Origin of the sequence: Aedoeadaptatus urinae (assembly GCF_900155585.1) — a bacterium.
Classification (GTDB): domain Bacteria; phylum Bacillota; class Clostridia; order Tissierellales; family Peptoniphilaceae; genus Aedoeadaptatus; species Aedoeadaptatus urinae.
In genome coordinates, this window is record NZ_LT707418.1 from 57,672 (window position 1) to 115,342 (window position 57,671).

General features: G+C 49.6%; 59 protein-coding genes, 2 tRNA genes and 1 pseudogene (2 of these 62 cut by a window edge). 60 read left to right on the forward strand and 2 right to left on the reverse strand.

The genetic code is table 11. The features are described from left to right. The 5 genes in view from BQ7397_RS05400 to pyrR are tightly spaced (at most 56 nt apart) and all read left to right on the forward strand, a layout consistent with a single transcriptional unit that may run on beyond the window. Window positions 1-464 carry the 3' portion of a cell division protein SepF gene (locus BQ7397_RS05400; protein WP_077075095.1) on the forward strand. Its footprint begins 7 nt before the window's first position, so only the last 464 of its 471 coding nucleotides appear in the window; the start codon falls outside the window, past its left edge; the stop codon is at window positions 462-464. A 56-nt stretch (window positions 465-520) separates the two neighbouring features. Beyond that, window positions 521-1,237: a YlmH family RNA-binding protein gene (locus tag BQ7397_RS05405; protein ID WP_077075096.1), complete on the forward strand. Its 717-nt coding sequence runs from the start codon at window positions 521-523 to the stop codon at window positions 1,235-1,237. A gap of 7 nt (window positions 1,238-1,244) precedes the next feature. Beyond that, window positions 1,245-1,709: a signal peptidase II gene (gene lspA, locus BQ7397_RS05410; protein ID WP_077075097.1), complete on the forward strand. Its 465-nt coding sequence runs from the start codon at window positions 1,245-1,247 to the stop codon at window positions 1,707-1,709. Continuing rightward, window positions 1,699-2,601: an RluA family pseudouridine synthase gene (locus BQ7397_RS05415; protein ID WP_083703432.1), complete on the forward strand. Its 903-nt coding sequence runs from the start codon at window positions 1,699-1,701 to the stop codon at window positions 2,599-2,601. The genes lspA and BQ7397_RS05415 overlap by 11 nt, the downstream gene beginning before the upstream one ends. Continuing rightward, the gene (gene pyrR, locus BQ7397_RS05420) at window positions 2,586-3,098 is read left to right on the forward strand and encodes a bifunctional pyr operon transcriptional regulator/uracil phosphoribosyltransferase PyrR (RefSeq protein ID WP_077075099.1); all 513 of its coding nucleotides are present in this window, start codon (window positions 2,586-2,588) and stop codon (window positions 3,096-3,098) included. Before BQ7397_RS05415 ends, pyrR begins: the two co-directional genes overlap by 16 nt. Before the next feature lie 47 nt (window positions 3,099-3,145). Here pyrR and BQ7397_RS05425 read toward each other — a convergent pair whose 3' ends face one another. Then, on the reverse strand, window positions 3,146-3,871 hold the full coding sequence (locus BQ7397_RS05425; RefSeq protein WP_077075100.1) for an MTAP family purine nucleoside phosphorylase: 726 nt from the start codon (window positions 3,869-3,871) through the stop codon (window positions 3,146-3,148). Between the two features lie 59 nt (window positions 3,872-3,930). Between BQ7397_RS05425 and BQ7397_RS05430 the strand changes: the two genes are divergently transcribed. The 55 genes and pseudogenes from BQ7397_RS05430 (at window position 3,931) to BQ7397_RS05700 (ending at window position 57,460) form a co-directional block, all read left to right on the forward strand. Continuing rightward, entirely contained in the window at window positions 3,931-4,989 is a 1,059-nt protein-coding gene (locus BQ7397_RS05430; protein WP_144019978.1) for a s-methyl-5-thioribose-1-phosphate isomerase, read from the forward strand. A 1-nt stretch (window position 4,990) separates the two neighbouring features. Further along, a complete protein-coding gene (locus BQ7397_RS05435; protein WP_077075102.1) occupies window positions 4,991-5,557 on the forward strand; it encodes an HD domain-containing protein in 567 nt (188 codons plus the stop codon). 11 nt (window positions 5,558-5,568) lie between these two features. Beyond that, a complete protein-coding gene (locus tag BQ7397_RS05440; protein WP_077075103.1) occupies window positions 5,569-6,270 on the forward strand; it encodes a response regulator transcription factor in 702 nt (233 codons plus the stop codon). A gap of 2 nt (window positions 6,271-6,272) precedes the next feature. Further along, entirely contained in the window at window positions 6,273-7,679 is a 1,407-nt protein-coding gene (locus BQ7397_RS05445; RefSeq protein WP_077075104.1) for a sensor histidine kinase, read from the forward strand. Continuing rightward, window positions 7,676-8,206: a hypothetical protein gene (locus tag BQ7397_RS05450; RefSeq protein ID WP_077075105.1), complete on the forward strand. Its 531-nt coding sequence runs from the start codon at window positions 7,676-7,678 to the stop codon at window positions 8,204-8,206. The genes BQ7397_RS05445 and BQ7397_RS05450 overlap by 4 nt, the downstream gene beginning before the upstream one ends. 9 nt (window positions 8,207-8,215) lie before the next feature. Beyond that, on the forward strand, window positions 8,216-8,569 hold the full coding sequence (locus BQ7397_RS05455) for a hypothetical protein (protein WP_077075106.1): 354 nt from the start codon (window positions 8,216-8,218) through the stop codon (window positions 8,567-8,569). Window positions 8,570-8,766: 197 nt separating this feature from the next. Then, window positions 8,767-9,126 carry a YraN family protein gene (locus tag BQ7397_RS05460; RefSeq protein WP_077075107.1) on the forward strand — a complete coding sequence of 120 codons (360 nt, stop codon included), beginning with the start codon at window positions 8,767-8,769 and terminating at the stop codon, window positions 9,124-9,126. Between the two features lies 1 nt (window position 9,127). Beyond that, on the forward strand, window positions 9,128-10,654 hold the full coding sequence (locus BQ7397_RS05465; RefSeq protein WP_077075108.1) for a YifB family Mg chelatase-like AAA ATPase: 1,527 nt from the start codon (window positions 9,128-9,130) through the stop codon (window positions 10,652-10,654). Further along, a complete protein-coding gene (gene dprA / locus BQ7397_RS05470; protein ID WP_083703433.1) occupies window positions 10,642-11,715 on the forward strand; it encodes a DNA-processing protein DprA in 1,074 nt (357 codons plus the stop codon). The genes BQ7397_RS05465 and dprA overlap by 13 nt, the downstream gene beginning before the upstream one ends. A 23-nt stretch (window positions 11,716-11,738) precedes the next feature. After that, a complete protein-coding gene (gene topA / locus BQ7397_RS05475; protein ID WP_077075109.1) occupies window positions 11,739-13,829 on the forward strand; it encodes a type I DNA topoisomerase in 2,091 nt (696 codons plus the stop codon). Window positions 13,830-13,876: 47 nt separating this feature from the next. Beyond that, entirely contained in the window at window positions 13,877-15,085 is a 1,209-nt protein-coding gene (locus BQ7397_RS05480; protein WP_077075110.1) for a GspE/PulE family protein, read from the forward strand. A gap of 7 nt (window positions 15,086-15,092) precedes the next feature. After that, window positions 15,093-16,283, forward strand: a complete 1,191-nt coding sequence (locus BQ7397_RS05485) for a type II secretion system F family protein (RefSeq protein WP_077075111.1) — start codon at window positions 15,093-15,095, stop codon at window positions 16,281-16,283. Between the two features lie 9 nt (window positions 16,284-16,292). Next, window positions 16,293-16,661 (forward strand): prepilin-type N-terminal cleavage/methylation domain-containing protein, encoded by a 369-nt coding sequence (locus BQ7397_RS05490; protein WP_077075112.1) that lies wholly within the window; start codon window positions 16,293-16,295, stop codon window positions 16,659-16,661. Beyond that, the gene (locus BQ7397_RS05495) at window positions 16,658-17,362 is read left to right on the forward strand and encodes a prepilin peptidase (protein ID WP_077075113.1); all 705 of its coding nucleotides are present in this window, start codon (window positions 16,658-16,660) and stop codon (window positions 17,360-17,362) included. The genes BQ7397_RS05490 and BQ7397_RS05495 overlap by 4 nt, the downstream gene beginning before the upstream one ends. Before the next feature lie 62 nt (window positions 17,363-17,424). After that, window positions 17,425-18,912, forward strand: a complete 1,488-nt coding sequence (locus tag BQ7397_RS05500; protein WP_077075114.1) for a type IV pilus biogenesis protein PilM — start codon at window positions 17,425-17,427, stop codon at window positions 18,910-18,912. 9 nt (window positions 18,913-18,921) lie between these two features. Beyond that, window positions 18,922-19,929, forward strand: coding sequence for an AIR synthase family protein (locus BQ7397_RS05505; protein WP_077075115.1), 1,008 nt, complete (start codon window positions 18,922-18,924; stop codon window positions 19,927-19,929). Window positions 19,930-20,017: 88 nt separating this feature from the next. Further along, window positions 20,018-21,223 carry an N-acetylmuramoyl-L-alanine amidase gene (locus tag BQ7397_RS05510; protein WP_077075116.1) on the forward strand — a complete coding sequence of 402 codons (1,206 nt, stop codon included), beginning with the start codon at window positions 20,018-20,020 and terminating at the stop codon, window positions 21,221-21,223. A 37-nt stretch (window positions 21,224-21,260) separates the two neighbouring features. Next, window positions 21,261-21,827: an RdgB/HAM1 family non-canonical purine NTP pyrophosphatase gene (gene rdgB, locus BQ7397_RS05515; RefSeq protein WP_077075117.1), complete on the forward strand. Its 567-nt coding sequence runs from the start codon at window positions 21,261-21,263 to the stop codon at window positions 21,825-21,827. A 57-nt stretch (window positions 21,828-21,884) separates the two neighbouring features. Next, window positions 21,885-21,961 (forward strand) — tRNA-His (locus tag BQ7397_RS05520). Window positions 21,962-21,997: 36 nt separating this feature from the next. Beyond that, window positions 21,998-22,081, forward strand: a tRNA-Leu gene (locus BQ7397_RS05525). Between the two features lie 209 nt (window positions 22,082-22,290). Further along, a complete protein-coding gene (locus tag BQ7397_RS05530; RefSeq protein ID WP_083703434.1) occupies window positions 22,291-23,226 on the forward strand; it encodes a phosphate acyltransferase in 936 nt (311 codons plus the stop codon). Window positions 23,227-23,238: 12 nt separating this feature from the next. Next, a complete protein-coding gene (locus tag BQ7397_RS05535; protein WP_077075118.1) occupies window positions 23,239-23,469 on the forward strand; it encodes an acyl carrier protein in 231 nt (76 codons plus the stop codon). Beyond that, the gene (rnc, locus tag BQ7397_RS05540; RefSeq protein ID WP_159435160.1) at window positions 23,466-24,140 is read left to right on the forward strand and encodes a ribonuclease III; all 675 of its coding nucleotides are present in this window, start codon (window positions 23,466-23,468) and stop codon (window positions 24,138-24,140) included. Before BQ7397_RS05535 ends, rnc begins: the two co-directional genes overlap by 4 nt. Next, on the forward strand, window positions 24,127-25,122 hold the full coding sequence (locus BQ7397_RS05545; protein ID WP_077075120.1) for an elongator complex protein 3: 996 nt from the start codon (window positions 24,127-24,129) through the stop codon (window positions 25,120-25,122). The genes rnc and BQ7397_RS05545 overlap by 14 nt, the downstream gene beginning before the upstream one ends. Then, window positions 25,109-28,672, forward strand: coding sequence for a chromosome segregation protein SMC (smc, locus tag BQ7397_RS05550; RefSeq protein ID WP_077075121.1), 3,564 nt, complete (start codon window positions 25,109-25,111; stop codon window positions 28,670-28,672). Before BQ7397_RS05545 ends, smc begins: the two co-directional genes overlap by 14 nt. Next, a complete protein-coding gene (gene ftsY / locus BQ7397_RS05555; protein WP_077075122.1) occupies window positions 28,641-30,077 on the forward strand; it encodes a signal recognition particle-docking protein FtsY in 1,437 nt (478 codons plus the stop codon). Before smc ends, ftsY begins: the two co-directional genes overlap by 32 nt. A 94-nt stretch (window positions 30,078-30,171) precedes the next feature. Then, a complete protein-coding gene (gene alr / locus BQ7397_RS05560) occupies window positions 30,172-31,335 on the forward strand; it encodes an alanine racemase (RefSeq protein WP_077075123.1) in 1,164 nt (387 codons plus the stop codon). Between the two features lie 73 nt (window positions 31,336-31,408). Continuing rightward, the gene (gene ylxM, locus BQ7397_RS05565) at window positions 31,409-31,768 is read left to right on the forward strand and encodes a YlxM family DNA-binding protein (protein WP_200801209.1); all 360 of its coding nucleotides are present in this window, start codon (window positions 31,409-31,411) and stop codon (window positions 31,766-31,768) included. Next, window positions 31,758-33,095, forward strand: a complete 1,338-nt coding sequence (ffh, locus tag BQ7397_RS05570; RefSeq protein WP_077075124.1) for a signal recognition particle protein — start codon at window positions 31,758-31,760, stop codon at window positions 33,093-33,095. The genes ylxM and ffh overlap by 11 nt, the downstream gene beginning before the upstream one ends. Window positions 33,096-33,117: 22 nt before the next feature. Then, window positions 33,118-33,363: pseudogene (gene rpsP, locus BQ7397_RS09370) on the forward strand (30S ribosomal protein S16); the annotation flags it as partial. 290 nt (window positions 33,364-33,653) lie between these two features. Next, window positions 33,654-33,893: a KH domain-containing protein gene (locus BQ7397_RS05580; protein ID WP_077075126.1), complete on the forward strand. Its 240-nt coding sequence runs from the start codon at window positions 33,654-33,656 to the stop codon at window positions 33,891-33,893. Beyond that, the gene (gene rimM / locus BQ7397_RS05585) at window positions 33,877-34,377 is read left to right on the forward strand and encodes a ribosome maturation factor RimM (protein WP_077075127.1); all 501 of its coding nucleotides are present in this window, start codon (window positions 33,877-33,879) and stop codon (window positions 34,375-34,377) included. Before BQ7397_RS05580 ends, rimM begins: the two co-directional genes overlap by 17 nt. Beyond that, entirely contained in the window at window positions 34,374-35,123 is a 750-nt protein-coding gene (gene trmD, locus BQ7397_RS05590; protein WP_077075128.1) for a tRNA (guanosine(37)-N1)-methyltransferase TrmD, read from the forward strand. The genes rimM and trmD overlap by 4 nt, the downstream gene beginning before the upstream one ends. Continuing rightward, a complete protein-coding gene (gene rplS / locus BQ7397_RS05595; RefSeq protein ID WP_077075129.1) occupies window positions 35,110-35,454 on the forward strand; it encodes a 50S ribosomal protein L19 in 345 nt (114 codons plus the stop codon). The genes trmD and rplS overlap by 14 nt, the downstream gene beginning before the upstream one ends. Before the next feature lie 73 nt (window positions 35,455-35,527). Continuing rightward, complete coding sequence (locus tag BQ7397_RS05600; RefSeq protein ID WP_077075130.1) at window positions 35,528-37,198, forward strand: glycosyl hydrolase family 18 protein; 1,671 nt, start codon at window positions 35,528-35,530, stop codon at window positions 37,196-37,198. A 66-nt stretch (window positions 37,199-37,264) separates the two neighbouring features. Beyond that, window positions 37,265-37,900 (forward strand): zinc dependent phospholipase C family protein, encoded by a 636-nt coding sequence (locus tag BQ7397_RS05605; protein ID WP_077075131.1) that lies wholly within the window; start codon window positions 37,265-37,267, stop codon window positions 37,898-37,900. 221 nt (window positions 37,901-38,121) lie between these two features. Then, window positions 38,122-39,120, forward strand: a complete 999-nt coding sequence (gene asnA / locus BQ7397_RS05610) for an aspartate--ammonia ligase (protein ID WP_077075132.1) — start codon at window positions 38,122-38,124, stop codon at window positions 39,118-39,120. Window positions 39,121-39,178: 58 nt separating this feature from the next. Beyond that, a complete protein-coding gene (locus tag BQ7397_RS05615; RefSeq protein ID WP_077075133.1) occupies window positions 39,179-39,937 on the forward strand; it encodes a hypothetical protein in 759 nt (252 codons plus the stop codon). Between the two features lie 38 nt (window positions 39,938-39,975). After that, on the forward strand, window positions 39,976-40,470 hold the full coding sequence (gene ruvC / locus BQ7397_RS05620) for a crossover junction endodeoxyribonuclease RuvC (RefSeq protein ID WP_077075134.1): 495 nt from the start codon (window positions 39,976-39,978) through the stop codon (window positions 40,468-40,470). A 7-nt stretch (window positions 40,471-40,477) separates the two neighbouring features. Continuing rightward, the gene (gene ruvA / locus BQ7397_RS05625; RefSeq protein WP_077075135.1) at window positions 40,478-41,068 is read left to right on the forward strand and encodes a Holliday junction branch migration protein RuvA; all 591 of its coding nucleotides are present in this window, start codon (window positions 40,478-40,480) and stop codon (window positions 41,066-41,068) included. A 9-nt stretch (window positions 41,069-41,077) separates the two neighbouring features. Continuing rightward, entirely contained in the window at window positions 41,078-42,088 is a 1,011-nt protein-coding gene (ruvB, locus tag BQ7397_RS05630; RefSeq protein WP_077075136.1) for a Holliday junction branch migration DNA helicase RuvB, read from the forward strand. Further along, a complete protein-coding gene (locus BQ7397_RS05635; protein ID WP_077075137.1) occupies window positions 42,085-43,314 on the forward strand; it encodes a SpoIID/LytB domain-containing protein in 1,230 nt (409 codons plus the stop codon). The genes ruvB and BQ7397_RS05635 overlap by 4 nt, the downstream gene beginning before the upstream one ends. Before the next feature lie 10 nt (window positions 43,315-43,324). Beyond that, window positions 43,325-44,356, forward strand: a complete 1,032-nt coding sequence (gene queA / locus BQ7397_RS05640; RefSeq protein WP_077075138.1) for a tRNA preQ1(34) S-adenosylmethionine ribosyltransferase-isomerase QueA — start codon at window positions 43,325-43,327, stop codon at window positions 44,354-44,356. Further along, complete coding sequence (gene tgt, locus BQ7397_RS05645; RefSeq protein WP_077075139.1) at window positions 44,353-45,471, forward strand: tRNA guanosine(34) transglycosylase Tgt; 1,119 nt, start codon at window positions 44,353-44,355, stop codon at window positions 45,469-45,471. The genes queA and tgt overlap by 4 nt, the downstream gene beginning before the upstream one ends. Window positions 45,472-45,484: 13 nt before the next feature. Continuing rightward, window positions 45,485-45,832: a preprotein translocase subunit YajC gene (yajC, locus tag BQ7397_RS05650; protein ID WP_077075140.1), complete on the forward strand. Its 348-nt coding sequence runs from the start codon at window positions 45,485-45,487 to the stop codon at window positions 45,830-45,832. A 9-nt stretch (window positions 45,833-45,841) separates the two neighbouring features. After that, window positions 45,842-45,988, forward strand: coding sequence for a six-cysteine ranthipeptide SCIFF (gene scfA, locus BQ7397_RS05655; protein ID WP_077075141.1), 147 nt, complete (start codon window positions 45,842-45,844; stop codon window positions 45,986-45,988). Window positions 45,989-46,032: 44 nt separating this feature from the next. Then, a complete protein-coding gene (scfB, locus tag BQ7397_RS05660; protein ID WP_077075142.1) occupies window positions 46,033-47,388 on the forward strand; it encodes a thioether cross-link-forming SCIFF peptide maturase in 1,356 nt (451 codons plus the stop codon). Further along, entirely contained in the window at window positions 47,385-49,112 is a 1,728-nt protein-coding gene (gene recJ / locus BQ7397_RS05665) for a single-stranded-DNA-specific exonuclease RecJ (RefSeq protein ID WP_083703437.1), read from the forward strand. The genes scfB and recJ overlap by 4 nt, the downstream gene beginning before the upstream one ends. Beyond that, complete coding sequence (locus BQ7397_RS05670) at window positions 49,109-51,268, forward strand: RelA/SpoT family protein (protein WP_077075144.1); 2,160 nt, start codon at window positions 49,109-49,111, stop codon at window positions 51,266-51,268. The genes recJ and BQ7397_RS05670 overlap by 4 nt, the downstream gene beginning before the upstream one ends. Before the next feature lie 9 nt (window positions 51,269-51,277). Further along, window positions 51,278-51,727 carry a D-aminoacyl-tRNA deacylase gene (gene dtd, locus BQ7397_RS05675; protein WP_077075145.1) on the forward strand — a complete coding sequence of 150 codons (450 nt, stop codon included), beginning with the start codon at window positions 51,278-51,280 and terminating at the stop codon, window positions 51,725-51,727. Further along, window positions 51,727-52,347: an MBL fold metallo-hydrolase gene (locus BQ7397_RS05680; RefSeq protein ID WP_077075146.1), complete on the forward strand. Its 621-nt coding sequence runs from the start codon at window positions 51,727-51,729 to the stop codon at window positions 52,345-52,347. Before dtd ends, BQ7397_RS05680 begins: the two co-directional genes overlap by 1 nt. After that, a complete protein-coding gene (hemZ, locus tag BQ7397_RS05685) occupies window positions 52,344-53,723 on the forward strand; it encodes a coproporphyrinogen dehydrogenase HemZ (RefSeq protein ID WP_083703438.1) in 1,380 nt (459 codons plus the stop codon). Before BQ7397_RS05680 ends, hemZ begins: the two co-directional genes overlap by 4 nt. Beyond that, window positions 53,720-55,252: a Mur ligase family protein gene (locus BQ7397_RS05690; RefSeq protein ID WP_077075148.1), complete on the forward strand. Its 1,533-nt coding sequence runs from the start codon at window positions 53,720-53,722 to the stop codon at window positions 55,250-55,252. The genes hemZ and BQ7397_RS05690 overlap by 4 nt, the downstream gene beginning before the upstream one ends. An 8-nt stretch (window positions 55,253-55,260) precedes the next feature. Beyond that, window positions 55,261-57,039 carry an aspartate--tRNA ligase gene (gene aspS / locus BQ7397_RS05695; RefSeq protein ID WP_077075149.1) on the forward strand — a complete coding sequence of 593 codons (1,779 nt, stop codon included), beginning with the start codon at window positions 55,261-55,263 and terminating at the stop codon, window positions 57,037-57,039. A gap of 4 nt (window positions 57,040-57,043) precedes the next feature. Further along, on the forward strand, window positions 57,044-57,460 hold the full coding sequence (locus tag BQ7397_RS05700; RefSeq protein ID WP_077075150.1) for a SoxR reducing system RseC family protein: 417 nt from the start codon (window positions 57,044-57,046) through the stop codon (window positions 57,458-57,460). A gap of 47 nt (window positions 57,461-57,507) precedes the next feature. Here BQ7397_RS05700 and BQ7397_RS05705 read toward each other — a convergent pair whose 3' ends face one another. Then, window positions 57,508-57,671 carry the 3' portion of a threonine/serine exporter family protein gene (locus tag BQ7397_RS05705; protein WP_077075151.1) on the reverse strand. It continues 325 nt past the right edge of the window, so 164 of the gene's 489 nt are visible here — the last part of the coding sequence; its start codon lies beyond the right edge, outside the window; the stop codon is at window positions 57,508-57,510.

Genomic DNA, 57,671 nt, shown 5'->3' on the forward strand with positions numbered 1-57,671 from the left:
ATTTTGGTAACAAATTAAAAAGGGCGTTCGGCTTCGGTGAAGATTACGAATACGACGACGAGTACGATTACGCGGAAGACGACGGTTTTCAAACGACGGAAGTCGAACCGATTACCACGACGCACTCTCACAAACCCGTCTCCCCTCGCAGAAAAGACAATGGCAATGTGTTGAGCATTCAAACGAAAGCCGCTATGGTCATTACCATTCACGAACCCTTGAGCTACGACGAATCTCCGAAAATCGTAGACGACTTAAAGGAAAACAAGGCCGTGGTCTTGAACTTCGAACAATTGGATTTAGATGTAAAGCGGGAAATTTTTGATTTCGTCAACGGCGCCCTTTACGCCGTCGAAGGCAAGATTCAAAAAGTCAACAAAGACATCTTCATCCTCGCTCCGGCAAATATCGCCATCGACGGGTTGAAGGAAGAATTACAAAACTCGGGCATCTTTCCTTGGTAAAGAGCCTTCGGAAGGATGAACTCCTTCGACACATACGAGAGCCAGAAAAAATCACTATGCTGCGCCACGTTCTGGATTTACCGGAAATCTGTTCGAGAAATTACAGGGCGACAGCTAGTGATTTTTTAGACCCTTATGAACTGTCCCTGGTCACGTCATTGGCCGTTCATTTTCCCTCGGTAGAAACTTTTATTTTTCCAGAGGGGAATTGGGAGCGAAAAATCGTCGTCTTCGCACCCTACGACGTGGAGGACGAATTTCTATCCGCCTTTCATTTGGAAGGCGCAGAGCCCATGGACCACAGGCAGGTGCTGGGTTCTATTTTGGGACTGGGCATCGAACGCAGCAAAATCGGCGACATTACTACCTTCGGCGACGAGGCCTATGTCATCGTCAAAAAAGAGATCGCAAACTTCCTCGCGGTAAATTTAAGAAAAATCGGATCCGCACCCATTCGTCTCAGAGAAATCGCCGCGGAAGCTGTGCCGGAAGCGGATGAGGATTGGGTCGAGTCCGCCGCCGTGGTCTCTTCCATGCGGCTGGATTCCGTGGTTCGCGCCGTGACCCACAAGTCCCGGGACGAGGTGAAGGGACTGATTTCAAAGGGATTGATTAAAATCAATTTTAGGCGGGCGGAAAAGCCCCACGAAATCATTGCCGGCGGAGATTTGTTGTCCGTGCGCGGTTTCGGTCGCATTAAAATCTTCGAGCCTTTGTACGAAACAAAAAAGGGCAAAGTGCGCTTTCGTTACGGAACTTTAGACGGCAGATAGGAGTTTTATGATTACACTTATTATTATTTTACTTATCGCCTTGGATCAGATCAGTAAACTGGTCGTCTTGAAACAATTGGCGGACGGCACGGTGGTGGATATTATTCCGGGTTTTTTCCGCCTGTTCTATGTGGAAAACCGCGGCGCCGCCTTCGGTATATTGCAGGAAGGCCGCCCGCTTTTTATCGTGATCACATTGGGGGTCATCGCCTTTTTGCTTTACGGCATTTATTTTAAGCGGGACGAGGTGAAGGGCATGCTTCGCGTGGCCTTAGTTTTGATTCTCGCCGGCGCCGTGGGCAACTTTATCGACCGGTTGCGCCTGCATTTCGTTGTAGACTTTTTGTCTTTCCGCTTTTTCGGACACGACTTCGCCGTCTTTAATTTGGCCGACGCCATGATCGTCGTGGGCACGATTCTCTTAATGGTTCACGTCTTTATCGGCGATGAAAAGAGCAGCCATGCTTCATAAATTTGTTGCGGAAGCCGGCGGAGGTCGCCTGGATAATTTTTTAGCCGACGCCATGGAAATGAGCCGCTCTCAAGTAAAAAAAGCCGTGGACGATGGCCGGGTGACGGTGAACGGCAAGGGGGAGAAGGCGGGTTATAAGCTGCAAGAGAAGGACGAGATCGCTTTCGAAGAAGAAGCCCCTTATGTCCTTGAGGCGAAATACGTGCCCTTCGATGTGCTCTATGAAGACGAGCACCTGGCATGTATCGACAAGCCCTACGGTCTGGTCGTCCATCCCGGAGCGGGCCGTGAGGAAGAGACCTTGGTTCACGGGCTCTTGGACCGATTCGATCATTTAGCTCAGGGAAGTGACCCTCTGCGCCCGGGCATCGTCCATCGCCTGGACAAGGACACCTCCGGCGTCATGGTGGTGGCGAAGACCGACGAGGCATATGAAGCCTTGGTGGAAGCCTTTCAAGAGCGGCGGGTGGAAAAGACCTATTACGCCGTTTGCCGCGGCGTGATTCGCCAAAAAGGCATCATCGATACGCCCATCGGCAGGGATCCGAAAAACCGCATTCGCATGGCGGCGGGGGTCTATCCGTCGAAAGAAGCGCTGACGGAATATACGCCCGTCCTCGCCTTTCGCGACTCCACTCTAATTCGCGTCGCCCTTCACACGGGCAGGACCCATCAAATACGGGTACATATGGCATCCGTGGGCCATGGCCTCTTGGGGGATCCCCTGTACGGCGCGAAGAACGACAGGGAGAAGGCGCTCTTGCTTCACAGTTATCGCCTGGCCTTTTCCCATCCGGTGACGGGTGAGGCCGTCATCGCCATATCGAAACTTCCCGAGCGCATGCTCGCTTACATTCGAAAGGAGAGAGGAGATCGATGCACAAGATTTTAGATGCCCTGGCCATGAAACGTGCCACGGCGCGGATCGCCAATGAAATTATCGAGCGCAACAAGGGCCTGGACGACGTGGTTCTCATCGGCATCGTGACGCGGGGCGAATTTTTTGCCCGACGCCTTCAGGAAAAAATGGAAGAGATCGAAGCCACTACCGTCCCGGTCTATGCCTTAAACCCGAGCTTCTTTCGAGACGATCGCCGGGAAGAGGCCTTTATGCCCATGGAATTTATGGGGAAGATCGACGGCAAGCGGGTGGTTCTCGTAGACGACGTGCTCTATACGGGGCGAACGGTGCGGGCCGCTATGGACGCCCTTATGGTCAAGGACCGACCGAAACAGGTGCAGCTGGTGGGTCTCATCGACCGGGGTCACAGAGAGCTGCCCATTCGCGGCGACTTTATCGGAAAGAACGTGCCTACGGCTCAATCGGAAAAAATCATCGTGCACTTTACGGAATGTGACGGCGAAGATGCCGTTTACGTGTCGGAATAAAAAACCCGGCGGCTTAATTATACTTAGCCGTCGGGAATTTTTTTGTTTTATAAAAGATCGATGCGCGCCTCGCGGGGCGTTCGATTCGACATAAAGACCTCGTCGATGGCACGGACGATGGCGCAGCGTACATCTTCAGACTTGGTGATGGTCATGGTCTCAGAAACGCCGGTGCAGTAGTTGACCACGTGGCAAATATTGGCGTAATGCAGGCCCAATTCCCGCGCAAGCACCACCTCGGGCACATTGGTCATACCCACCACGTCGCCTCCGATGGAAGCGTAAAATTTTATTTCCGTGCGGGATTCGAAGCGGGGGCCCTCCGTGGACACGTAAACGCCGCGGGGAAGTGTTTTGCCGAATGCCTTTTCAAATTCCCTATTTAATGTTTCGTCATAGGGCGCGTCCATGGCGATATGCTTGGCAAATTCATGATCTCCGTCGTAAAATGTATTGGCACGGGTTTTCGTAAAATCCAAAAAGTCGTCGCACAAGAGGACGGTGTCGGGGCCGTAAGTTTTTTTCAAGCTGCCCACGGCGCTGATGCCGTAAACTTCCGTGACGCCGATTTCCTTCAACGCCCAAATATTTGCCCGATAGGGCACCTTATGGGGCGGGATCGTGTGGTCCGTGCCATGGCGCGAGACGAAGACATAGGGCTTGCCTTCGGGATAAATAAGCTTGGCGTCGCCGTAGGGCGTGGAAAAAATTTCTTCTTTGGCGGGAGAGAAGGGCGCTTCAAAACCCGTACCGCCGATGATTCCGTAATGCATGATAACCTCGTTTCTCTTTGATGATTATGGTACTATTATACATGGAAAGTGAGGGACGTATGCATTTTGATGAAGATTTAGCTTACATGCTTCAGGCAGAGCATGTGGCCTATTATAAAGACGGCGCGGTCAATATCTTGGATCGGCGCATTTACCCGGTGCGTGTGGAGTACGTACGCTGTGAAAGCCACGTTCAAGTGCGCGACGCCCTGCGTGCCATGGTCACGCAATCGGCGGGGCCTTACACGGCGGCGGCTATGGGCATGGCCCTTGCCGCATATGAAGCGCGGGATTTAAAGGGCGAGAAGCGTCTTCGGTACTTAGAAGAGGCGGCGGAGGTACTGGCAAACGCCCGTCCGACCACGGCGAATCGCATGGCGCAGGTGACGAAGGGTGCCTTGGCAGTGGCGAAGGAGCATATCGACGACGGGGACTTGGATTTAATTTTGCGGGATCACGCCCTGCACTCCATGGAGAGGCGTTACGCCGCCATCAACCAGGTAGCCAAGCATTTTATGGCGGCCCTTCCCGAAAAGGGCACGGTGATGACCCAATGCTTCGGCGAGACCATTATCGGTATGTTGGGCCGAGAAATAAAAAAGACCGACAAAGACATCGCCTTCGTCTGCCCCGAAACGCGGCCCTTTTTGCAGGGCGCACGCTTTACGGCGTCGGTCTTGTCGCAAATGGGCTTCGATACCACGGTAATTACGGACAATATGGTGACATCCTATATGGAAAATCACGGCATCTCTCTGTTTACTTCGGCGGCGGATTCCATTTGCATGGACGGAAGCATCGTGAACAAGGTGGGCACCCATCAAATCGCCATTATCTGTAGCCACTTCGGTATTCCCTATTACGCCACGGGAATTCCCGATATGGACGTGCAAAGCGCCAAGGACATTACCATCGAAATGCGGGATCCGGAAGAGAGCTTAAGCGCCCACGGCATTAAGCACACGGCAGAGGGCGTGAAGGGCTATTATCCGGCCTTCGACATCACGCCGCCGAAACTGGTCACCGGCGTGGTGACGGATTTGGGAATTTTCCCCTCTCACGAACTGCAACAATACAAAGAGAAAAAAGGAGCGGGCGACTTTTATTTCGCCGTATAATATGAACGAGAATCTGGAAAAACAAATTGACTTTATCTACACGCTGGAAAAAATGAAGAGCGTGTATCGCCGCACCCGCCTGCTTCACGCCGACCGCTACGAAAACGACGCGGAGCACAGCTTTCATATCGCCGCCATGGCCTTTCTTTTAAAGGAATATGCGCCGAAGGATGTGAACATGGAGCGGGTGGTGTACATGCTTTTGTTCCACGATGTGGTGGAAATCGATGCGGGGGACACCTTCGCCTACGACGTGGAGAACAACAAGACCAAGCGCGAAAGGGAAGTGCGCGCGGCGGAGCATTTGTACGGCATGCTTCCCGAGACTCAGGGCGAAGAGCTCAGGGCTCTGTGGGAAGAATTTGAAGCGCAAGTGACGCCGGAATCCCACTTCGCCTTGGCCATGGACCGCATCGAGCCCATCCTTTTAAACGCCGCCGGCGGCGGAGGCACGTGGAAAAGCAATGAGATTCGGAAAGAAGACGTCTATAATCGCATCGAGCCGGTAAGGAAATTTCCGCCCTTGTACGCCATGATTAAAGAAAAGGTCGATGCTTATTTTAAATAGAGAGGTGACCCATGACGAAAATATTACTCGTCGAGGACGAAGTGTCCATTCGCAAGTTTATTAAGATCAATTTAGAACGGGAAGGCTTTGAAGTTTTCGAAGCGGGAAGCGGCGAAGAGGGATTGGAAACTGCCGAAAGGGAAAAGCCCGCCATCGTTCTTCTGGACATTATGTTGCCCGGGATGGACGGCTTTGAGGTCTGCGATAAGCTGAGAAAATCCTTTCCCCATCTGGGGATTATTATGCTCACGGCAAAGGCCGAAGACTACGACAAGATCATGGGCCTTCAAAGCGGCACCGACGATTATTTAACCAAGCCCTTTAATCCCACGGAGCTGACTCTTCGCATTAAATCTCTGGAGCGCCGCTTAGGTTCTGACAACAAGGAAGAGAAGAAGGGCGAGCGCTTCTTGGAATCGGGAATGTTCAAAGTGGACGTTTACGGCCATAAATTCTATAAAAACGGCGTGGAAGTGGAATTGACACCGACGGAACATGAAATCGTCAAATTCTTTATTACCAATGCCAATCGCGCCTTGAGTCGCGACGAAATTTTAAACGCCGTTTGGGGCGAAGAATTTTTAGGCGACAGTAAAATCGTGGACGTTAACATTCGGCGCCTCCGCTCCAAAGTGGAAGAAGACGCCGCTCATCCCGTCTATATCGAAACCGTTTGGGGCGTCGGCTATCGCTGGAAAAACGCCGCGAAGTAACGATGAAACACTCCATTCGAAAGACGCTGACGAGAAATTTCGTCGCGCTGATTCTCTTAACCGTCAGTCTCCTGGACCTGGCGTTGATTTTCGGCTTTCGCGAATACACCTATAACGGCGTGAAATTTTACTTAAATCAACAGCTGAACAGCTCCATCTACACCTACGAACGCTATTTTAAAAGCAGCAGCCTGGACGAGCTCTTGGCCGGCGATTACGATATCATCTTTTATCAATTCGGAGGTCAGGTGCAGATGATCGATAAGGACGCCCAGCTGGTTTACGATTCCATCGGCGCTATTAACGATCCGGTGAAGGATTATCCCGATGTGCTTCAGGCATTGAAGGGGAAGGACGGTTTTCGCATCGGGCCCGTGCCTTTTTCCGACACGAAAGTCCTCTCCGTTTCCCGTCCCCTTTACTCACAGGACGACGAAGTCATCGGCGTCTTGCGCTACTCATCGTCTTTGGCGCCGGCCATTCATTCCGTGTGGACGCTGAGCCGCTACCTTTTGGTCTTAACGGCCTTTGTCATCGCCATCGCCATTATAGCCAGCCGCATGCTTTCAAAGAGCATTACCCGTCCCATCGAGGAGATTCAATCCACGGCCATTCAATTGGCGGACGGTCAGTACAAAAAGCACATCGTTATGAAGCGGGACGACGAATTGGGTCAGTTGGCTCAATCCATTAACACCCTGGCGGCGGAAATCGTGCGCAAGGAACAGGTGAAGAACGACTTTATCTCCTCCATCTCCCACGAGCTTCGCACGCCGCTCACGTCCATCAAGGGCTGGGCAGCGGTGCTCAAGGACACGGATCCCGCGGAGACCGACGTCATGAACGAGGGCTTTGAAATTATTGAAAGGGAAACCGACCGCCTGTCGAAAATGGTGGAAGAGCTTTTGGACTTTTCACGATATATTTCCGGGCGCATCACCTTAAAAAAAGATCGCTTCGATATTACTTCCACCTGCGAGGATGTATTTAAGCAGATGAAGCCCCGGGCCATGAAGGAATCCATTCATTTAATCAACGAGATTAACGAAGAGGTGGTGCTTCTCACGGCGGATGAGGACCGCTTGCGACAAGTGCTCATCAATCTCATCGACAACGCCATTAAATTCACCGACGCCGGGGGATGGGTGTTATTTGAAGCGCGGAAAAATTTCCCAAATTACGAAATGATTATCTCCGACAACGGTGTAGGCATGGACGAAAACGAGCTGGCCCTTGCCAAGGAAAAGTTTTATAAGGGCAAACACTCCAATTCTCACTCGGGCCTTGGCCTGTCCATCGCCGATGAGATCGTGAAGCTGCACAGCGGCACCATACAGATCGTTTCGGAAAAATCCGTCGGGACCACGATTCGCATCATGATACCTTTGGGAAGCGAGGCGGAAGCATGAAAAAACTGATTCTTCTTTTGCTGCTGCTATTAACCGCCTGCGGACCCGTCAAGGGCGACTACCGCATCACCGAAAAGCCACAGATCAATCGATCGCCTCTGCAGGGGCGCTGGGTCGTGACGAAAATTCAAACCGTCACCGACGAAAGCAAGGATCTGCGACCCATCATCGGCTCCGAAGCCATATTCGCCCCCAATGTCGCCATCTTTAACGACCAACGGATCGACAAGGTCACCTATGTCATCCGAAAAGGAAAGACTGACTATTTAATGAAATTAGGGTATAATAAAACGAAAGATGACGTCGGCATTGCCGGGGACGATTTATTTATTATCGACATCTACCAAGACGACCAATTGCTATTCACCGTGTATCGGGAGAAGGATGACGTGGCTTATATCGACATCTACGGAAATCTCCTGCAGTTAGTCAAGACGAAAGGCACCCTGGACGAGCGTCAACTGAAAAACCTGATGGAACAAGCCGACCCGAAGAAGACCTATTACTCACGGGTGCCCGGTAAGTAGGAGGATGACATGTTATCGAAAATTTCTGAAAGTCTGAATGGAAATTTAACCTATATAGCGATTTTGGTTTTGGCCGTGATCGTCGCTTTGATACTGACCTTCGTCATAAATATGATGGGTAAGCAAATGAAATTTTTGCGCTACCTGCCCGGCCTCGGCTTGGTTTTTATCGGCATGTTTTCGCTGATCATGGTTTTAAACCGACTCTTCGAACGCTCCAGTCTGAATTATATTTTTATTTCGGTGGTCTGTATTACGGCGGGAATTTGTTCTCTGCTCTTCGCTTTGTGCATCGGCATCTACAACAAAGACCGCTATCCCGACACTCGCAAAGACATGGATCGTCGCCGAAGGGAAAGCTAAATAAAACGAAAAAAGAGTTTGTCGCCCGGTGCGGCAAATTTTTTTATGAGCACAAAAATTTCGTGAGGATGATAGATCGAGTTCCATCATTATACGCACCGCGATGAAATTTTTATAAGCCTATAAAATATCTCCGATAAAACAATTGTTTCGAAACCTGATTTAGTATATATTATTGAGTAAAGCAGGGAGGAATTATGAACATCGGCGAAACAGGAGAGAGGATTGCGGCGAGGTTTTTGCAGAAACAGGGGCACGAAATCCTCGAGCGAAACTTTCGTTTTAGGCATGGTGAAATCGATATCATAAGCTTTACGAAAGGCCTCGTCGTCTTTACGGAAGTGAAGACAAGGACCAACGTAAGCTACGGCGATCCGAAGGATGCCGTGGATGTCTTTAAACGTCGCCAGATCTACATGACGGCGGAGCAATACCTTGCGAATCGTTCAACCTTTTATCGCGGAGCTCGTTTCGACGTCATCGAAGTGTTTTTAACGGATCAGCCGATGATTCATCACATAAAGAATGCCTTCGATGGAAATGACTTGGGGGAATGACATGTATGCCAGAGTGAAAACCTGTAGCTTAGAGGGATTGGAAGGATTCGTCGTGGAAGTCGAATGCGATTTGAGTCGCGGGCTTCCGCGATTTCTTATGGTGGGATTGCCCGACGCGCAAATCAGGGAATCTGGCGAACGGGTTCATGCGGCGATAAAAAACATCGGCATGCCCTATCCGCAACAGCGAATCACGGTGAATTTATCACCCGCCAATCGCAGAAAAGACGGCTCACAAATGGATTTGGCCGTGGCCGTGTCTGTCTTAGCCGCAGAGGGCTTCGGCGATCCTCATCTCATCGATGACTACATATTTTTAGGAGAGCTTCAGCTTAACGGAGAAATTTCCGCTATTCGCGGCGCCCTGCCCATGGTGATCTCCCTCAGAGAGTTGGGCTACAAGAAATTTATCGTCCCCAAGGCCAACGAAAACGAAACCGCCATTGTTCGGGATGTTAACATTTACCCCGTATCCAGTTTAAAGGAAGTGGTGTCTTTTCTCACTGGCGAGTCTACCATCGAAGAGGCGACGGTGGAAAATCCCATGGAGCATATGAAATCCTTTGACGTCGACTTTGCCGATATTAAAGGCCAAAGCCAGCTGAAGCGTGCTTTGGAGGTGGCGGCGGCGGGAGCTCATAATCTCTTAATGATCGGTCCGCCCGGAAGCGGCAAGAGCATGAGCGCCAAGCGGCTGCCCACCATATTGCCTGGCATGACCTTTGAAGAGGCCATCGAGGTGACGAAGATCTATTCCGTGTCCGGGCTGTTGGCAGAAAACCGCCTGATGACGGAGAGGCCCTTCCGCTCGCCTCACCACACGGCATCCGGCGTCTCCCTTATCGGTGGTGGCCGCATCCCAAAGCCCGGGGAAATATCCTTGGCCCATCGCGGCGTCTTGTTCCTCGACGAAATCCCCGAATTTCAATCCAGCGTGCTTGAGGTTTTGCGCCAGCCAATGGAGGACGGAAAGATCCACGTGGCGCGGGCGACGGCGAGCTTGGAATTCCCCGCGGATTTTCAGCTTATTGCCTCTATGAACCCCTGTCCCTGCGGCTATTACCAAGATCCAAATCACGAATGCAGCTGCAGCATGCAGCAGATCCAAAAGTACTTGAGCAAGATTTCCCACCCGCTCCTCGACCGCATCGATTTGCAGGTGGAGGTGAAGCCCATCAGCTACGAGGACATGAAGGACAATGTGAAGGGCGAGGATTCAAAAACCGTGCGGGAGCGCGTAGAGCGTGCGAGAGGCTTTCAAAAGGCTCGCTTTGAAGGCACGGATATTATAACCAACGCAGGCATTCCCGATCGCTACGTGGAAAAATATTGTAAGCTGACGCCGAACTCGCAGAAGCTTTTGGACATGGCCTATAAGAAGTATAAATTCAGCGGCAGATCCCTTCACAAGGTGTTGAAGGTGGCGAGGACCATTGCCGATCTTCGCGACGGCGGTCCCATTACGGATCAGGATGTTTTAGAAGCGGTGCGCTACAAATCAGTGGAGGGAAAATATTGGTCGGAATAAGAGAAGATCTGAGAGAGCTTTTGATCCGCCTGTCTCTCGCCGGCATGCCAAACGAAGAGCTTATTGAGCTTTACGGCCACTTAACGGAAGACGAGGGGCAGCTGACGTTTCTCGAAGGAGAAAATATTCCCCAAAAATTAAGAGAACGGACTAACATGTTTTTGGACCGAGACATCAGTAAGAGACAGAAGGTCATTGACGCACAGTGCATTCAGATTTTGGTCGTCGGCGACGATTTTTATCCGGAAAAGCTTGCCCTGACGCCGGATCCGCCCATGGTTATCTACGCCATCGGAAATTTAGAGCTTATGGCCAAGCCCTCGCTTTCCGTCGTCGGCGCGAGAAAGCATACGGACTACGGCCAACGTGTCTGCAAAAAATTCGTTTCGCAGTTGGCTTCCTCCGGTCTCGTCATTATCAGCGGACTCGCCTTGGGCATCGATAAGCTGGCGCATCAGGCGACCTTGGATGCCGAGGGAGAGACCATTGCCGTATTAGGTAACGGCATCGGCGACTGCTATCCCAGAAGCAACCGCGCCTATTACGAAGCTATTAAATCCACGGGTTTAATTCTAAGCGAATACCCGCCCTGTACGTCGCCTCAGCCTTTTCGCTTTCCCGAGCGCAATCGCATCATTGCTGCGCTGGGCGACGGCGTGCTGGTGGTAGAGGCCAAGGAGAAGAGCGGCTCTTTGATCACGGCGCGCTTGGCGGCGGAATACGGACGGGAAGTCTTTGCTGTCTGCGGCAATGTGGATTCCATTTACAGTCAGGGAACGAACCGCCTGATTTTCGACGGCGCATCCATCGCTTTGTCGCCGGAGGATATTTTAAATCATCCCGTCTATCAGATGAGTAAGAAAAAATCTTTGCCGAATCTTTCCGATCTCACTTTGGAAGAAAAAACATTGTATGATAGTATAGTGGACGGTCATCAGAATACGGAAGACCTTATGGCTCACGTCGGTTGGGACATTAACGATGTGTTGAGCGTATTGACCATGTTGGAATTAAAAAATATGATTACAGGTGTCGATAGTGATTGCATCGAAATATTATAGAGCAGGAAAGGATTTGGGATAGCTTGGCTAGAAATCTGATTATCGTCGAGTCGCCGACAAAGGCAAAGACCATTCGAAAAATGGCGGGAAGCCATTACAAGGTCGTGGCCACCGTAGGCCACATTCGCGATTTGCCGAAGTCAAAATTAGGCATTGACATAGAAGACAATTACGAACCGAAATACATTAACATACGGGGCAAGGGGCCGGTGATTAAAGAGCTGAAGGCGGAAGCGAAAAAAGCGAACAAAGTCCTTCTCGCAACCGACCCGGATAGGGAAGGGGAGGCCATCAGCTGGCACTTAACCCATATTTTAGACATGAACCCCGAGGACAACGTGCGTATTTCTTTCAATGAAATTACGAAAAACGCCGTGAAAAACGGCATAAAAAATCCGCGGCCCATTAATATGGAGCTGGTGGACGCTCAACAGGCACGCCGCATTCTGGACCGCCTGGTGGGCTATAAAATCAGCCCCCTTTTGTGGAAAAAGGTAAAGTCCGGCCTCAGTGCCGGGCGGGTTCAATCCGTCGTCTTAAAAATTATTTGCGACAGGGAAGAGGAGATCAAGGAATTCGAGCCTTCCGAGTATTGGACCATTGTTGCGAAGGCTGTAAAAAATCGCAAGAGCTTTGAAGCTAAGTACTTCGGCACAATGAAGGGCGGAAAAATTCAATCGGTTTCTTTACAAAATAGAGGCGATGTGGACGCGGCCCTTAAGCGCATGAACGAAAAGGAGCTCGTGGTTTCCGATATCCAAAAGGGCTCCAGAAAAAGGCGCACCCTGCCGCCCTTTACCACATCCACCATGCAGCAGGAGGCGAATAAGCGCCTGAACTTTACGACGCGAAAAACCATGCAGCTGGCTCAGAGACTCTACGAAGGGATCTCGGTGCCCGGAGAAGGCTCTGTCGGTTTGATTACCTATATGCGTACGGACTCAACGCGGATTTCTGAGCAGGCCGTGGCACAAACCAAGGCCCATATTTTAAAGGCTTACGGCCAAGAGTACAGCGCACCGTCGACGTGGTCGAAGAAAAAAGAAAATACTCAGGACGCTCACGAGTGTATTCGCCCATCGGATGTCAATCGTACGCCGTTGAGCATTAAGGACAGCTTGGGACGAGACGAATTCCGCCTCTATCAATTGATCTGGTCTCGCTTCGTGGCATCTCAAATGACCGAGGCCCTTTACGATACACAAAAAGTAAAGCTGGCGAGCAATTCGGAAATGTTTCAGCTGAACGGAAATACCTTGGTCTTCGACGGCTTTTTACGGGTGTTCCCTTCAAAGGAACAAAGGGACAAGGAAGTCCCGGCGTTTGAGGTGGGGGAACATTTAAAAGTAAAAGAAATGCTGCCTGAGCAACACTTCACTCAACCGCCGGCTCGCTACAACGAAGCATCGTTGATTAAACTCTTGGAAGAGCTGGGCATCGGACGTCCCAGTACCTATGCGCCGATAATAAATACGCTTCTCTCCAGATATTATGTGGTAAGCGAAGAGCGACGCTTCGTGCCCACGGAGCTGGGCGAGACGGTGAACGATCTTTTAACCGAATACTTCCCCATGTTTGTGGACGAGGCCTTTACGGCAAAGATGGAGCACAGCTTGGATGCCGTGGCCGACGGCGATATGGTCTGGCAAGAGGCCGTGGATCCGGTGTACAAGCAATTGGCGAAGTATTTGGTTCATGCGGAAGAAGAAATCGAAAAAGTTGAAATTCGCGACGAGCCTACCGATGTCATCTGCGAAAAATGCGGCAGAAACATGGTGATCAAAATGGGTCGCTACGGAAAATTCCTTGCCTGCCCTGGCTTTCCCGAGTGTCGAAACACCAAGGCATTGGTTGAAAAGGTCGGCGTGAAGTGCCCGAAATGCGGCGACGGAGAGGTGGTCATCAAAAGGAGCAAGCGGGGACGTAAATTCTATGGCTGCGAAAAGTATCCCGACTGCGACTTCGTTTCCTGGGATGAGCCTATTGACGAGCGCTGCCCCAAATGCGGCGATATCTTGACGAAAAAGGTCACGAAAAAAGGTACTCGCATCCAATGCCACAATCCGGATTGCGATTACGTGCGTGCTGAAAAAAACGAAGGCAATGAAAAATAATCATTTAAGAAACGACTTATTTTCAAAGGACTGTTTTGGGGGTTAGGATGGACAAGAAATTAAACTTTTCCGCTTCGAAAGGCGATAATATCCGAAATAGTCAAACCACTTCTCAAGGTGGCGTCCTTAGTGCGGTCGAATTAAGTCAAACTATATTAAATGATGCCGCAGAAGCGTGTTGTTCCGACGTGCATATAGAGCCTGCCGGCGAGAGCTGGCGGGTCCGTATGCGTCGTAACGGCACGCTTTTTTTGTACGGCACCTATCCCAAAAGCGCCTACTCCGAGTTTGTGACGCGGATTAAATTTCTTTCCACCATGGACATCGGCGAAAAGCGCAGACCTCAGGACGGCCGATTCACCTTTGAATACGGCGGACGAAGTGTAGACGTGCGCGCCTCGGCCATTCCTGTAAAAGGGGATGAGAAGCTGGTGCTACGTCTTTTGGATCGCACGGGCCTGGACTACACGCCGGAAGGCATCGGCTTAGGCGGAAGTAATTTGGAGCTGGTCCGAAAATTACTGCGCCAGCCCCTTGGCCTGGTCCTGATCTGCGGGCCTACGGGCTCGGGCAAGACCTCCACCCTCTATACATTTATTCAGCTGTTAAACCGCGTTGAGCGAAATATTTTGACCATTGAAGATCCCGTGGAGTTCGATATCGACGGCATAAATCAAATGCAGGTGAATCCCAAGGCGGACATAACCTTTTCCACGGGCCTTGAAGCCATGCTGAGGCAGGATCCGGAGGTCATGATGGTCGGCGAGGTGCGCTCCATGGAAACGGCGGAAATCGCTCTGCGCTCTTCCATTACGGGCCACTTGATTTTTTCCACCCTACATACGACGGATTCACCTTCGGCCATTATTCGTCTCATGGACATGGGCGTGGAGCCCTACATGCTTTCGGCGGGAATCATCGGCGTCATCTCCCAGCGCCTGGTGCGAAAGCTTTGCGATCATTGCAAAAGAGAAGTACATACGACAGACGATTATTTCCAAATTGAAGGCACTACCTATGAGGCGGTGGGCTGCGATAAATGCTTCGAAGGCTATACGGGGCGGGAGGCCGTATTTGAAATTATGGTGATGGATGAAAAAATTCGCTCCCTCATTAAGTCCGGCGTCTCCTTGGACGCCTTAAAGGACGCGGCGATGGACTCGGGCATGAAACCCTTGAAGGAAGCTCTCAGAGAGAAAATTCTACAGGGAAGCATCAGCATCGACGAAGCATACCGCACTATTATGACCATGTAGGTGAGCCATGAAATACAAATATAAAATGATCGGCCCGTCATCCGACCTTGCCACAGGAGAAATGGATGCAGGCAGTGTGGCGGAAGTGAAGGACCGACTTCACGAAGGCGGCTACCGCATTATATCCATTGAAAAGGCGGGTGGAAAATTTAAATTAACAGCGCCGCGGCGAATGCTGCCTAAGGGGCAGCTGGCGGTTTTGTTTTCTCAGCTGGCTCTCATGTCTTCCGGCGGCTTGGACTTAGTTACGGTCATGGAGCTAATGGCCCGCCAGAGCAAAGGGCTTCAACGGGAGAAGCTCGAATTTATCGTGGAATCGGTAAGGCAGGGGAAGCTACTGTCTGAGGCCTTTGCCGAGGCCGATTGTTTTCCCCGTTTCGTCCCAGGCATGATTAAGAGCGGCGAAGCGGCAGGGACCCTGGGTGAAATTTTTCATCAGCTGGCGGATTTTTTCGACGACGAACAGCAAATGCATCGGAAATTGACTAACGCCTTGGCCTATCCGGTCATCCTTATGATTACATCTTTTTTTGTCTTGCAGGTCGTGCTTCACTCGGTGCTCCCCGTGTTCACCGATGTGTTCGAATCACAACAGGTGCCGCTTCCGATCATGACCCGCATGCTTATCGCCTTGGCCCGCCACTTTGAACGCTTCGGCCTGATATATTTCATCGCTTTATTACTGGCGGCGCTCGTGATTCTCGTGATAAAAAACCATCCGAGGACGTCGGAGGACTTTTACAGACGGCTCTACCACATGGCCTTGGCCACGCCTTTTTACAGAGATCCCTTCGAGCTGCGCCAGCTGCGAACCATGAAAATGCAAATGGACAATGGCGTGGACCTGCTGCGAATTATCGAAAACATGAATGCGGGTTCCGAAAATCCTTACATTCAACACCAAGCCTCGAATATGATTCAAGGCTTAATGAAAGGGGAGGAGCTGTCCAAGGTGATGAACGAAAGCGATCTGTTTAAGGAGCAGAATTGTTCGTTTGTCGCCCTGGGAGAAGCTTCATCGGCGGTAAGCGACATGCTGAGTGTGGCGATTCACTTGGAAGAGGGACGGCAAAAAAATCGCGCCGAGCGCATCAGCGTCTATTTGGAACCGGCACTGATTTTAATTATGGCCGCCGTCGTCGGATTTATTATTTTTTCTATCGCCATTCCCATGTTCGACATGGTAAATAGTTTTTAGGAGGAAATCATGAAGAAGAAAAAGGCATTTACTCTCATCGAACTGATTATCGTCATTGCGATTTTGGCGCTTCTCATCGCCATTGCCATTCCCAAATATCAACAGTCCAATTTAAGCGCTCAAGCCACGGCTCACAATGCCAATGTGCGGGTATTAAAAAATGCGGCGATTCTTTACTCCATCGACCATCCCGAGGATAAGGACATACAAGAAGACGAAATTAAACCCTATTTGGAATCCGGGGAATTTCCCAAGCCGGCGAAGGCTTTGAATGTAGATAAATTTACCGTCGAATTAAATAGCGGACAGGTGATTGTAAAGCCGGGCCCCGTAAAAGTCTTTGAAAAGAAGCTTGTACCGGACAATTCGAAGAAATGATTCTCCTGTATTTTGCGGCTTTTTTTCTGGCAGCATCCATCGTTTCTTTTTTTAATCTCTACGACGAGAGGCGCAGGCGGGGAGAGGAGTGGATCCGTTCGAGAAGCCACTGCGACGCATGTGGGCGGAGGATCCCCTGGCCCTATTTGATTCCCGTCTTGGGTTATCTATTGGCTAACGGCCGCTGCACTTGCGGCGAGAAAATCTCCTTCTTTCATCCGTTGACGGAAGCCATCGGCGGCATCCTCGTCGTCTTCTTATCTGTTCGTAACGGCATGGATAGTAGAACTTTGTTTTGGGTCGCGGGCATTTTCATTCTCTATCTTATGGCCGTGGAAGATTGTCGCAACCGGGACGTGTACACGAAGGATTTAATCGTCGGCGGAATGATTTTCACCTCGGGACTTTTTTTCAAAAACACCATTTATCCCCTAAGCGGCCTCTTTATTTTACTTATCATGGGCGCACTTTATCTTCTCTTTCCGAAGGCCGTGGGCGAAGGCGACATTTATTACGCCTCCTTGTTGGCTCTTGGCATCGCCGGCATATGGAATAGCTATTTATTTTTCACCTGTGCCTTTGTGACGGCGGCCATTGTGGGCGGTGGATTATTCTTATTTAAGCTGACCAAGGAGAGGGCCTTTCCCATGTTTCCTTTTTTCCTTTGGGCCTATGTGGTGGTTGAGAATTTTTTATTATAGAAATGGGCGGTTTTCCATTAAATTTTCGTATTCATGGGATATAATGCCTGTAGGAGGGTAAGATGAACTTGTTTAATAAAAATGAAGCGATTGTATATTTTGAAGATCGCCGCTGTTACGTCGTTAAGTACGGTGATAAAGACGCAAACGGCGAGCTTCATTCCTTTGATATACCGTTGAACGTCGTCAACGACGGCCACATTTCCGACAGCGCTCAATTACATTATTTGCTCAAAAAAACCTTGGAAGAAAACGGCCTGACTAAGTCTAAGGCGTTATTTGTCATCAATTCAAGCTTGGCAGTGAACCGCACCATGCACGTGCCGTCTATGACGGAAAAGGAACGGGCCTCTTTAATCGAAAACGAAAGCCCGTCCCTGTTTCCACAAGACTTGGAAGATTACGCCATGGAATCGGTGGATTTGAAAAGCGACGACGATGTCAACCACCTGCTGATCACCATTTGTCCCGAAGAGACCTTGGATGGATATCGGGATTTGGCGAAAAAATGCGAATTGAAGCTTCGCGGCATCATTCCTTTTTCCACTTTGTGCCTGGAATACGACCATTGGTTGGGCGGCAGTCGAATTAATTTCATCGGTACGAGCCATTTGGGCTTTTATTACGGCCATGAAAACCGCTACTTCGATCGCACGGAAGTCAACGACGCCGTGTTGGATTTCATGAGCAGAAATGAATTGGAGGCCGAAGACGTTCTGCGCATTAAAGACGATAATTACGACGGCCGCATGAGCGATGTGGACCGACCGAACATCATGATGGACATGCAGTCGGCCTATTACGAAGCCTTGAGCCATGTGGAGCACATGGGCGGCGATTTTTCTCTTACAGACAGACAGTTTATTGCCGGTTCTTTCGTGGAAAGCGGATTATTTAGTGATTTAATGGACGATGAAACCTATCGTCCGCTATTGCTGATCGATATTTTCTCCTCGGCTCTGGACAATCCCAATGCCACCGGTCTTTTTATGAAAAACAAAGGCCCCGGAGGTTTAAGTAAAAATTACTATATTCCCGCGGCAGGGCTCGTACTGGCCTTTGTCATTTTAATCGGATCGTTTATTTACGGCGAAAAATTGAAACAACAAAATCGCGATCTCATCGTCACCACCCACGAGCAGGAAAAGGCTCAGGAAGGTGAAATGCCGTCTACGGAAAACGGCGACGTTCAAAGTTCCGTCGACGTGGCCGATGCCATTACAAAAATTAAAACCTCCGCGCCGGATACATTGACCGTGACGGGTCTGGACTATCAAGGCGGCACCTTATCCATTCGCGGAGAAACAAAGGACGCCAATGTGGTTCAATCCTGGTGCAAGCAATTGAATGATCTATTAAAAGTCAAAGTGGAAGAAGAACCGACGGCGACGGTAGCCGATGTGGTGTACTTCCAACTAACCGCTTATTTATCCGGCGGTGAAGGGGACAATTCCTCTGAGCCCGGATCGGATGAAGCCAATATGAATGATGGCAATGCTTCCGACACCATGTCAGGCAACGAAACCAATAGCGACATGGGAAGCATTTAGAGGCCATTCATGAAAATTTTTAAAGATGTAGGAAAATTATCCAATGAAGATTTGGATGCCATGATTCTTTCGAAGCTAGAATCAAAGCGCAAGGAAGTATTAGGAGCATCCTCCATCGGAGAAGACACGGCATTGCTTGACTTGGAAGGCGATTACGTGGTTTTAAGCAGCGATCCCATCACCGGTGCCGCCGAGAATTTAGGCACACTGGCCATTCATATCAGCGTCAACGACGTGGCGACGAAATCCGCCGATGCCGTCGGCGTCCTGCTCACTTTGTTGCTACCGGTGAACACCTCGTCGAGAGACATCGAGACCATTATGGCCGATGCCCAAAGGGCGGCGGATGAAGTGAATATGGATATTATCGGCGGCCACACGGAAATAACGGATGCCGTGTCAAAGCCTGTAATGATATCAACGGTTATCGGTCGCGTCGCCAAAGAGCATATGCCCGATCCGAGTGCCCTCAAACCCGGCGATGTGGTGGCCATGAGTAAGTACGCAGGTCTGGAAGGTACGGCGATTTTGTGTACGGACTGTGCTCATGGGTTGAAGGATATGGGGGATGAGCTTCTTTCCCAAGGTCAAGAGCTGATGAAGGAATTGAGCGTTCAAAAAGAAGGCGAAGCGGCGGCAAGCTATAGCATCCGCGCCATGCACGATGTCACCGAAGGCGGCGTGGAAGGCGCCATTTGGGAGATGGCTCAGGCACTCGGCGTCGGCATGTACATCGAAAAAGATGCTATCCCCGTTCTCGATTCGACCAAAGCGCTGGCCAAGATAGCCGATATCGATTTGTACCGACTTATATCAAGCGGATCCATGTTGGTCGTTATGGATCGGGACGATTTTGAACCTATGCGGAAGGAATTGGAAGAGCGATCGATATTATTTACGAAAATCGGCGAGATCGCAGGCGATTCCCGCGTCATTTATAAAAACGCGGAAGGAGAAGAAGCCATTCCCTCTCCCGGTCCCGACGAGTTATACAGTGCCCTTTTAAAGTTACAGTAAAATTACAAAATCCCGTAAGTGTTTGACATTTCAAGGCGGGGCAAGGATAATTAGGGTGACAAATTGTTACGAATTAAAGGAGGTTCTTTTGAAGCGATTCATACAGAGTCTCGCACTTTGCTTTGCTTTTCTGTTAGTACTTACGGGATTTTCAGAAGCGGCCGGTGCGACTTTAAGAGTCAAAACAAACGGCAACAGCCGCAGAGTCGGCACGGCCAATGTTAAGGTCAACGGATTCGATTTATATTGTAAATACAAACCCTATGTAGAAAACGGACGCACCTTCGTCCCCATTCGCGAGCTGACGGAACTGATGGGCGCCAATGTAAAATGGAATCAAAACACCCGTTCGGTCAGCATCTCCATGCAGGACAAAGACATAAAATTAAAAATTAATAGCTCAGTCGTCTATGTAAACGGTAAGAAAATGCAAATGGACAGCGCCTCTGTTCCCAAACTGACTGAATATACGGAACAAGGCAGGGCCTGTAAAACTATGGTGCCCTTGCGATTTTTATCGGAGTCCTTGGGCTTTGCTGTGAATTGGGATCAAGGCAAGCGGCTGGCCACCATCGATAACGGCGTAGTGCAAGCACCGAAACAAACACAATCGTCTCAAAAGGCGGAAAAACCGGCTGTGAAAGCAAAGGATCCTGCCCCAATGCTAAAAGCACCGGAGGTCAATCAAGCGAAACCGCAGCCCATGAACAAGGGTCAGAAGAAGGATATCACCATTGTCGTAGACCCCGGTCACGGAGGCCATGACTCCGGTGCTCTCGGAGTTGACAATACGACGGAAAAATCCTTGACTCTTCGCTTGGCGCCTCGCGTCGCAAGCTTGTTACGGCAACGGGGATACAATGTCATCATGACCCGTACCACCGACGAATTTATTGCATTGAGTAAACGGGCTGAAATTGCCAATGAAAACAATGCGGAAATTTTCGTCAGCATTCACTTTAACTCCGCGTCCAGCCCTTCGGCTTATGGAATCGAGGTCTTGTATGCCTCTGAAAACGATGTGGATCGCAAGAAGGATGCCGGCGATCAAACGAGACTGGCCCGAGAAGTGTTAAACAGTGTGCTGAAAGAAACCGGCGCTAATAATCGCGGCATTAAAAATCGTCCGGAGCTCGCCGTACTTCGCAGAACGAATATGACGGCATGTTTAGTCGAGGGCGGCTTTATGTCCAATCCCGACGAGCTTGATAAAATCAAGAGCGACAGTTATTTGGATAAATTGGCCGTCGGCATCGTCAACGGCATCGAAAATTACAATCGCAAATACATGTAAGGAAGGCAGAAAGCCTTCCTTTTTTAAAGGAGAGCCTATGAACATCATCGTTTCAACGGACAATCAACATAAGCTAAAGGAAATTCGCGAGCTGGTCGAGGGAAAATGCCACGTTCTTTCGAAGACGGAGGCAGGCTTCGGTGACATCCATCCGGTAGAAGACGGAGACAGTTTGGAAGAAAATGCCCTTATAAAAATCAAGCCTCTTCAGGGTGAAGTCGTGATCGGCGACGACACGGGTTTATTTGTCCAAGCCCTGGACGGACGTCCGGGCGTCTACTCCGCACGCTATGCCGGCGAAGACGGAAACGATGAAAAAAATCGCGAGAAGCTATTGCGGGAGATGAAGGATAAAACCGATCGGCGGGCTTATTTCAAAACCGTTATCGCCGTGAAGCGCGGAGACGATATTTACTCGGTGGAAGGAGTTTGCCCCGGGCGGATCACGGAAACGGCAAGGGGAGAGGGCGGCTTCGGCTACGATCCGCTCTTTGTTCCCGAGGGCTATGAAAAGACCTTTGCCGAGATGACGGATCAGGAGAAAAATGCCGTCAGCCATCGAGGCCGTGCGCTTCGCGCCTTCGTGGAGTCCTTGGGCCTATAAAAATATTTGACATGGATATTAAATGATGTTAATATATATCCATCGTCAAATTTTATGGTGGGTATGGCCTAGTAGGTTAAGGCGCCAGATTGTGGTCCTGGAGATCGTGGGTTCGATTCCCACTATCCACCCCATAATCCTTCGGGATTTCAACTCGCGTAAGCGAGCATGCGGGAATGGCGGAATTGGCAGACGCGCTAGACTTAGGATCTAGTGTCAACGACGTGGGGGTTCAAGTCCTCTTTCCCGCACCATGCAGACTCCCCAAGTCGAGTTCCCATGAGCTCGATGGCGGGTGTCCTATCGACGATTTTAACCCTACAGCTCTTTAAAGCTGTAGGGTTATTTTTTTGCTAAAATTTCCTACTTTTCTCAAACGGTTGAATGACGAGGAGTGTTTATATTACAATAGATTGGACCGAGTAGAGGTATTCACCGAAGGTTTTATATAAAGGGGAATCATATGAAGATAGCTTTTGATTGTCAGGGCGGCGATCACGCGCCGGTGGCCATCGTACAGGGAGCACTGAAGGCAAAGGATGCTTACGGCATTGAACCGTACTTTTTCGGCGATGCAACTGTGCTCGCTGAATTTGATGGCGTGGACGAGGCACATATCGTGCACTGCTCTTCGTCTATTACACAGGACGAAAGTCCGGCCTTAGCCATAAGGAAAAAGAAGGACAGCGCCATAGTTCAGGGCCTTGTCGCCTTGAAAGAGGGGAAAGTCGACGGCATGATCAGCGCAGGGAGCACCGGCGCCTTGTTGGCCGGCGGCATGTTCATCGTCAAAAGAAAAGAAGGCGTGGAACGGGCAGCCCTTCCTGTCTTTTTAGAAATCAGCGGCCAAAAGAAATTGATTTTGGATGTGGGGGCCAATATGGACGCCTCTCCCGAGCTGCTGTTAAGCTTTGCGAAGATGGGTCTGGACTATTTACGCCGTGTAGAAGGTCTGGACGATGCAACGGTGGCGCTTCTAAATGTAGGCACGGAAGAGGGCAAGGGTAATCAACAGGTAAAAGCCGCTTATGAATTTATGGCTAACGAGCTGGATAGCTTCAAGGGCAATATCGAAGCGCGAGATGTTCTCTTTAACAATGTGAATGTCATCGTCGCCGACGGCTTTGCCGGAAACATCATGCTTAAAACCATCGAGGGAACGGTAGGCTATATTCAACAAGGGATGAGATCTCTAGCTAAGGGAAGCGATCATGGGGGAGAAATAAAAATGCTCGGTCAAAAATTACTGGGCGATCTCGATTACAGCCGCTACGGCGGCGTCCCCCTGCTCGGTTTGGACAAGCCGGTATTTAAAGCCCACGGTTCGTCGAATGAAGAAGCGATCCTTTCGGCAACGGTGGCACTGATAAAAATGGTTCGCGGGGAAGAGAGAGAATAAAGGAGTGTCATGATGAGAGAGAGAATTTTGGAAATCATTGCGGAACAATTGAATCGACCGGTCGACGAACTGGATTCTTTTATGGATTTTGTCGAAGATTTAAACATGGATTCCATCGAGCTGGTTGAAATGATTATGAGCGTCGAAGACGAATTTGATATTCAAATCGAAGAAGAAAAATTAGAAAATGTCCACACCATCGGCGATGTTTTGGAATTAGTGGAAGCGTACGAATTCGAGTGATCGATTTTAAAAAGCTTGAGCGACGAATAGGCATTGAATTTAAGGACAGAGCTCTGCTGAGAGAGGCTTTTTCACACAAGACCTTCGCACGGGAAAACAACATCGATTCTTATGAGCGATTGGAGTTTCTCGGCGACAGCCTATTAAATTTTCTCGTGGGGGATTATCTTTTTTCAAATTCCGGCGATGAGGAGGGCGTCCTAACGAAAGAGCGCGCCGCATTGGTTTGCGAAGCGGCTTTGAAAAAAGCTGCAGATGACTTAGGTCTTAAGGGGTTTCTTCTCATGGGGGAAGAGCTGAAGAAGGACACAAAGTTTAATGTGCCCGGCGACGACTTATACGAGTCCCTCCTAGGGGCTATTTATTTCGACAAAGGGTTGGAGGCGGCGAAGTCTTTTGTGGAAGGGACGCTGTTAAAGGACGCCTTCAAAGAGGCGGCGGACTACAAATCTCGCTTGCAGGAGATGGTGCAGAAGGAATATCACAGTAACGGAGTGGAGTACCGCTGCGTGGAAATCGACGCCCATGCCGTAGGGGACGAGGACCGCTTTGAAGCGACGGTCTTTATTCTCGGTCGTCCCGTCGCTTCGGGCCGCGGGCGCAACAAGAAAACAGCTCAAAGCCGTGCCGCAGCGCGAGCGATCAGAAAGACAGACCATGGCGAAGCGTAATATTATTCCCATATTCATCCCTTTTTCGGGTTGCCCGGTGAAATGCATTTACTGCAATCAAAATCAAATCACCGGCGTTAAAGGCCTTTTGTCGGCGAAAGAGGTGGAGGAGAGGATTACAACGGCTCTGGAAAGGAACGGCAGCCGGCCTTCGGAGGTCGCTTTCTACGGCGGCACCTTTACCATGCTGGCCTTAGAAAAACAAAAAGCCCTTCTGTCGGCGGTTCAACCTTTTTTTGAAAGGGGACAGGTTACAGGGATTCGATTATCTACGCGGCCCGAAGCTTTGGATAATGAAGCTTTCGAGCGCTTAAAGGCTTATGGCGTCAAGACCATCGAATTTGGAATCCAGTCCACGGATCCGGAGGTGCTTCAATCCTCCATGCGGGGCGTGGATGTCCGTGAAATGGATCTTGTAGTAAAATCGGCAAGGGCATCGGGTATTCAGGTGGGCCTGCAGCAGATGATCGGCTTGCCGAAGGATTCCTTTGAAAAAGATTTGAACACGGCACGCTGGATCATCGAGCGGGGCGATTTCGTGCGGATTTATCCCACGGTGGTATTTCGTGCGACAGAGCTTTATGCCATGTATCGTCAAGGCCGCTACGAGCCCTTAACTTTAAAAGAAGCCATCGATCGGACGGCGGTACTGCTCGATGAATACGAGGCGGCAGGTCTGAGGGTTATACGAGTCGGACTCCCGCAAATGGATCGTAGCGCCTATGTGGCGGGGCCCTATCACGATAATTTCAGAGAATTCGCAGAATCTTTACGGCGACTAAACAAGATATTTATCCGTTACAAGTCGGTACGGTCCGTGGAAGGAAGCGGCCGGTCAATTAATTATCTGGTAGGCCCTTACGGCTACGGAAGAAAAGCCCTGGAAAAAACTTACGGTCCCATCATCTTTCGAACCATTCCCGACGAGGGAAATTTGTTGCGGATCGACGGAGAGGAAAAAGATACTTATGCACTTAATTGAAATGGAGCTTTACGGCTTTAAATCCTTTGCAAAAAGGACGCGCATACGCTTTTCCGAAGATATTACGGCCATTGTCGGTCCAAACGGCAGCGGCAAGAGCAATATCGTCGACGGCATTATGTGGGCCCTTGGCGAATCCAGTGTCAAACAGCTCCGCGGCAGCAAGATGGAAGATGTTATTTTCAGCGGCACCGATCGTCAGCAAGGAGTGAATTTTGCAGAAGTCGTTCTCACATTTGACAATAAGGACGGCTTTTTTGATTTGCCATACGAGGAGCTGTCCGTTTCAAGAAAATATTTCCGCTCCGGAGAGAGTCAATACACGATCAACAAAAAGCGCGTTCGTCAGAAGGACGTGCGGGAAATATTTTTAGACACGGGGATCGGCAAGAACGGCTACTCCTTTATCGGCCAAGGACAGATCGAAGAAATTTTAAGTACGAGGCCCCAAGACCGTCGAAATGCATTTGAGGAAGCGGCGGGTATCAGCCGATTTAAATTACGTAAAGAAGAGACGGTTCGAAATCTTAATAAGACCACGGAACATATCGAACGCATCGACGACATTTTTTCCGAGCTGAAAAGCCGCAGCGGCGAAATGGAAGAAAAAAGAGAAAAAGCCCTTCGCTTAGCAGAGCTGGAAGTGGAGAAGGAAAGATACGGTTTTGCTCGCTTAACCCGGGAAGTGGAAGCGGCGAAGGACAGGCAAGGGAAAGTCCTCCATCGCTACGAAAACCTGGAAAAATCTTGGGAGGAACAAAAAGAAGCCAATCGCCTGACGGAGACGGACATCGAGGCGAAGGAAGCAGCTATCGACGCCGACGGGGATCGGGAAGCAGCATTAAACGAAGAGATCATGTCCTTGATTCGCGACAAGGAGCATGCATCCGGCGATCTTCGCTCGAAGATACAGCGCCGTGATTATTTAAGTGAAGAAAAAACGCGGTTGGAAGCCTCCGCCGAGCTGCTGGAGAATGAATTAAAGGAGCTCGAGGCAGCAAAAGAGAAGCAAGAGGCGGAGGCCGACGAGCTGAAGCGGGTGTCGGATGAAAAATCGACCGTCGTGGAGGCGCTAAGCGGCGAATACGACGCCTTGCGCGCAAAGGTGGAGGCCATGGACCTTGGCGAAGAGTCTCGTCGCGAGGCCTTGGCTCAGCTCTCCGACAGGCGGCACTCTTTGGAATCCCGCTTACAGGCTCTCGACTACTTGTCTAAAGAACGGAAAGAGCGGCTGGCGCAACTAAACCTGCGAAAAGATGAGTTAATTCGTGAAACTGTGGAAGTTTCGGGCCATGTCGAGGAGTTCGAGAAAAAAGAAGCGGACATCGACGGCAAGCTCGGCGATTTGCACAACGAGCTTCACAGATTACAGACGCGAATTAAAGATATTAATGTTGAAAAAGAAAAGTCTGAAGAAGCGATTAAAAACCTGTCCATCCGCGCCGAAGGCCTGGACAGGGAAAAAAGATATTTGGAACGGTTGCGAGACAATCACGAAGGCTTTCAATACGGCGTCAAGCAATTTTTAAAGGAAGCCAAGTCGGAAGCCTTTTACGGGGATGTCATCGGTCCCGTGGCGGAGCACTTGCATGTGGAAGAGCGCGACGCCTTGGCCATCTCCACGGCCTTGGGCTATGGCGGACAAAACATTATTTTAAAAGACGACCATAAGATTCGCACGATTTTGTCTTACTTAAAAAAACATAAGATGGGGCGCTTGACCTTTTTGCCCTTAACGAGCTTAAGCTACCGGCCGATTTCCGGAGACGTCAGAAAAAATACATCGGTTCCTTTCCGCGTGGCGGCCGACTGCGTGCGGGCAAGTGACGAGCTGCGCCCCGCCGTTGAGTTTCTCCTCGGCCGTATTCTTATCGTAGATACGGTGGATGAGGCTAAGCAGCTTGCGAAGGATCTGAAACATCGCTACCGCATCGTCACCAAAGGCGGCGACGTCTTTCAGGTCGGCGGTGCCGTAACCGGCGGCCAGGCGAAAAACCAATCGACGGAGCTTTACACCCGGGACAGTGAAATTACGAAAAAAGCCGCCGAGCTAAAGGATGCTTTGGATAAATTAACGAGGACGAAGGAAAACTTCGCAGCCCTTGAAAAAAACCGTAGCGATTTATCTCAAGAGGAAAAAGAACTGGCGGCCGATGTTCTGCACAACGACGAAAGACGCAGAAAGTCATCCGAGCAGCTCTACCGTTTGCGCTCCGCCTTGGAATCTGTGGAAGCTCGCTTGGATTCCATTAATGAAGAGATTCAAAAGGAAACGGACGCCCTTATGCGGGACGATGAAGACCGCAACGAACAGGAAACAGCACTGGAAGCGGTGAGCCTTTCCGAAAAGGATTGGACTCAAGATGCGTCTGAGGATGTGGCATCATTCCACGAAAATCTGGAGAAGCTGCGCGAGGAATTAAACACGGCGAAAATCGACAGACAGAAAAAGATTTCCGCCTATCGGGAATCGGCTCTTCGCTTGGAACAAATCGCGAAAGATTCCGAGGGCGTAAAAACGCGCTTGGAAGCTTCCATAGAAAGCTTAAAAGCCATGACCGGTGAAACGGAGCGACTGGACGAGGCCATTGCCACGGCAGAGCCGGAGCGCGCCGCCTTGGACGAAAGGGCGACGGCCCTTGAGGAGGCTCTGGCTGAGCTTAAGAATGAGGTATCGGATAAAAAGCAAAAGCTTCGTGAAGAAAAGCTGGCCCTTGAAGAGAATAAAGAGCAGGCCTTCACCTTGGAAAAGGAAATGGTGCGCCTGCAAAATCAACTGGAAGAAGCGGATCGCGCCTGTATTATCTACACCGACGAGCTGAGCCAAATGACGGATCCCGGCGATATTCACGAGCTGCTGGAGATGCCGGTCACCGGCTTGCGCAAAAAAGAAGGGGCCATCGACAAGGAAATCACCTTTATCGGCCCCGTGGACGGCGACGCCCTTGCCCAATACGACGCCTGGAAAGAACGGGTGGATTTTCTTTCGGAGCAGCGGGAAGACCTGGTGCTCTCGAAGGACAAGCTTGAAAAAATGATCAAACGCCTGGACAAGGATATGCGAAAGCAATTGGAAGAGGCGCTGATTTTAATCAACGGCTACTTTAATGACATTTTTCGCGAGCTCTTCCAAGGCGGCAAGGCGTCCTTGGCATGGGAGGAAGGCGATATTTTAGAGGCGGGAGTTTTGATTTCGGCGCAACCGCCGGGAAAAAAATTACAGTCTCTGTCCCTCTTGTCCGGCGGCGAGCGTTCCATGACGGCGGTGGCCCTCTTGTTTGCCTTGTTGCGCATGCGCCAATCGCCGTTTTGCATCGTCGACGAAATCGACGCGGCGCTGGACGATGCGAACATTCGACGTTACTCGAACTATGTGAAGCAAATCGAGGACATGCAATTTATAATGATCACCCATAGAAAACAAACCATGGAAATGGCCAATGAAATATACGGCGTGACCATGGAAGAAAAGGGAATTTCCCGGCTGTTATTTTTAGAATTGGAGGAGGTTGAATCCCATGTTGGAGTGGCTCAAGCGAAAGATCGGTAAGGAAGACGAAAACGCCGATGTAAAGGTAGAAGCGAAAGTCGAAGAGCATTCTGAAGAACTTATCGACGAAAGCACTGTAGAATCCGAACCGGCGGCGGTTGCTCAAGAAGATGTGACTGAAGCCAATGCCAAAGAAGCCGAGGCAAGTCCGGTCCGTCATAAAGCCTACGATTTTTCTCAACCGAAAGAGAAGGCAGTGGAGGAAAAGACAGTTGAAGAGAGAGTCGAGCCCGAGGCTCAAGGGCTTATTAAAGAGACGGCTGATGATACAGATGTGGCGAAGGCGGATGAAAAAGAAGAGGTCTCCGATTCCGCTGTTGAAGATGCAGAAGTAATTGAAATTCCGACCACTGACTCTTTATCAGAAGATGTAGAGCCATCTGAAACGAATGAGGCAGTAAAAGAAGAAGAAGCGGTAGCGGAAGAGGTCGAAGACGAAAAGCCTATAGAAGAAGAGCCCGCAACTGAAGAAGCCGAAGAAAAAGTCGGCTGGTTCCAACGCTTAAAACAAGGTCTCGAAAAAACGCGAGACGACATGAATTATAAGATCAACGACATTTTAGGCAATTATGTACAAATCGACGACGATATGATGGAAGATTTGGAAGATCTTTTGATTTCATCGGATATTGGCATGGAAACCACCATGACATTAATCGACCGCCTAAAAGACTCCATTCGCGAAAAACAAATTAAGGATCCGAAGCTGGTCAAAGGCCTTTTGGCCGATGAGATAAAAGCCATTTTAGAAGGCGATCCGGCGAAAAATCGATTGAACGTGGAACCGTCCCCGGCGATCATCCTCATTGTCGGCGTCAATGGCGTAGGTAAGACAACGACTATCGGCAAGCTCGCTTATCGCTTTAAAAGCGAAGGCAAGTCCGTTTTAATTGCGGCGGCAGATACCTTCCGTGCCGCAGCTATCGAGCAGATCGAGACCTGGGGCGAGCGTTCCGACACGCCGGTCATTAGCCACAAGGAAGGCGCCGATCCGGCGGCAGTGGTTTACGACGCCATTCAGGCGCAAAAATCCAGAAACATCGACGTGTTGATTTGCGATACGGCGGGACGTCTGCATAATAAGAAAAATCTGATGAACGAGCTCGAAAAAATTCATCGCATCATCGAAAAAGAAGCGCCGGAGGCACAGAAGGAAGCACTACTGGTTCTCGATGCCACCACGGGTCAAAATGCCATTCTCCAGGCGAAAACATTTAACGAGGTCACGGACTTAAGCGGTTTGATCCTTACAAAATTAGACGGCACCGCCAAGGGCGGCGTGGTCTTGCCCCTGGTTCAGGAGTTGGACATTCCCATTAAGCTCATCGGCGTCGGCGAAGGCATGACGGACTTACAGGATTTTTCCGGAAAGGATTTTGCCAACGCATTGATCAACGCGGAATAATATGTATAATTTACTCTATCTCTTGAAATTTATTTACGAAAGTTAGATAATAAAGAAAAGAAATTGTTTACCACTAGTTTTCGGAGGAGGAATTATGAAAATAACACGTCCTGCTTGGCTGGAAATCGATTTGGACCAAGTGAGAAAAAATATGCAGGAAATTCAACGGCACCTCGGTAAGGGAACCGAAGTCATCTCGATAGTCAAAGCGGACGGCTATTCCTTTGGCGGTATAGAAATCGCCAAGGCCATGACCGAAGCCGGCGTGAAGCGTTTCGCCGTCGCATCAGGCAACGAAGGCGTCGCCCTTCGCCGCGCCCTACCCGACGTGGACATTTTGGTCCTGGGCTACACTCCGGAAGAATTGAACGACATGATGATCGAAAACTCCATCGACATGGCTCTCTACCGCGTCGATGTAGCGGAAAAATTAAACGAAGTTGCCGCTCGCATGGGCAAAAAGGCCGGCGTACACATCGCTATCGACTCGGGCATGAACCGAATCGGCTTCAAGCCGACAGATGAAAGCATCGATGCCATCGAAAAGATCGTGAACATGGATCACCTGGAAGTAAAAGGCATGTTTACCCACTTCGCCTTGGCCGATGAAGATCGCGACTTTACACTAAAACAATACGGACGCTACGATTGGGTCGTTCAAGAATTGAAAAAACGAGGCATCTCTTTGAATCGCCACGTTTCCAACTCTCACGCCCTGATGAACTTCAGAGAATTTGATTTAGAATATGTTCGCCCCGGCATCGTCCAATACGGTACCACCGAAGGCGATCCCGGCGGAAAGGATTTCGACGTACACTTCGTCGCCCAATTAAAGGCTAAAATCGGTCACGTGAAGACCGTCGAAGCCGGCGAAGGCGTCAGCTACGGTCAAATCTACGTCACAGAAGGCGAAACGAAAATCGCCACGATCCCCATCGGCTATGCCGACGGCATGGAACGGAGCATGTCTGAGAAATTCGACGTCCTTGTCGGCGGGAAGCGTTGCCCGCAAATCGGACGGATCTGCATGGACCAAATGATGATCGACGTTACCGGCGTCGACTGCAAGGTTGGCGATGAAGTGGTTCTTATCGGCAAGCAAGGGGACGAAGAGGTCACCATCGAAGAGCTTGCAAAGGCCAATAATGAAATTCCAACTTCCTTCGTCACCCACTTTAAAAAACGGCTTCCGAAGGTGTATATGAAGGGCGGCGTGCTCTATAAAATCGTCGATGAAGTCATGGGAATTGAATATTGACAAGCAGCTGAAAGGATAGTATAATTACAGGGTCAAGGAATAAACCTGACCCTGTTTTTTTATGGGAGTGATCATGGATAAGACAGTACACGTCAATGTTTTGTTGGACTTATACGATCAATTATTGAGCGACAGGCAAAGACAAGTGATGGATCTCTATTACAAGGAAGATTATTCCTTAAACGAGATTTCCGATCTCTTAAGTATTTCTAAACAAGCCGTTTCCGAGCACATCAAACGGGCCGAGGCGGCATTAAAGAATTACGAGATGGCCCTTGAACTCGCCAGAAAAACGAAACAATGGAATGAAGACGGAAAGGCAATTACCTCGTCCTTGGAAGAGCTTCGGCAGTTTTCCGCGGACGCCCGTTTTCAGGATATTATCGATGGAATTGAAGCTCGTATAGATAAGGAGGGATACTTTGATATTTGAATCCCTGGCCGATAAATTGCAAGACACCATCGGCAAATTGCGCGGCAAAGGAAAAGTAACCGAGCAAGATGTCGATGAGGCGATGCGCGAAGTAAAATTGGCATTGCTCGAGGCGGATGTTAATTTCAAAGTCGTCAAATCCTTTGTAAAAAAAGTAAAAGAACGCTCCTTGGGCAGCGACGTCATGGAAAGCTTGACGCCGGGCCAACAGGTCATAAAAATCGTCATGGAAGAGCTGTCTGCCCTTATGGGTGACAGCGCGGAAAAAATCGATTTTTCTAAAAATCCGACCGTCATCTTGATGACCGGCCTTCAAGGGGCAGGGAAGACGACGACGACGGCAAAGCTGGCGCGGCTTTTAAAGAAAAAGAACAAGCGCCCCTTGCTCGTCGCTTGCGACGTCTACCGACCCGCGGCTATTAAGCAGCTGGAAGTTCTGGCGTCACAAATTCAGGTCCCTGTTTTTGCACAGGGAACGGATAAAGATCCTGTGGAGATCGCCCGAAACGGGATCGACCATGCGAGAGCGAACGGCAACGACGTCGTCATAATCGACACGGCCGGTCGTCTTCACATAGACGAAGCGCTCATGGATGAAATCAAAGGCATTAAAGAGGGCACAGAGCCTACGGAGATTCTTTTGGTTTTGGATGCCATGACCGGACAAGATGCGGTAAAAGTCGCACAGGCTTTTGACGATGCCCTGACCATTACAGGGGTCGTGCTTACGAAGCTGGACGGCGACGCACGTGGCGGTGCGGCTCTGTCGATTCGATCGGTCACCGATGTGCCCATTAAATTTATCGCCTTAGGCGAAAAGATGGATGCACTGGAGGTTTTCCATCCGGATCGCATGGCGAAACGCATCCTGGGCATGGGCGATGTGGTCGGATTAATCGAAAAGGCGGAAGAGTTTGTCGACGAGAAAAAAGCCAAGGAATTGGAAGAAAAGCTTCGTTCCCAAACTTTCACCTTCGACGACTTCCTGGACCAAATGCAGCAGATGCGAAATTTAGGTCCCTTGGAAGATTTGCTGGGCATGATTCCCGGCATGAACAACAAGGCCTTGAAGAACATGAAGATCGATGAGAAGGAATTTGCTCGCGTCGAAGCGATCATTCGTTCCATGACAAAAAAAGAGCGTACACATCCGGAGATCATCGACAGTTCGAGGAAAAAGCGCATTGCCAAAGGATCGGGCACCGATGTCAGACAGGTAAACGGGCTTTTGAAGCAGTTTAAAGAATTGCGAAAAATGATGAAAAAGCTCGGCGCGATGAATGGCGGAAAAGGCAAACGCAGAATGAAAATGCCTTTTCCATTTTAAATGAGAAATATGGGAGGACATAATGGCAGTAAAAATTAGATTGAAGAGAATGGGTTCGAAAAAGAATCCTTTTTACAGAATCGTAGTGGCAGACTCCAGAAAACCGAGAGACGGCCGTTTCATTGAAGAAATCGGCTACTACAACCCCTTAACGGAACCGAAGATTTTACGCGTCGATGCCGATAAGGCAAACACCTGGGTTAAAAACGGTGCAAAACCGACGGATACCGTGGATCGTCTCTTTAAGGAAAACGCCGTTTACGAAGCAACGGGCAATTACGACAACACCGACGTTCAAAAGGCAAAACGTGCCGAAAAACAAGCAGCCGAACAAAAGGCTCGTGCCGAAAGAGAAGCTGAATTAGATCGCTTGGACGAAGAAGCCAAAGAACGTAAGGCAAAGGAAGCCGAAGAAGCAAAGGCTGCCGCTGCTAAGGCTGAAGAAGAAGCTGCCGCTTCTGAGGAAGCCGAAGGCGAAGAAGCTACTGAGGAAGAAGCTGCTGCAGAAGAAGCGGAAGAAGTTACCGAAGAATAAAGCTCGAAGCAGGAGGTGAAACCGTGGAAGCATTGATTCAATACATTGTTTCAAAGCTCGTCGTGGATCAGGATTCCGTCGAAGTTATTGAAACCAGAGACGGCGATGAGGTTCACGTACAGGTTTATATCAACCCCGACGATATGGGGCGCGTCATCGGACGTCAGGGCAAAATCGCCCGCTCCATTCGCAGCATCGCTAAAGCTATAGGGACGAAGGAACAAGTCATGGTCTCGGTGGATTTCGATGCCAAAGAAGAATAGAGTGCTGGTCGGTGAAATCACATCGGCCCATGGCATTCGCGGCATGGTAAAGGTTTATCCCTATACGGATACGCCGGATCGGTTTCAAACCATATCCCGCATCTATATCGAGGGAGAGGACAGCCTGCGTTCAATCGAATCGGCATCGGTTCAAAAAAATATGGCTCTTATAAAAATCGAGGGCATCGATACGCGAAACGCATCGGAGGCGATCTGCAAAAAGAAATTATTTATTCCTTTCGAAGATCGAAAGCCCTTGGAAAAAGATCAATATTTTATTGACGACTTATTGGGTCTTACGGTATATACTGTAGATGGAAAGGTCATCGGCGAGCTTTCCGATGTCATGACCCAGCACGGCAACGATATTCTGGTCATCCGGTCCGGGGACAAAGAGGTGCTGATACCTTTTGTAAAAGCATTTGTCCGCTCGGTTGATGAAAAGGGCATTGTCGTCGAACCCATCGAAGGGATGCTTTCATGAGATTTACCGTATTAACTCTGTTTCCCGAGTTTGTCGATACGATGAAGAGCTATTCCGTTATCGGCCGTGGGGTAGATAAGGGCTTGATCCAATTGGACTGCGTAAACATTCGTGACTATACCACGGACAAGCACAACAATGTGGACGACTATAGCTACGGAGGCGGCCCTGGCATGGTGCTGCAGGCGCAGCCGGTGACCGACGCCATTCTAAAGAATCGCGGTTGGGACGGATACGTCATCCATCTTTCTCCAAGAGGGAAAGTGCTGGATCAGGCGAAGCTGGAATCATTGGCGAAGAAAGAACACATCGTGTTGGTCAACGGCCACTACGAGGGCATCGACCAGCGCGTGTTGGACCACTATGTAGACGAGGAAATTTCTGTCGGTGACTATGTGCTTTCCGGCGGGGAGCTGGGCTCCATGATTTTAATCGACGGCATCAGCCGATTGATCGACGGAGTCCTGAGCAATGAAGATTCGGCGGTGGAAGAATCCCACAGCCAAGGACTTCTGGAACACGGCCACTATACCAGGCCCTATAACTTCAGAGGGTATTGTGTTCCCGATATTTTGTTAAGCGGTAATCACCGGAAAATCGAAGAATATAGAAGAAGAGAAGCTCTGAAAGTGACTTATGAACGTAGACCGGATTTATTAAAATCCGCGGAGCTTTCGGAGTCGGATAAGAGTTATTTAAAAGCTCTGGAAGAAAAACAAGAGGGGGAAAAACATGGACATTATTAAATCCATTGAACAAGCGCAATTAAAAGACAATCTGCCTGAATTTCGTGTCGGCGACACGGTACAAGTTCACTACCGCATTATCGAAGGTGCCAGAGAAAGAATCCAAGTCTTTGAAGGTACCGTTATTAAGCGTCAAGGTGGCAGCATCAATGAAACCTTTACCGTTAGACGTCTTTCCTACGGTGTCGGCGTAGAAAGAACTTTCCCGGTTCATTCTCCGAGAATTGCCGAGCTTAAGGTATTAAAGCGCGGTAAAGTTCGTCGCGCCAAGCTTTACTACTTACGTGATCGTCAAGGTAAGGCTGCAAAAGTTAAAGAAAAGAAGTTTTAATTGTTAATAGGCATTGCTCTGGCAGTGCCTATTCTTTTAGATTCTGTTCAAAACAAAGAAAGTAGCAGGTGCCATGAAAAAACTACTTATTTTACTATTGGTTCTCGCGGCCTTATTGTTCGGCGGTTACACCGTATTAAATAAAGCCGGCGGCAACAATCAATATTCCGACATTTACAAATCCTTTCACGTGATCTATGAAGATGAATTGATTCCGAAAAAATACGCCATGCGTGAAGACGGTCAGTACTTTATGTCCTTGGAAGGCATCCAAAAATACATCGACGAAACGGCGCGCTTCGACGAGGCCAAGGGCGCCGTCGTCTTTAACAATCGCAGCGGTGAAAAAGTCTTGCCCTTAGACAGCAAGGAAGGAACGATCAACGGCGGTAAAATCGCCTTAAGGGACCCGCTGATTAAAAAAGACGATCAAATCTTTATTCCCGTGGAAGCGTTCATTCACGATTATCCCGTTCGTATGAATTACGAAAAAGATAAAAACGTGCTGATCATCGACAACCGCATGAAAAAACACGCCGTCGGCAGCTTGTCCGGCGACGGCGTCAATCTCCGCGAGTCGGATACCACAGATTCGCCCATTGTCGCCACATTAGGTGCCGACAGCAAGCTTTGGGTTTACGGTAAAAAAGATGATTGGTATCACGTTAGAGAACAAGACGGATACTTAGGTTGGATTCGCGAAGATAATATCAAGGTCGAAACTTTGGACGGCGGTAAATATACGGGTGACAGCGGTCTTGTTCAGCAATCGGCGATTAAAAAACCGTTAAACATTACCTACGACTACACCTACGGACAAGTGAAGGAAGAGGTGGTCAACGGCATTAAAAAGATCGAAGGGCTGGACGTCGTCATTCCCACATGGTTCTCCGTAGAGAATGCTCAAGGAGATATTCGGGACCGCGGCGATATTCGCTATGTAGAAAATTATGCGAAGCTGGGTATTGCGACCTGGGCCTATTTGGATAACAGCTTTGATCCGGATTTAACCCATCAATTCCTTCAAAACGAAGAAGCCCGTAAAAAAGCCGTAGCAACTTTAATTAACTTTACCAAGTCCTATGGCATGAAGGGCGTTAATATCGATTTCGAAAATATGAAGGTAGAAGATCGCGACGCTTTAACGGCATTCGTAAAGGAAGTTTCCGATGCGGCTAAGGCGGAAAATCTTCTCGTTTCCGTTTGCGTAACGCCCCAGGTGTCGAAAAATGTGAAAAATGAACTGTACGACCGAAAAGCGTTGGCCGAACTTTGCGATTACGTCATTCTCATGGCCTACGACCAACACTGGGGCAGCTCCGACAAGCCCGGGTCCGTTGCCGAATACAAATGGGTGGAAGGCAATGTCAATGTCAGCTTAAAAGATATTCCGCCGGAAAAATTCATCCTTTCCGTTCCCTTCTACGCCCGTTTGTGGAAAGAGGGAGAAAACGGCCTGACATCCAGTGCCGTCGGCATGCAAACGACGGCTGAATACGTCAAGTCTCGCAACATAAATCCCACCTGGGACGACGAGGCGAAGCAGTACACCATCAATCAGGACGTCAACGGCAAGAGCGAGAAAATTTGGATCGAAAATGCCGAATCCGTGGCGTGGAAAGTATCGCTTATGCGCAAATACAATCTTGCCGGGATTTCCTCCTGGCGATTAGGCTTTGAAACGCCGGATGTTTGGACCGTCATGGCGGATCAATTCAGCAAATACCGCTATCCGTACCAATAAAATTGATTATTTCGGAAATTTTGATATAATAGCATAGGAAGTCGGAATAAAGAAAAAGGAGTGTTCATGGTACCTGAAACACATCGCATAATTGCCGGTGAATTAAGAGATCGCATCATGCAGGATTACGGCATTATACTAGACGAATCCAAAATGTTGCGTGGATCTATTGCACCGGATATTTATCCGAAGTACAAATTTATTCCCCATTACTATGACGAGAGCATCGATTATATTGTGGAGAAGATTGTATCGATCGTGCCCTATATGTCTGAATTGCTTCGTGACACGGCATGGAAAAATCTTTTAAATCTTCCGGTAAGCTACAAGATCGGCGTCATCAGCCACTATCTATGTGACTACATGACTCATCCTCATGCGCGGCGCATTCGTTGCACGTCCATGACAGACTTGCGGGTTCACATGAGCTATGAAAAAGATTTAAATCGCCACGTTAAAAAACACGGCATCGATCGCGACTCTATTCGCGGCTTTGATATGGGAAGCTTTCACGGCGATAAAGACGATTTAAGAGTCTACGTGAAGGATCAGATTACCTCTTTAGTCGCGCTATATAAAAAAGAAACCATCACATTTGAAAATGATGCAAACTTTGCATACATCGTCAATGTGTTTATATCGAAAGTTGTTTGTGAAGCGGCCTTAAGCTACGAAAAGGCCGGACAAGTTCAAATGGCATAACCTTTGAAGAGAAGGGAAGTAGGGTCGCTTATATTCAGCGAGGCATGACGGTGAAAGATGTCTTTAAGCGCCTATGGAAAACATCTCGGAGGCTCTGCTCTCAAAAGGGCAGACGGTTTTACCCGTTATTTAGTAATAGAGTATGAAGTACTCGAACAGGTGGCATAGCGAATTTTTCGTCCGATTGATGAAGAATTCGCTTTTTTATTTAAGGAGAAAGTATGAGAAACAATTCTGAAGCGACAAAATTTACCATCAAAGAAACGCAAATCGCCATAAAAAGTTTAAAGGATTACTTTGAACGGGATTTGGCCAATACCTTAAATTTGACCCGCGTGTCGGCACCTTTATTTGTGCGGCCGGAAACGGGCTTAAACGACAATTTAAACGGCGTGGAAAAGGCTGTGTCCTTTAAGCTGCGGAAGTACGATATCGACGTGGAAATCGTGCAGTCTTTGGCGAAGTGGAAGCGAAATGCGCTAAAGGCCTACGGCTTTAATTACTATGAAGGTCTTTACACGGACATGAACGCCATTCGCCCCGACGAAGAGCTGGACGACATTCACTCCATTTACGTGGACCAATGGGACTGGGAAAAAGTGATTCGCAAGGAAGATCGAACCGACGCTTATCTGCACTTTATCGTTTCGGAAATCTATTCGGTATTCCTGCGCACGGAAACCTATATTAACAGCGTCTATCCCTATATCCTTACAAAAAAATTGCCGTCGTCCATCTACTTTATGACTTCCCAGGAACTGGAAGACAGATACCCGGACATGAGCCCGAAGGAAAGGGAATACGCCATTTGCAAGGAGAAAAGAGCGGTCTTCCTGCAAGGAATCGGTAAGAACCTTGCCAGCGGCAAGCCCCACGACGGCAGAAGCCCGGACTACGACGATTGGGATTTAAACGGAGATATTCTTTTCTACAATCCCACGACGGACTCCGTCATCGAGCTTTCGTCCATGGGCATTCGCGTCGACGAAGACAGCTTAATGCGTCAATTGGAATTGAGCGATGAGACCCATCGACTGAAAATGGACTACCATAAAAACCTGATCGAAGGTCAACTGCCCTACACCGTCGGCGGCGGCATCGGCCAATCGCGAATCTGCATGTTCTTTTTGGAAAAGAAATCCATCGGCGAAGTGCAAGCTTCCGTCTGGCCCGACGATTATCTTTTGGAAGCGAAGCTACGTGGAGAAGACATCCTGTAAAAGGTAGTGAACTCTTTCGCTCTTTATGATAAAATAAGGAACGATAAGGAGGAAAGGCATGTCCGTACAAAACGCGCAACTGAATCAAAAAACGCTGGATTTCGTCGATATGAAAACGAAGCTGACGCATAAGTTTTTGTATGGTGCGGATAGCTCTGCCATGCAGCTCCTCTTAAATTTGTATGATTTGGAAGAGAAAATTCATAATATTTTCCCTTCTTATGTTTCCATAAAAAATCTGAAGAAGGATATTTTGTCTTTTTTGCGTCGCAAAGACAATCGCGCGGTTTTTGCCAACAGCTTAACCAATGCCATTTACGACGACATTAACCGCTTTGAACTGGTTATGTATTTGGCTGGCTATAAATGCGGCTACAACGCCGCGTCCGAGGCCAATGAGCTGGAGGTCATCACCCTTCGACATATCGATTTGTGTCATATGTTTGAGCGCAAGGTGTTGTTTCACTACGACGGCAAGTACGAGGACGTGCGTCGCTTCAGAAAGCAAGCCATCGAACGTCACTTAAGCTACATCGGCGGCGGCAGCCGGATTAAAGAACAGGCCCAGCGCTTTTCCAAGGTCGTGCTGAAGCGAAAGGTATTAACTTTAAATCACTATGTGGATCGGCAACTGCAAGTCGATTTCTTAAGCCCGAAGAAGTTGTACCGCGAATCGGATTACGTCCTTACGAGGGAAGAGCTGATCGGTTTAAATCGCAAATTAAAGAATTTTTTATATCGAGACGGGCTGAGAATTTATTTATCCGCTTATTGGTGCGGCATAAATGATTCCGTCTTAAGAAGATATCATCCGTAACCGAAGGGCTCGCAAGGGCCCTTTTTTTAAGGAGTTTTATGAGAGTATTGGGAATCGATCCGGGTCTGGCGACGATGGGCTACGGTATTATCGACGTGGCGGGAAACCGACTGTCGGCAGTGGAGTACGGCACCATCGAAACGGGAAGCAAGACGGACTATCCGAAGCGTTTGTTTCAGCTTCACGTGGAGCTGAAAAAAATCATTGAAGCGGCGAAGCCCGACGAAGTGGCCATGGAGGAGTTGTTCTTTAACAAGAACATTACGACGGCGATTTCCGTGGCGCAAGCACGGGGCGTGGAAATTTTAACCTGCATGGAAATGGGGCTTCCCATTTACGAATACACGCCGCTGCAAATCAAGCAGGCTGTCGTAGGCTACGGTCGGGCGGAAAAACATCAGGTGCAGGAAATGGTGAAGATGTTTTTAAGTTTAAAGGCCATCCCGAAGCCGGACGATGCCGCCGACGGCTTGGCCATTGCCATCACTCACATTCATTCGGCGAAGAGTAAGGAACATTTTGAATTAAAGTAGGTGGGATATGATCGATCGCTTGCGCGGAATTATTTTAGAAAAAAGATTGGACGGCGTCGTTGTCGAATCGGGCAGCTTCGGGCTGAGCGTCTTTCTGCCCGGACCGAATTTGGGACGCATCGACGAGGGGGATGAGGTGGTTCTTTATAGCTATCTTCAGGTGAAGGACGACGGCTTTTCTCTTTTCGGCTTTTTGGATGAAGAGGACCGGGAGCTGTTTCTCCTCCTAATCGGCGTCAGCGGCGTGGGTCCGAAGGTGGCCATGGGCATTTTCAGCCGATTTTCTGCAGGCGATGTCATTTACTTTATACAAAGCGGAGACGCAAAATCCTTGACGGAAGCGCCGGGCATAGGCAAAAAGACGGCAGAGCGCTTGCTTTTAGAGCTAAAGGATAAGGTAAAGGAACTGCATCCCTCGGCGCCTGTTTTAAACCTGGCTCCGTCGAAAAAAGCAGAGCCGCAACAGGATGCCTTGGATGCGTTGATCGGTCTCGGCTATTCGCCAAACGAGGCTCGGGATGCCATCAAGGGTATTGACAGCGACGATGTGGAAATCGTACTTAAAGAGGCGTTGAAGCGCTTGGCGATGAAAGGGTAAGGAGGGCCTATGGAAGAGGAACGATTAGTATCAAAAACCGTGTTGCCTCAGGAAGAGCGAATCGAGACGGCCCTTCGTCCGAAGTTTCTGTCGGAATACATCGGTCAGGACAAGGCGAAGGAGAAGCTCGAGATTTTTATCGAAGCGGCCAGGCGCCGGGACGAATCTTTGGACCATGCCCTGTTAAGCGGGCCGCCGGGACTGGGAAAGACCACTCTCGCCAATATTATTGCCAACGAAATGCACGTCAACATGCGGGTGACATCGGGCCCCGCCATCGAGCGGCCCGGCGATTTGGCCAGCATCTTAACTAACTTAGATGAAAACGACGTGCTCTTTATCGACGAAATCCATCGCATCCCTCGCACAGTGGAAGAAATTCTCTATCCGGCCATGGAGGATTTTGCCTTGGATATTATCGTGGGGAAGGGGCCTTCGGCACGTTCCTTACGTTTGGATCTCAACCACTTTACATTAATCGGCGCTACCACCCGATCCGGTCAGTTGGCGTCGCCTTTGAGGGACCGCTTCGGCGTGCTGTTGAATTTAGAGCTGTACGATCCGGAAAGCCTAAAGACGATCTTGCTTCGCTCCTCGGAAATTTTAAGCATCCCGCTGAGCACCTCAGGAGCCATGGAAATCGCCAAAAGGAGCCGCGGGACTCCGCGAATCGCCAACCGCCTCTTAAAGCGAATTCGGGATTTTGCGGAGGTAAAGCGAAACGGTTTGATCGACGAGGACGTGGCGAAGGAAGGCTTGAAGCTTTTAGATGTAGACGACTACGGCTTAGACGATTTGGACCGAAGGATTTTGCGGACCATGATTTTAGATTACGAGGGACGTCCCGTAGGCATCGACACTCTCGCGGCGACCATCGGCGAAGAACGCATCACCATCGAAGATGTCTACGAGCCCTATTTGTTGCAGATTAATTTTATTCAGCGGACGCCTCGAGGGCGTATGGCTACGAAACGTGCCTACGATCACTTAGGGATTCCCTACAGAAAGGACGAGTCATGAAAAAACGATTAAGTCTCCTCGTGCTGCTCGCAAGCATTTTTATCAGCCTGCCGGTATTTGCCGCACAGGGACCCATTCATGTAAAGGTCGGACCCACGGCATCGAGCATTACTTTGTCATCCGACGGCGGCATCATGCGAAACGGAGCTCCCGTGGGGAATAATTTTGTCGCCACGACTTCCAATGTAACTGAATCGGATGTTTTCTCTTCGACTTTAGGCTATATCAACATCGGCGGCAAGCCTTATCGTGGCAATGTACGCTTTGTAAAATCCGGTAGTGCCTTAAAATCTGTGAACATCGTCGATGTGGACGACTATATTCGCGGCGTTCTGCCGAAAGAGATCGGCACCACGACGCCCATCGAAGCCCTGAAAACGCAGGCAGTGGTTTCCAGAAGCTTTGCCTATGCCAATTGGAATAAGTTTGAGAAATACGGTTATAATTTGGACGATTCCAGCGCCTCTCAAGCCTATGCGGGCATGAGCGTGGAATCGCCCATGACAGACCGCGCCGTGGCGGAAACCCGGGGTCAGATTTTATATTACAAGGGCGATGTAGCCAATACTATTTTCCACGCCACCAGCGGCGGCGAAACGGAGGCCATCGAAGAGGTGTGGGGCGGCAATCCCTGCCCTTATTTAATCGCTAAAAAGGACCCTCAATCGGTAAATACCCGCAACGCCACTTGGACGGCGACTCTTTCCTCCGGCGACATTCAAAGGGCCTTTTCCTCGGTGGGACGTCCAACGGCTTTAGAAGTGCTGGAGCGTTCCTCCACGGGGCGTATTAAATCCATGGCCGTGGTAGGTACGGCGGGAAGAGAAGTGGTGACAGGCAATCAATTCCGAATGCGTTTAGGCTGGATGAAGATAAAGAGTGCCAACTTCGGCACCGATCAATTCAGCCGTCCTGCCGAAAAACCGTTGACGGTGATGACATTGAAGGGCATAAAGCCCTATGCTAACGATAAAATTATTACCGCCAAGGGCATTCGCACAGGCAATACGGATTCGATTATTCGAGCTAACGGATTGAGCAAAGCCGTCGGCCGGGTATCGACCTTTAACGATAGTATGCCTATTTCCGAAAGCATTACCTTAAACGGCATAGGCTACGGCCACGGTGTAGGCCTCAGCCAATACGGTGCCATTAACATGGCTAAAAGCGGCATGGATTACAGACAAATCCTAAGCTTTTACTATCCGGGCACGGAATTAAGATAGAAAGGACAGCATGAAAAGAAGCGAGTTTTATTACGATCTTCCCGAAGAATTAATCGCCCAACATCCGGCGGATAAACGGGATGCGTCCAGACTTTTACACGCCATGCCCAATGGGGAAGTAGAAGATTTATCTTTTAGGGATATTCTTCGATTCATTCGCCCGGAGGATGTGCTGGTTATTAACAACACGAAAGTGTTACCGGCGCGCATCTTCGGCCATCGGCCGGGAAAAGACGAGCACATCGAGGTGCTTCTCGTCAAGGAAATTGAAAAAAACCTGTGGCAGTGCATGGTGCGTCCGGGGAAAAAGCTGAAGGTCGGCGGCACCATCGAATTCGGCGAGGGTCTTTCAGGCGAAGTGAAGGCGGTAACGGAAGACGGTCTGCGCCACATTCGCTTCGACTACGAAGGCGTGTTCATCGAAATTTTAGAGCGACTGGGCGAGATGCCACTGCCGCCTTACATTCACGAAAAGCTAAAGGACAAGGACCGCTACCAAACGGTCTATGCCAAGTACGAAGGATCGGCGGCGGCACCGACGGCAGGCTTGCACTTCACAAAGGAGCTTTTGGATGAAATACGAGCTCAAGGCACGGAAATCGCCGAGATCACTCTTCACGTGGGGCTCGGGACCTTTCGCCCGGTAAAAACCGACGACATTGAGGCTCACGAGATGCACAGCGAGTACTATAAAATCGACGAGAAGGCGGCGGATGCCATTAACCGCGCTAAGGAGAACGGCGGTCGCGTCATCGCCGTGGGCACCACCTCCATCCGCACCTTGGAAAGCTGTATGCAGAAAAACGGCAGGATCTGCCCCGATGCGGATAACACCCATATTTTCATCTATCCCGGCTATGAATTTAAAATCGTCGACGCCATCGTGACGAATTTTCACTTGCCGGAATCCACATTGATCATGCTCGTCTCCGCCTTTTACGGAAAAGATGCCATATTAAAGGCCTACGGCCATGCCGTAAAGGAGCGCTATCGCTTTTTCAGCTTTGGCGACGCCATGTTTATAGAAAAGAGAGAATCATGAAATTTACATTGACCCATGAATCTTCCGACACGAAGGCGAGGCGGGGCGTCATAGAAACCGATCACGGGACGATTCAAACCCCGATCTTTATGCCCGTCGGCACCCAGGCCACGGTAAAGACCATGACGCCGGAAGAGCTGCGTGAAATAAAGGCACAAATTATTTTGTCCAACACCTACCATTTGTTTCTTCGTCCCGGTACGGAAATCATTGAGGAGGCGGGAGGCCTGCACAAATTCATGCACTGGGACGGACCGATCCTCACAGACAGCGGCGGATTTCAGGTCTTCAGCCTGTCTCATCGCCGAAAGATCACGGAAGAGGGCGTGACCTTCCGCAGCCATATCGACGGATCCAAGCAATTTTTGTCGCCTGAAAAATCCATGGAGATTCAACACATCCTTGGGTCGGACATTATTATGGCCTTTGACGAATGCGCTCCCTATCCTGCATCCAGAGAATATATCATGCATTCTGCGGAACGAACCAGCCGTTGGGCGGAGCGTTGTAAAATTTATCACGACGACAAGCCCGGCCAAAATCTTTTCGGCATCATTCAAGGCGGCATGTATAAGGACTTGCGCCGCAGAAGCGCCGAGCAATTGGTGGCCATGGACTTTCCCGGCTACGCCGTCGGCGGTCTTTCCGTCGGCGAACCCATCGAGACCATGTGCGATGTCCTGGACTATACTACGGACTTTATGCCGAAAGACAAGCCGAGGTACCTTATGGGCGTCGGAACGCCGGATTTTCTCTTTGAGGCCGTTGAAAGGGGTATCGACATGGCGGACTGTGTCCTACCTACGCGCAACGCCAGAAAGGGAAGCTGTCTAACCTCTCACGGCAAGCTGGTTATAAAAAATGCTCAATACGCCCGCGACTTCAGGCCACTGGATCCGGAGTGCGATTGCTACGTCTGCCGTAATTACTCCAGAGCATACATTCGCCACCTTTTTAAGGCCAATGAAATCCTGGGCCTACGCTTGGCAAGCTACCACAATTTATATTTCCTGCTGAATCTCATGGACAATATTCGAAAGTCCATCGAAGAGGATAACTTCCTCCAATATAAAGATGACTTTTACGCGAAATATGGTTATAATAATAAGAGATAGATAGGAGGTATGTATGGAATTAGGAAGTGGTCTTTTCTCCCAAGCAAACGGCGGAAATTCTATGATCCCTACACTAATCTCTATCGTTTTAATGCTCGCTATTTTTTACTTCGGTATTATTCGTCCGAATAAGAAGAAGGAAAAAGAAGCGCTCAAAATGATGGAAAGTCTTGCTGTCGGTGATGTCATTTATACTTACGGCGGCATCGTCGGGAAAATTGTTCAAGTGAAAGCCGACGTGGTCGTCATCGAATCGACGGGTATGAAGACGCGCTTGGAAATTATGAAATGGGCTATTAAGAATGTGACGAAACAGTCCGGACGTAAAGCAGAAAAAGAAGATAACGAGGAAGAAGAATAGGAGTATTTTATGAAGTACATAAAAACATTGACGAAACGTTCCTTACGCAAGGGTTTGGAAAAAGCCGGCTGCGGCGAATGTCAAACCTCTTGCCAATCGGCCTGCAAGACTTCTTGTACCGTAGGCAATCAAAAGTGCGAAAATAAGGATAGATAAGGTTGTGGGATTCCCACACCTTTTTCTTTTAGAAGGGGAAATTTGTGCGTAAAATTCATCGTTTTCAAGGAAATGGCAAGAATATTATTTTAGACGTGGCGTCGGGCTCGGTTCATGTCGTCGACGACATGATTTTCGACATGGCGGCGGATATGTTGGATTTGAGCAAAGAGGCAATCGTCGAAAAATACAAGGGTCGCTACGATTCCGAAGCTTTGTCCGAGGGCTATGACGAGTTGGATTACCTGATCGAGGAAGGCCTGCTCTATGCCGAAGATACACCCGTCGATTTAAGCGGATTTAATCCCCATTGCCATATTAAGGCCATGTGCTTACACGTATCCCACGACTGCAATTTGCGTTGCGCCTATTGCTTTGCTTCCCAAGGGGACTTTCACGGCGAGCGCATGGTTATGGATCTTGAAACCGGTAAAAAGGCCCTGGATTTTCTTTTGGAAAACAGCGGTAGTCGCCGCAATTTAGAAGTGGATTTTTTCGGCGGCGAGCCCATGATGAATTTCGACGTGGTCAAAGAGCTGGTGGCTTACGGCAGAGAGCATGAAAAAGCCTACGGGAAACATTTCCGTTTCACCATGACCACCAATGGAATTTTGCTCGACGATGAAAACATCGAGTACTTGAACCGTGAAATGGCCAATGTGGTTCTTTCCATTGACGGCAGAAAAGAAGTCAATGACGCCATGCGCCCCACGGTAAACAAAAAGGGCAGCTTCGATACCATCGTGCCGAAGTTTCAAAAGCTCATCGCCTCCCGCTGTGACAAGGACTACTATATTCGCGGCACCTTTACCAATCACAATTTGGATTTTTCCAAGGATGTGATGCTCTTCCACGAGCTGGGCTTTGAAAAGACGTCCATGGAACCGGTAGTCACCGATCCCAACGAAGAATACGCCATTCGCGAGGAGCATCTGGATCAAATCCTGAAGGAATACGAGAAATTAAGCGAAGAGTATCTTCGCATTCGCAAGGACGATCCCGATTTTCTCTTTTTCCACTACATGATCGACCTTTCCGGCGGGCCCTGCGCCTATAAAAAAAGCATCGGCTGCGGCGCCGGCAGCGAATACGTGGCCGTAACGCCGACGGGAGATATTTATCCCTGTCACCAATTTGTAGGCGAGGAAGATTTTCTATTGGGCAATGTGGATGACGGCATCGTGAATAAAGACTTGCAAGACCACTTCCACAAGGCCGATGTATTTCACAAGGAAGCCTGCGGCGATTGCTGGGCAAAATATTTTTGTAGCGGCGGCTGCCACGCCAACGCCTATCACAATAACGGCGACATATACGAGCCCTTCGGCATCGGCTGCCAAATGGAACGGAAACGACTGGAATGCGCTTTAAGCGTTTATGCCAACGAACAGAGTGAATGATGAAGTATTGGTCCGTAAAAAATGAACAAGCAAAAGAAGCCGTCGACTTTCGCGCCATGGGCCTACAGGAGTGGGAATATCGCGTCTTAGTCAATCGCGGCGTGGATACGAAGGAAAAGATTCAAAGCTTCCTTCATCCCTCCATGGAACATTTGCCTTCCGCCATTACCATGAAGGATATGGTGAAGGCGGGGAATCTGGTTCAAAACGTCAAGGGGAAAATTCGCATTATCGGCGATTACGATTGCGACGGCGTCATGAGTACGACTATTCTCATGAAGGGCCTTCAGGGTCTCGGCTTCGACGTGGATTATCGCCTGCCCCATCGCAGGGAAGACGGCTACGGCATGCAGCCGTTCATGGCTGAAGAAGCAGAGCATGACGGCGTGGAGATGATCATCACCTGTGACAACGGCATCGCGCAATTCGATGCCATCGAGCGAGCGAAGGAATTGGGTCTGAAGCTGATCGTCATCGATCACCACCAAGTCGTGCGCCGAGAAGGGGAGGAAGTGCTTCCGAAAGCCGATGCCATCATTAATCCTCATCAATCGGCCTGTCATTATCCCTTTAAAGGCTTATGCGGTGGCGCTCTGGCCTTTTATTTTGTAAACTATCTATATACCATCTCGGGACAAAAGGAAGCCTTGGACGAAGACCTGGTCGGCTTTGCCGCCTTGGCCACCGTTTGCGACGTGATGGAGCTCATCGGCGAAAATCGGGACTTGGTCACCTGCGGCCTCGCACAGCTGAACCGCACGCAAAACATTGGCTTTAATGCCCTAAGAGAGGCGGCGAAGATCAAAGGGGACATCGGCGCTTACCATTTAGGCTTTATTTTAGGACCGACGATCAATGCGGCGGGCCGACTGGATACGGCAACCGATGCCGTGGAACTGTTTTTAACCGACGACCCGTCCTTTGCCGAAAAGACCGCCAAATACTTGCGTGAATTAAATCAAAAGCGCCAGGCCCTGACCACGGAAGGGCTTATGCGTTTAGAAAAGCAGCTGGCCAATCCCAAGGAAAAGGTGCAGCCGATTTATATTTTAAAAGACGAAACCATCGACGAAAGCATTGCCGGCATTATTGCCGGGCGCATTAAGGGCAAGTATTCCAGGCCCTGTATCGTTCTGACGTCCGGAAAAGACGGGCTCAAGGGCTCCGGCAGAAGCATCGAAGCCTACAATATGGTGGAGAAAATTCGCGAGAGCGAAAAATATCTGACCTCTTTCGGTGGCCACGCCATTGCATGCGGATTGAGTTTGCGGAAAGACCATTACATCGCCTTTAAACTGGATGCCATCGAAAAAAGCGATTTGGATCCCAGGGATTTAGTCCCTCGGGTGCGCCTCGACGCCATTATGCCTCCCGACAAGGTGAGCCTTGAGACGGTGGAGCGGCTGGATCGTCTGAAGCCCTTTGGAAACGGAAATCCGAAGCCGCTTTTCGGCGCCACAGGCGTTTATGTTTCGCAGTACCGAATTTTCGGTAAGAATAGAAATGTTATTAAGCTCGAGCTTTTTTATAAAAATGCTTGCTACGACGGCGTCATGTTTATGGACGCGGAGGATTTTATGGCCTTTGCCAATCAGGCCAAGGCACCGGACGGAAGCCTCTGTGTGGACATGGCTTACATTCCGACCATCGACACCTTTAATAACAGGAACGCATTGCAATTTCAAATAGAAGATTTGAGACGATCTAAAATGGTGATGACATGATTGAACAATTGATTGAAAAGATTTTGTCTTACAACCCGGAGGGGGATGTAGATAAAGTTCGCGAGGCTTACCTCTTTGCCGAAGCGCATCATAAAGGCCAAAAGCGCAATTCCGGGGAGGACTATATCGTTCACCCTTATCATGTTGCGCTTATTTTGGCGGAAATGAATATGGATATAACCACCATTATCGCCGGTCTGTTGCACGACACCATTGAAGATACTGACGTCACCTACGAGGATGTGAAGGAGCATTTCGGCGAAGACGTCGCCGTAGTGGTCGAGGGCGTGACGAAATTAAAAATGCTCTCGTACCAAACCAAGCAGGAAAAGCAGGCGGAAAATATTCGAAAGATGGTTCTCGCCATGGCGAAGGACATCCGCGTGGTCATCGTCAAATTTGCCGACCGCCTACACAATATGCGCACCCTGGAATATATGACGCCGGAAAAGAAACACGACAAGGCACTGGAGACCATCGAGATCTATGCGCCCCTTGCCGACCGCTTGGGCATGAGCCGGGTGAAAAGCGAGCTGGAGGATTTGTCTCTACGCTATTTGGATCCGGAAAATTATTATAATTTAGTGGATATGATCAATCGCCGACGCAGCGAGAGGGAACAGCTTATCCAATCGTTAATCGACGACATTTCCAAGCAATTGAAGCGCATGGGCATCGCCGCCGATATAAACGGTCGCCCGAAAAATTTCTACAGCATCTACAAGAAGATGATGAAAAAAGGCAAGACCTTTGAAGAAATCTACGACTTACAGGCCATCCGCATTCTCGTCGACGACGTGAAGGATTGCTACGGGGCACTGGGTGTGGTACACACCATGTATAAGCCTATTCCCGGTCGGTTTAAGGATTACATCTCCATGCCGAAGCCAAACAAGTATCAATCCCTGCACACGACCGTTATCGACGACAACGGCGAGACCTTTGAGGTTCAAATTCGCACCTGGGAAATGCACAAGACGGCGGAATACGGGATTGCCGCCCACTGGAAATACAAAGAAGGTGCGAGGAAATCCACCACCTTTGACGAAAACCTGACCTGGCTCAGACAGCTCTTGGAATGGCAAAAGGATTTGAAGGATCCCAACGAGTTTATGGAAACCTTGAAGGTGGACTTTTTTGCCGACGAGGTCTTCGTCTTTACGCCTAATGGCGACGTCATTAATCTGCCCGACAATTCCACGCCCATCGACTTCGCCTATCGGGTGCACACGGCTGTAGGAAATACCTGTGTCGGCGCGAAGATCAACGGTCGCATCGTTTCTCTGAGCCACAAGCTGAAAAACGGTGAAATCGTCGAGGTCATTACCAATAAAAATTCCGAGCCGTCCCTGGACTGGCTGTCCATCGTCGCCAGCCCCCAAGCCCGAACGAAAATCAGGCAATATTTTAAAGTTAAGGATCGGGACAAAAACATCGAAAAGGGCCGGACCATGATCGAGCAAGAGGCGAAGCGCCTCGGCTATAAACCTGCCGACTTCGTTCGCGACGATTGGATGGAAGAGGTACGGCAGCGTCTCAAATACGGCAATTTAGACGACCTCTATTCCCAAATTGGCTACGGCAGCACGAGCGTTCGCCAGGTAACGGCGAAGCTGGAAGAGTATGCCAAGGAAGAAAAGCGCAAGACCATGGCAGAAACGATGTCCGTCGACGACATCGCCCTGCAAGAAGATAAGAGCGACCATCGCAATACGGGAGGCATTGTCGTCAAAGGCATCGACAATGTGAAGGTCCGCATCGCCAGATGCTGTACGCCGGTGCCCGGCGATGAAATCGTCGGCTTTATTACCATGGGTCGGGGGATCAGTATTCATCGCTCCGATTGCATCAATCTGAAGAATAATCTGAACGAGGATCGACTGATTCCCGTGCGTTGGGAAATCGACGAAAAAGAGACCTACAGTGCCGAAATCGAAATTCGCGCTGCCGGAAAAAACAATGTGTTGGCGGATATTGCCAATCGGATCCACGATTCCCGATTGGATATTCAAAATCTGTCTGCGCGAGAGGACAAGGATCACAATATGATCGTACGCACGGTGGTGCGCATCCATCATATCGACGAATTGTCCCGCCTGTTGAAGAAGCTGGAAAAAATCGAACATGTTTATGAAGTATATCGAGTGAGCGGTTAAGGAGAGTCTATGCGAGCAGTAGTCCAACGTGTGAAAAAAGCAAAAGTTTCCGTCGAAGGAGAAGAGGTTTCTTCCATCGGGTCGGGACTTATGGTTCTCGTCGGCGTTACCGACGAGGATACGAAGAAGGATATGGAATACATCGGCAATAAAATCATGGGGCTTCGCGTTTTCGACGACGAAAACGGCGTCATGAACGTCAATGTTGCCGACAGCGAAAAAGAAATCATGGTGGTTAGTCAATTTACCCTCTACGGCGATGCCAGAAAGGGCATGCGTCCCAGCTATATTCGCGCAGCAAAAGGCGATGTTTCGGAGCCTATGTATGAGGAGCTTATAGCTTACATCGAATCGAAGGGCCACAAGGTCGCTCGCGGACGCTTTGGCGCGGACATGGCCATCGACATGGTCGGCGACGGCCCGGTGACGATTCTACTCGACAGCGAAAGGAGCTTTTGATGGCCATCGATACTCTATTAGTGGGCGGAACCACCAATTGCTACCTGGTCTATGACGAGGCCAAAAACGGCTTTATCATCGATCCCGGTGCGGAACCGGAAAAGATTCTGAGCTGCGTGAAGCGCCTGGGACTATCCATCGAAGGCATCTTGCTCACTCACGGCCATGCCGATCACATTTCCGCCTTAAACAAGGTGCGCGACGGCCTGGGCGTTAAGGTCTATATGCACAAAGATGAGCTGGAGAATTTCCTCAGTCAATCGCCGCAATTCATCGCCATGCTGGGAGGGGAGCTACCCGATAAAAATCCCGACGTTCTGCTGAAAGACGGCGATGTGATTCCTTTTAAAGCGGGGGATGTAAAAGTCATCTTCACCCCGGGTCACACCCCGGGCGGCGTATGCTATCTTTACGGCGACACATTGTTCAGCGGCGATACTTTATTCCAAGGCTCCATCGGTCGCACGGATTTTCCCGGCGGCGACGTGTCTGCCATTATGGAATCCTTAGTTAAGCTTACTAAACTAAACGAAGACTTAAAGGTTCTTCCCGGCCACGGCTTTCCTACCACCATCGGTAACGAAAAGCGTATGAATCCATTTATGCGGCAGGTTTTATGATACGAGTAGTTAACGGCACAGATTCGGAGTTGCACACCTTTTATGAGCTGCTTCGGATCTATTTTCCTGCATACGAGATTTCCGGCGAGTTGTTTTTAATCATCGACACACTGGCAGAGGGAAAGCGCGTGACTTTAATCATCGGAGACGATCGCTACGAAAACACGTTTCCCGGAGCGGACGAATTTGAACTCAAGCGAAAAATCAGCGCGTGGATAGCAAGGGAAGTGAACCATCCGGACAAGGAGCCTTCCTCATGGGGAAGCTTGACGGGGACACGGCCCATTAAATTTTTACAAAAACATCGTAGACGCTTAGGCGACGACGGGGCATTAAAACTCTTAACGGACGACTACTTGGTCGATCCGAAGGTGGCCTCTCTCTTAATGGAAATTGCCTGTAAAGAATCCCGGCTGACGAAGGATTATTTGGGACGAGGCTATTCCCTGTACATTCACATCCCCTTTTGTCCCTCGCGCTGTGAATATTGCAGCTATCCCACCATCGGAAGCGCCAATAAAGAAGCGGTCAAAGTATACATGGATTTTCTTCTGAGGGAGCTTCATTTTGTTCTGGAACAAACCGGTCGTGCGCCGGAGACGATTTATATCGGAGGCGGAACGCCTACATCAATTCCTGTGAAGGAGCTGGAGCGGATTCTAAATTATCTCGACGATTTTAAGCCGCGGGAATTTACTCTGGAAGCCGGGAGACCGAAGACCATTACAGAGGAGCTGCTGCAAAGCTTACGTAGCTATTCCATTACGAGGATCAGTATTAACCCGCAAACCATGGTAGAGCGAACGCTTCAGGCGGTCAAGCGGCCCCATAGCCCGGAAGATATTTTAAAGGCCTATGCCCTCGTCAGGGAGCAAACCGATTTTCAAGTCAACATGGATATGATCCTGGGACTGGGGGATGAGGAGGTCGAGGAAGTGGCCTATACATTGGACCGCCTCACTGCATTGGAGCCGGAGAATATTACGGTTCACATGCTGTCTTTAAAAAACGGTTCGAAGATTTTTGAAAATAACAGCGTGTACGTCAAACAAACGGGAGCCATGCAGGACTACGCCATGAGCTACCTGACGGACAAGGGCTATCTGCCCTATTACCTCTACCGTCAAAAGCGAATTTTAGGCAACGGGTCCAATGTCGGTTATGCGAAGGAAGGGACAGAGTCCCTGTATAATATGATTATGATGGAGGAGATCCATTCCGTTATCGGCGTCGGCATGTCGGCCACGACTAAGCTCGTCGACAGGAACGGCAAAACAATTCGTAAGTTTTCGAATTTCAGAAATATGCGCGACTACACCGATCGTTTCGGCGAAGTCTTGCGAAAAAAGGCCTTGTATTTGGGAGAAGGAATATGATTTTAAAAAAACTTTTAGACGGGATTGAAATTTTAGATCGAAAAGGCGACATCGACGTAAATCTCGACATACCCCACATCGCCAATGACTCCAGAGAGATCGGCGAAGGAGATATTTTTGTCGCCATGAAAGGCGTCTTAGTCGACGGCCACGACTACATTAAAAAAGCCAAGGACAATGGCGCCGTATTGGCCGTAGTCGATCACCTCACCGAAGACGACATTCCGCAAATCGTCGTCGAAAACCCGCGGATGGCCCTTGCGGATTTGGCATGCACCTTTTACAATCACCCGTCGAAGGAATTAAAGGTCTTCGGCGTGACGGCCACCAACGGAAAGACCTCTACCGCTTATATGATTCGGGACATATTTAAAGAAGCGGGCTATGAAGTGGGCGTCGTCGGCACGGTGGAGGTGCAGTACAAGGACGTATCCATTCCGTCGATTTTAACCACACCCGAAAGCATTCACCTGCAAAAGCATTTGAGGGATATGGTGGATGCCGGCATCGAGGTCGTGGTCATGGAAGTGTCCTCCTCCGCCCAAGAGCTCTACAGAAGCAGAGGCATCGACTACGACATCGTCAGCTTCAACAATATTTCCGAAGAGCACTTGGAACAACACGGCACCTTTGAAAATTACTTCCACTTCAAAAGTCGCCTTATTCGCCACGCCGACGAAAAAACCGCAGTGATTTTAAACATCGACGCTCCCCTTATTGAAGGGCTCATCGAAAAGACGAAGGGCGACGTGTTGACGGCGGGCATCGAAAAAGAGGCCTCCATCGGCATCGAAGACATCGATCTGTCTACGGGCTTTGCAAAATTTAATTACGTGGTAAAACAGGCTCATCACAGCTCGCGGTGGAACCTGGATCCCGTGGTGCTTCCCATTGAGCTGGAGGTGGCGGGCTACCACTCCGTGCTCAACGCCATGATCGCCATTACTTACGGTTTATTGGAAGGCGTCGACGGGGCGACGATTCAAAAGGCCCTTCGCAATTTTTCAGGGGTCGAAAGACGCTTCGAATTGATTTATAATAAGGACTATATGATCCTTGACGATCACTTTGCCAACGAAAAAAACATCGCCGTGACCTTGGAGACCCTGTGCCAAATGGATTATAAGAATCTCCACGTCCTTTACGCCGTACGTGGCGGAAGGGGAGCGGCGCTTAATCGCGACAACGCCCTGGAAATGGTAAAGTGGATGGACAAATTGCCGCTAAAGACTTTTTACGCCACCCGAAGCGAAGAAGTGGTCTCGTCGAAAGACGTGGTCACTGATTCCGAGCTGGCCGCCTTCTCCGAGGTCATGAAAGAGGCCGGATACGACGTCCCCGTCGTCGACGATTTAAAAAGCGCCATCGCCAAGGTATGGGATCAAGTTGGCGAGCACGACGTCTTTTTGTTGGCCGGTTGCCAGGGCATGGACCACGGCGCCAAGTACGTGTGGGAAACTTTAGCCGAACAATCCGAAGGCGAAGATAAAACCTATTGGTTGAACAAAATAGAAAACAGAATTTGTTAGGAGGCATCATGGGAGAAGCATTGGGTTCATTAAAGCGCAGCCATTTCTGCGGAACATTACGAGAAGAACATATCGGTGAAAGCGTCACGGTGATGGGATGGGTGCAAAAAGCCAGAAATCTCGGCGCCATTGTCTTTGCCGATCTTCGCGATTACACGGGAATCGTGCAGGTGGTCTTTGACGGCGATACGGACGAGGTTATTTTCGAGAAGGCGACGAAGCTGCGCTCGGAATTTTGCGTCGCCGTCGTCGGCAAGGTTCGCATGAGAAGCTCTGTGAACGAGCAAATCCCCACGGGCAAGATCGAAATTTTGGCGACTGAGCTGAAGATTTTATCCGAATCCGACGTTCCTCCCATTTATGTAAAGGACGACGATGACGTTTCCGACGACTTGCGCCTAAAATACCGTACCCTGGACTTGAGAAAACCCCGCAGTCAGTCGATTTTACGCACCCGTTCTCGGGTATATAAATTAACGCGGGACTTCTTCGACAGCGAAGGCTTTGTGGAAGTGGAAACGCCGATGCTGAACAAGCCCACGCCTGAAGGGGCACGGGACTATTTGGTTCCCAGCCGTATTCACGAGGGCGAGTTCTATGCTCTGCCACAATCGCCTCAGCTCATGAAGCAAATGCTCATGGTGGCGGGATTCGATCGCTACATTCAAATCGCCCGCTGCTTCAGAGACGAAGACTTGCGCTTTAACCGTCAACCGGAATTTACGCAAATCGATATGGAACTGAGCTTCGTCGAAATAGAAGACATTATCGACGTCAACGAGCGCTATTTAAAAATGCTCTTTAAGGAAGTTTTGAACAAGGATTTATCCATTCCCTTTAATCGCATGACCTATCAAGAGGCCATGGATCGCTACGGCGTGGACAAGCCCGACGTACGCTTCGGCATGGAGCTGAAGGATATTTCCGAGCTGGTAAAAGACTGCGGCTTTAAGGTATTTACCTCCGCCGTGGAAAGCGGCGGCAGCGTCCGCACCATCGTCGTCGAAGGCGGGGCGGAAGCCTACACGCGGAAGAAAATCGACAAGCTGGAAGCCTTCGTTAAGGATTTTAAGGCGAAGGGACTGGCCTGGGCCAAGGTGAAGGAAAACGAAATCCAATCGCCTATTTTGAAATTTATCGGCGACGACACCATGGGCGCGATTCTCAAAAAGCTTGAAGCGAAAACCGGCGACTTAGTCCTCTTTGTTGCGGATAAAAACGACACGGTCTATGCGGCTCTTGGCAATTTAAGAAATCACATCGCCGATGAGATGGGTCTCATTCCCGAAGATGTGATCGCACCGCTTTGGATCGTCGAATTCCCCTTATTTGAATACGACGAAGAAGAGGGGCGTTATGTGGCCAAGCACCACCCCTTTACATCGCCTATGGACGAAGACCTGGATAAGCTGGAATCCGATCCGGGCGCTTGCCGCGCGAAAGCATACGACATCGTCATTAACGGCGATGAAATGGGCGGCGGCTCCATTCGTATTCACGACAGCGACGTGCAATCCCGTATGTTTAAAGCCCTCGGATTCACCAAGGAAGAAACGGAAGAGAAGTTCGGCTTCCTTATCGAAGCCTTCCGCTACGGCGCACCGCCGCACGGCGGCCTGGCCTACGGCCTCGACCGCTTAATCATGCTTTTAACCGGCGAAAAAAATATGCGCCACGTCATCGCCTTCCCGAAAACCCAATCGGCCAGCGACTTACTCACCGGCGCGCCCGTATCTTTACCTGAGAAGCAATTAGAGGAAGTTCACATTCACGTTATAGAGGAGTGATCTTATGATCCAAATTGGACGTATCTTATCTGTTAAAAACGGACTGGCTTACATGGAAGTAAGCAGAAAAGGCGCATGCGGTTCTGCCTGCGCGACCTGCTCAAGTTCGGCCTGCGAATCGAAGTCGGAGTTTATCTCCGTACCCAATGATTTAAACGCCAAAGAAGGAGACAGTGTGGAGTTGTTCGTCAATGACCATTTCGTCCTTCATTCGATTTATAAGGTCTACGGAATTCCACTGGTTTTCTTTTTACTTGCCATCGGCTTGGGGCAACTTCTTTTACCCGATGCTCTGCCGAAGCGCGATTTGTATGTTTTTATTCTAGGCGCTTCATCATTGGTGATCAGCTACTTTATTTTAAAGTCTGTCGATAAAAAACAAGGCAATGGGGCCCATCCGAAAATGGTTCGAATATTATAAAAAAAGTCCATGCGTTTCGCATGGACTTTTTATGTGCAGTCGTTGAACTAGAATGATTTAAATTTGTGAAAGATCGGGCGGGCATTGTTGAGCGAGCGCTCACGAAAGGCTCGAAGGGACCGGGAAAATAAACTGGAAGCGACGATTCCCAGGGAGAGCGCAACGGCGATGGAAAAAGTATTGGCGCCTTCACGAACGAAAAATTCCATAT

Coding starts and splice junctions, on each gene's coding strand:
- BQ7397_RS05405 (WP_077075096.1), top strand. CDS start 521: ATGCTGCGCCACGTTCTGGATTTACCGGAAATCTGTTCGAGAAATTAC.
- lspA (WP_077075097.1), top strand. CDS start 1,245: ATGATTACACTTATTATTATTTTACTTATCGCCTTGGATCAGATCAGT.
- BQ7397_RS05415 (WP_083703432.1), top strand. CDS start 1,699: ATGCTTCATAAATTTGTTGCGGAAGCCGGCGGAGGTCGCCTGGATAAT.
- pyrR (WP_077075099.1), top strand. CDS start 2,586: ATGCACAAGATTTTAGATGCCCTGGCCATGAAACGTGCCACGGCGCGG.
- BQ7397_RS05425 (WP_077075100.1), bottom strand. CDS start 3,871: ATGCATTACGGAATCATCGGCGGTACGGGTTTTGAAGCGCCCTTCTCT.
- BQ7397_RS05430 (WP_144019978.1), top strand. CDS start 3,931: ATGCATTTTGATGAAGATTTAGCTTACATGCTTCAGGCAGAGCATGTG.
- BQ7397_RS05435 (WP_077075102.1), top strand. CDS start 4,991: ATGAACGAGAATCTGGAAAAACAAATTGACTTTATCTACACGCTGGAA.
- BQ7397_RS05440 (WP_077075103.1), top strand. CDS start 5,569: ATGACGAAAATATTACTCGTCGAGGACGAAGTGTCCATTCGCAAGTTT.
- BQ7397_RS05445 (WP_077075104.1), top strand. CDS start 6,273: ATGAAACACTCCATTCGAAAGACGCTGACGAGAAATTTCGTCGCGCTG.
- BQ7397_RS05450 (WP_077075105.1), top strand. CDS start 7,676: ATGAAAAAACTGATTCTTCTTTTGCTGCTGCTATTAACCGCCTGCGGA.
- BQ7397_RS05455 (WP_077075106.1), top strand. CDS start 8,216: ATGTTATCGAAAATTTCTGAAAGTCTGAATGGAAATTTAACCTATATA.
- BQ7397_RS05460 (WP_077075107.1), top strand. CDS start 8,767: ATGAACATCGGCGAAACAGGAGAGAGGATTGCGGCGAGGTTTTTGCAG.
- BQ7397_RS05465 (WP_077075108.1), top strand. CDS start 9,128: ATGTATGCCAGAGTGAAAACCTGTAGCTTAGAGGGATTGGAAGGATTC.
- BQ7397_RS05480 (WP_077075110.1), top strand. CDS start 13,877: ATGGACAAGAAATTAAACTTTTCCGCTTCGAAAGGCGATAATATCCGA.
- BQ7397_RS05485 (WP_077075111.1), top strand. CDS start 15,093: ATGAAATACAAATATAAAATGATCGGCCCGTCATCCGACCTTGCCACA.
- BQ7397_RS05490 (WP_077075112.1), top strand. CDS start 16,293: ATGAAGAAGAAAAAGGCATTTACTCTCATCGAACTGATTATCGTCATT.
- BQ7397_RS05495 (WP_077075113.1), top strand. CDS start 16,658: ATGATTCTCCTGTATTTTGCGGCTTTTTTTCTGGCAGCATCCATCGTT.
- BQ7397_RS05500 (WP_077075114.1), top strand. CDS start 17,425: ATGAACTTGTTTAATAAAAATGAAGCGATTGTATATTTTGAAGATCGC.
- BQ7397_RS05505 (WP_077075115.1), top strand. CDS start 18,922: ATGAAAATTTTTAAAGATGTAGGAAAATTATCCAATGAAGATTTGGAT.
- rdgB (WP_077075117.1), top strand. CDS start 21,261: ATGAACATCATCGTTTCAACGGACAATCAACATAAGCTAAAGGAAATT.
- BQ7397_RS05530 (WP_083703434.1), top strand. CDS start 22,291: ATGAAGATAGCTTTTGATTGTCAGGGCGGCGATCACGCGCCGGTGGCC.
- BQ7397_RS05535 (WP_077075118.1), top strand. CDS start 23,239: ATGAGAGAGAGAATTTTGGAAATCATTGCGGAACAATTGAATCGACCG.
- BQ7397_RS05545 (WP_077075120.1), top strand. CDS start 24,127: ATGGCGAAGCGTAATATTATTCCCATATTCATCCCTTTTTCGGGTTGC.
- smc (WP_077075121.1), top strand. CDS start 25,109: ATGCACTTAATTGAAATGGAGCTTTACGGCTTTAAATCCTTTGCAAAA.
- ftsY (WP_077075122.1), top strand. CDS start 28,641: ATGTTGGAGTGGCTCAAGCGAAAGATCGGTAAGGAAGACGAAAACGCC.
- alr (WP_077075123.1), top strand. CDS start 30,172: ATGAAAATAACACGTCCTGCTTGGCTGGAAATCGATTTGGACCAAGTG.
- ylxM (WP_200801209.1), top strand. CDS start 31,409: ATGGATAAGACAGTACACGTCAATGTTTTGTTGGACTTATACGATCAA.
- rimM (WP_077075127.1), top strand. CDS start 33,877: ATGCCAAAGAAGAATAGAGTGCTGGTCGGTGAAATCACATCGGCCCAT.
- trmD (WP_077075128.1), top strand. CDS start 34,374: ATGAGATTTACCGTATTAACTCTGTTTCCCGAGTTTGTCGATACGATG.
- rplS (WP_077075129.1), top strand. CDS start 35,110: ATGGACATTATTAAATCCATTGAACAAGCGCAATTAAAAGACAATCTG.
- BQ7397_RS05600 (WP_077075130.1), top strand. CDS start 35,528: ATGAAAAAACTACTTATTTTACTATTGGTTCTCGCGGCCTTATTGTTC.
- BQ7397_RS05605 (WP_077075131.1), top strand. CDS start 37,265: ATGGTACCTGAAACACATCGCATAATTGCCGGTGAATTAAGAGATCGC.
- asnA (WP_077075132.1), top strand. CDS start 38,122: ATGAGAAACAATTCTGAAGCGACAAAATTTACCATCAAAGAAACGCAA.
- BQ7397_RS05615 (WP_077075133.1), top strand. CDS start 39,179: ATGTCCGTACAAAACGCGCAACTGAATCAAAAAACGCTGGATTTCGTC.
- ruvC (WP_077075134.1), top strand. CDS start 39,976: ATGAGAGTATTGGGAATCGATCCGGGTCTGGCGACGATGGGCTACGGT.
- ruvA (WP_077075135.1), top strand. CDS start 40,478: ATGATCGATCGCTTGCGCGGAATTATTTTAGAAAAAAGATTGGACGGC.
- ruvB (WP_077075136.1), top strand. CDS start 41,078: ATGGAAGAGGAACGATTAGTATCAAAAACCGTGTTGCCTCAGGAAGAG.
- BQ7397_RS05635 (WP_077075137.1), top strand. CDS start 42,085: ATGAAAAAACGATTAAGTCTCCTCGTGCTGCTCGCAAGCATTTTTATC.
- queA (WP_077075138.1), top strand. CDS start 43,325: ATGAAAAGAAGCGAGTTTTATTACGATCTTCCCGAAGAATTAATCGCC.
- tgt (WP_077075139.1), top strand. CDS start 44,353: ATGAAATTTACATTGACCCATGAATCTTCCGACACGAAGGCGAGGCGG.
- yajC (WP_077075140.1), top strand. CDS start 45,485: ATGGAATTAGGAAGTGGTCTTTTCTCCCAAGCAAACGGCGGAAATTCT.
- scfA (WP_077075141.1), top strand. CDS start 45,842: ATGAAGTACATAAAAACATTGACGAAACGTTCCTTACGCAAGGGTTTG.
- recJ (WP_083703437.1), top strand. CDS start 47,385: ATGATGAAGTATTGGTCCGTAAAAAATGAACAAGCAAAAGAAGCCGTC.
- BQ7397_RS05670 (WP_077075144.1), top strand. CDS start 49,109: ATGATTGAACAATTGATTGAAAAGATTTTGTCTTACAACCCGGAGGGG.
- dtd (WP_077075145.1), top strand. CDS start 51,278: ATGCGAGCAGTAGTCCAACGTGTGAAAAAAGCAAAAGTTTCCGTCGAA.
- BQ7397_RS05680 (WP_077075146.1), top strand. CDS start 51,727: ATGGCCATCGATACTCTATTAGTGGGCGGAACCACCAATTGCTACCTG.
- hemZ (WP_083703438.1), top strand. CDS start 52,344: ATGATACGAGTAGTTAACGGCACAGATTCGGAGTTGCACACCTTTTAT.
- BQ7397_RS05690 (WP_077075148.1), top strand. CDS start 53,720: ATGATTTTAAAAAAACTTTTAGACGGGATTGAAATTTTAGATCGAAAA.
- aspS (WP_077075149.1), top strand. CDS start 55,261: ATGGGAGAAGCATTGGGTTCATTAAAGCGCAGCCATTTCTGCGGAACA.
- BQ7397_RS05700 (WP_077075150.1), top strand. CDS start 57,044: ATGATCCAAATTGGACGTATCTTATCTGTTAAAAACGGACTGGCTTAC.